Origin of the sequence: Mesorhizobium sp. M1307 (assembly GCF_040318155.1) — a bacterium.
Taxonomy (GTDB): Bacteria; Pseudomonadota; Alphaproteobacteria; order Rhizobiales; family Rhizobiaceae; genus Mesorhizobium.
On record NZ_JAMYLR010000008.1, the window covers coordinates 113,941 to 170,942 of the forward strand.

The 57,002-nt window shown below is 62.3% G+C and carries 50 protein-coding genes (2 of these 50 only partly in view); 32 read left to right on the top strand and 18 right to left on the bottom strand.

Translation table 11 applies throughout. From position 1 onward, the window contains the following. The 5 genes from mutM to NKH16_RS12660 all read right to left on the bottom strand — a co-directional run. A protein-coding gene (mutM, locus tag NKH16_RS12640; RefSeq protein WP_352899673.1) for a bifunctional DNA-formamidopyrimidine glycosylase/DNA-(apurinic or apyrimidinic site) lyase crosses the window boundary here: on the bottom strand, positions 1–174 show its beginning. 717 nt of this gene lie to the left of the window's left edge; 174 of the gene's 891 nt are visible here — the first part of the coding sequence; it begins with the start codon at positions 172–174; its stop codon lies off the left edge, out of view. After that, entirely contained in the window at positions 167–1,408 is a 1,242-nt protein-coding gene (locus NKH16_RS12645) for a phosphopentomutase (protein ID WP_352899676.1), read from the bottom strand. Before NKH16_RS12645 ends, mutM begins: the two co-directional genes overlap by 8 nt. 387 nt (positions 1,409–1,795) lie before the next feature. Continuing rightward, positions 1,796–2,416 carry a TadE/TadG family type IV pilus assembly protein gene (locus tag NKH16_RS12650; RefSeq protein ID WP_023676926.1) on the bottom strand — a complete coding sequence of 207 codons (621 nt, stop codon included), beginning with the start codon at positions 2,414–2,416 and terminating at the stop codon, positions 1,796–1,798. A 30-nt stretch (positions 2,417–2,446) separates the two neighbouring features. Next, the gene (locus NKH16_RS12655; protein WP_352541276.1) at positions 2,447–3,007 is read right to left on the bottom strand and encodes a TadE/TadG family type IV pilus assembly protein; all 561 of its coding nucleotides are present in this window, start codon (positions 3,005–3,007) and stop codon (positions 2,447–2,449) included. Between the two features lie 151 nt (positions 3,008–3,158). Further along, positions 3,159–3,581 carry a pilus assembly protein N-terminal domain-containing protein gene (locus NKH16_RS12660; protein WP_352613897.1) on the bottom strand — a complete coding sequence of 141 codons (423 nt, stop codon included), beginning with the start codon at positions 3,579–3,581 and terminating at the stop codon, positions 3,159–3,161. Between the two features lie 342 nt (positions 3,582–3,923). Here NKH16_RS12660 and NKH16_RS12665 point away from each other — a divergent pair, with 342 nt between their 5' ends. From NKH16_RS12665 to NKH16_RS12705, 9 genes are all read left to right on the top strand, one after another. Continuing rightward, complete coding sequence (locus NKH16_RS12665; RefSeq protein WP_023676929.1) at positions 3,924–4,094, top strand: Flp family type IVb pilin; 171 nt, start codon at positions 3,924–3,926, stop codon at positions 4,092–4,094. Positions 4,095–4,243: 149 nt separating this feature from the next. Beyond that, a complete protein-coding gene (locus tag NKH16_RS12670; RefSeq protein ID WP_352541278.1) occupies positions 4,244–4,762 on the top strand; it encodes an A24 family peptidase in 519 nt (172 codons plus the stop codon). A 189-nt stretch (positions 4,763–4,951) separates the two neighbouring features. Beyond that, positions 4,952–5,767 (top strand): Flp pilus assembly protein CpaB, encoded by an 816-nt coding sequence (cpaB, locus tag NKH16_RS12675; RefSeq protein ID WP_023676931.1) that lies wholly within the window; start codon positions 4,952–4,954, stop codon positions 5,765–5,767. After that, complete coding sequence (locus NKH16_RS12680) at positions 5,764–7,290, top strand: type II and III secretion system protein family protein (RefSeq protein WP_352899680.1); 1,527 nt, start codon at positions 5,764–5,766, stop codon at positions 7,288–7,290. Before cpaB ends, NKH16_RS12680 begins: the two co-directional genes overlap by 4 nt. Before the next feature lie 14 nt (positions 7,291–7,304). Continuing rightward, complete coding sequence (locus NKH16_RS12685; RefSeq protein ID WP_352899683.1) at positions 7,305–8,039, top strand: CpaD family pilus assembly protein; 735 nt, start codon at positions 7,305–7,307, stop codon at positions 8,037–8,039. Between the two features lie 55 nt (positions 8,040–8,094). Beyond that, complete coding sequence (locus NKH16_RS12690) at positions 8,095–9,378, top strand: CpaE/TadZ family protein (protein ID WP_352621909.1); 1,284 nt, start codon at positions 8,095–8,097, stop codon at positions 9,376–9,378. Between the two features lie 29 nt (positions 9,379–9,407). Further along, positions 9,408–10,916: a TadA family conjugal transfer-associated ATPase gene (locus NKH16_RS12695; protein WP_352455132.1), complete on the top strand. Its 1,509-nt coding sequence runs from the start codon at positions 9,408–9,410 to the stop codon at positions 10,914–10,916. Positions 10,917–10,945: 29 nt separating this feature from the next. Then, positions 10,946–11,959: a type II secretion system F family protein gene (locus tag NKH16_RS12700; RefSeq protein ID WP_023676935.1), complete on the top strand. Its 1,014-nt coding sequence runs from the start codon at positions 10,946–10,948 to the stop codon at positions 11,957–11,959. Between the two features lie 9 nt (positions 11,960–11,968). Then, on the top strand, positions 11,969–12,985 hold the full coding sequence (locus NKH16_RS12705; RefSeq protein ID WP_023676936.1) for a type II secretion system F family protein: 1,017 nt from the start codon (positions 11,969–11,971) through the stop codon (positions 12,983–12,985). Between the two features lie 116 nt (positions 12,986–13,101). On the opposite strand, the gene NKH16_RS12710 is transcribed toward NKH16_RS12705, so the two are convergent. Continuing rightward, the gene (locus tag NKH16_RS12710) at positions 13,102–13,923 is read right to left on the bottom strand and encodes a tetratricopeptide repeat protein (RefSeq protein WP_352744531.1); all 822 of its coding nucleotides are present in this window, start codon (positions 13,921–13,923) and stop codon (positions 13,102–13,104) included. Positions 13,924–14,045: 122 nt separating this feature from the next. Between NKH16_RS12710 and NKH16_RS12715 the strand changes: the two genes are divergently transcribed. The 5 genes from NKH16_RS12715 to pdeM all read left to right on the top strand — a co-directional run bounded on the left by NKH16_RS12715 (position 14,046) and on the right by pdeM (position 20,007). Further along, positions 14,046–15,410 (top strand): leucyl aminopeptidase family protein, encoded by a 1,365-nt coding sequence (locus NKH16_RS12715; RefSeq protein WP_352621903.1) that lies wholly within the window; start codon positions 14,046–14,048, stop codon positions 15,408–15,410. 69 nt (positions 15,411–15,479) lie between these two features. Continuing rightward, a complete protein-coding gene (locus NKH16_RS12720; protein WP_023676939.1) occupies positions 15,480–15,830 on the top strand; it encodes a MarR family winged helix-turn-helix transcriptional regulator in 351 nt (116 codons plus the stop codon). Between the two features lie 13 nt (positions 15,831–15,843). Continuing rightward, entirely contained in the window at positions 15,844–16,704 is an 861-nt protein-coding gene (locus NKH16_RS12725) for a C40 family peptidase (protein WP_352899686.1), read from the top strand. A 67-nt stretch (positions 16,705–16,771) separates the two neighbouring features. Then, the gene (locus NKH16_RS12730; protein WP_352899753.1) at positions 16,772–19,294 is read left to right on the top strand and encodes a ligase-associated DNA damage response DEXH box helicase; all 2,523 of its coding nucleotides are present in this window, start codon (positions 16,772–16,774) and stop codon (positions 19,292–19,294) included. Beyond that, a complete protein-coding gene (gene pdeM / locus NKH16_RS12735) occupies positions 19,291–20,007 on the top strand; it encodes a ligase-associated DNA damage response endonuclease PdeM (RefSeq protein WP_352641109.1) in 717 nt (238 codons plus the stop codon). The genes NKH16_RS12730 and pdeM overlap by 4 nt, the downstream gene beginning before the upstream one ends. Positions 20,008–20,009: 2 nt before the next feature. On the opposite strand, the gene NKH16_RS12740 is transcribed toward pdeM, so the two are convergent. From NKH16_RS12740 to NKH16_RS12750, 3 genes are read right to left on the bottom strand one after another with little or no spacing between them, the layout of a single operon-like run. Beyond that, complete coding sequence (locus NKH16_RS12740) at positions 20,010–20,945, bottom strand: dimethyl sulfoxide reductase anchor subunit family protein (protein WP_352621897.1); 936 nt, start codon at positions 20,943–20,945, stop codon at positions 20,010–20,012. A gap of 11 nt (positions 20,946–20,956) precedes the next feature. After that, the gene (locus NKH16_RS12745) at positions 20,957–21,691 is read right to left on the bottom strand and encodes a 4Fe-4S dicluster domain-containing protein (RefSeq protein ID WP_352621895.1); all 735 of its coding nucleotides are present in this window, start codon (positions 21,689–21,691) and stop codon (positions 20,957–20,959) included. Next, positions 21,688–24,618: a molybdopterin oxidoreductase family protein gene (locus NKH16_RS12750; protein WP_352899688.1), complete on the bottom strand. Its 2,931-nt coding sequence runs from the start codon at positions 24,616–24,618 to the stop codon at positions 21,688–21,690. Before NKH16_RS12750 ends, NKH16_RS12745 begins: the two co-directional genes overlap by 4 nt. Positions 24,619–24,898: 280 nt before the next feature. On the opposite strand from NKH16_RS12750, the gene NKH16_RS12755 reads away from it, so the two are divergent. Beyond that, on the top strand, positions 24,899–25,801 hold the full coding sequence (locus tag NKH16_RS12755) for a LysR substrate-binding domain-containing protein (RefSeq protein ID WP_352621891.1): 903 nt from the start codon (positions 24,899–24,901) through the stop codon (positions 25,799–25,801). Between the two features lie 5 nt (positions 25,802–25,806). Here NKH16_RS12755 and NKH16_RS12760 read toward each other — a convergent pair whose 3' ends face one another. The 4 genes from NKH16_RS12760 to NKH16_RS12775 form a co-directional block, all read right to left on the bottom strand. Continuing rightward, the gene (locus NKH16_RS12760) at positions 25,807–27,063 is read right to left on the bottom strand and encodes an Hsp70 family protein (protein ID WP_352621889.1); all 1,257 of its coding nucleotides are present in this window, start codon (positions 27,061–27,063) and stop codon (positions 25,807–25,809) included. Positions 27,064–27,171: 108 nt separating this feature from the next. Continuing rightward, a complete protein-coding gene (locus tag NKH16_RS12765; protein WP_352455141.1) occupies positions 27,172–27,963 on the bottom strand; it encodes a TIGR02186 family protein in 792 nt (263 codons plus the stop codon). After that, the gene (locus NKH16_RS12770; protein WP_023676949.1) at positions 27,963–28,886 is read right to left on the bottom strand and encodes a sulfite exporter TauE/SafE family protein; all 924 of its coding nucleotides are present in this window, start codon (positions 28,884–28,886) and stop codon (positions 27,963–27,965) included. The genes NKH16_RS12765 and NKH16_RS12770 overlap by 1 nt, the downstream gene beginning before the upstream one ends. Before the next feature lie 191 nt (positions 28,887–29,077). After that, positions 29,078–32,938 (bottom strand): peptidoglycan-binding protein, encoded by a 3,861-nt coding sequence (locus NKH16_RS12775; RefSeq protein WP_352899693.1) that lies wholly within the window; start codon positions 32,936–32,938, stop codon positions 29,078–29,080. Positions 32,939–33,490: 552 nt separating this feature from the next. Here NKH16_RS12775 and NKH16_RS12780 point away from each other — a divergent pair. From NKH16_RS12780 to NKH16_RS12810, 7 genes are all read left to right on the top strand, one after another. Continuing rightward, complete coding sequence (locus NKH16_RS12780; protein ID WP_023677331.1) at positions 33,491–33,952, top strand: MerR family transcriptional regulator; 462 nt, start codon at positions 33,491–33,493, stop codon at positions 33,950–33,952. 237 nt (positions 33,953–34,189) lie between these two features. Beyond that, positions 34,190–35,986, top strand: coding sequence for an acyl-CoA dehydrogenase (locus tag NKH16_RS12785; protein WP_352744456.1), 1,797 nt, complete (start codon positions 34,190–34,192; stop codon positions 35,984–35,986). Positions 35,987–36,225: 239 nt separating this feature from the next. After that, the gene (locus tag NKH16_RS12790) at positions 36,226–37,395 is read left to right on the top strand and encodes an acyl-CoA dehydrogenase family protein (RefSeq protein ID WP_352744459.1); all 1,170 of its coding nucleotides are present in this window, start codon (positions 36,226–36,228) and stop codon (positions 37,393–37,395) included. 31 nt (positions 37,396–37,426) lie between these two features. Next, the gene (locus tag NKH16_RS12795; RefSeq protein ID WP_352448635.1) at positions 37,427–38,635 is read left to right on the top strand and encodes an acetyl-CoA C-acetyltransferase; all 1,209 of its coding nucleotides are present in this window, start codon (positions 37,427–37,429) and stop codon (positions 38,633–38,635) included. A 12-nt stretch (positions 38,636–38,647) separates the two neighbouring features. Then, entirely contained in the window at positions 38,648–40,867 is a 2,220-nt protein-coding gene (locus NKH16_RS12800) for a 3-hydroxyacyl-CoA dehydrogenase NAD-binding domain-containing protein (protein ID WP_352455145.1), read from the top strand. Positions 40,868–40,949: 82 nt separating this feature from the next. Further along, positions 40,950–41,594, top strand: a complete 645-nt coding sequence (locus NKH16_RS12805) for a S24 family peptidase (protein WP_352899697.1) — start codon at positions 40,950–40,952, stop codon at positions 41,592–41,594. A gap of 11 nt (positions 41,595–41,605) precedes the next feature. Beyond that, positions 41,606–42,445 (top strand): thermonuclease family protein, encoded by an 840-nt coding sequence (locus NKH16_RS12810; RefSeq protein WP_352455146.1) that lies wholly within the window; start codon positions 41,606–41,608, stop codon positions 42,443–42,445. Here NKH16_RS12810 and NKH16_RS12815 read toward each other — a convergent pair. Continuing rightward, positions 42,408–44,063 (bottom strand): lysine--tRNA ligase, encoded by a 1,656-nt coding sequence (locus NKH16_RS12815; RefSeq protein ID WP_352746981.1) that lies wholly within the window; start codon positions 44,061–44,063, stop codon positions 42,408–42,410. The two genes, NKH16_RS12810 and NKH16_RS12815, sit on opposite strands and share 38 nt — an antisense overlap. A 246-nt stretch (positions 44,064–44,309) precedes the next feature. On the opposite strand from NKH16_RS12815, the gene NKH16_RS12820 reads away from it, so the two are divergent. Continuing rightward, positions 44,310–44,720, top strand: coding sequence for a tellurite resistance TerB family protein (locus NKH16_RS12820; protein WP_023677339.1), 411 nt, complete (start codon positions 44,310–44,312; stop codon positions 44,718–44,720). 14 nt (positions 44,721–44,734) lie between these two features. Here NKH16_RS12820 and NKH16_RS12825 read toward each other — a convergent pair whose 3' ends face one another. Continuing rightward, complete coding sequence (locus tag NKH16_RS12825; RefSeq protein WP_352746984.1) at positions 44,735–45,586, bottom strand: ABC transporter substrate-binding protein; 852 nt, start codon at positions 45,584–45,586, stop codon at positions 44,735–44,737. A gap of 270 nt (positions 45,587–45,856) precedes the next feature. On the opposite strand from NKH16_RS12825, the gene NKH16_RS12830 reads away from it, so the two are divergent. From NKH16_RS12830 to NKH16_RS12840, 3 genes are all read left to right on the top strand, one after another. Then, the gene (locus NKH16_RS12830) at positions 45,857–46,588 is read left to right on the top strand and encodes a helix-turn-helix transcriptional regulator (protein ID WP_023677341.1); all 732 of its coding nucleotides are present in this window, start codon (positions 45,857–45,859) and stop codon (positions 46,586–46,588) included. A gap of 97 nt (positions 46,589–46,685) precedes the next feature. After that, positions 46,686–47,324, top strand: coding sequence for an acyl-homoserine-lactone synthase (locus NKH16_RS12835; protein WP_023677342.1), 639 nt, complete (start codon positions 46,686–46,688; stop codon positions 47,322–47,324). A gap of 15 nt (positions 47,325–47,339) precedes the next feature. After that, positions 47,340–48,089, top strand: coding sequence for an enoyl-CoA hydratase-related protein (locus NKH16_RS12840; RefSeq protein ID WP_023677343.1), 750 nt, complete (start codon positions 47,340–47,342; stop codon positions 48,087–48,089). A gap of 24 nt (positions 48,090–48,113) precedes the next feature. On the opposite strand, the gene ppk2 is transcribed toward NKH16_RS12840, so the two are convergent. After that, entirely contained in the window at positions 48,114–49,016 is a 903-nt protein-coding gene (ppk2, locus tag NKH16_RS12845) for a polyphosphate kinase 2 (RefSeq protein WP_352746987.1), read from the bottom strand. Positions 49,017–49,213: 197 nt separating this feature from the next. On the opposite strand from ppk2, the gene NKH16_RS12850 reads away from it, so the two are divergent. The 3 genes from NKH16_RS12850 (at position 49,214) to NKH16_RS12860 (ending at position 52,442) form a co-directional block, all read left to right on the top strand. Then, positions 49,214–50,476, top strand: coding sequence for a sensor histidine kinase (locus tag NKH16_RS12850; RefSeq protein ID WP_352455149.1), 1,263 nt, complete (start codon positions 49,214–49,216; stop codon positions 50,474–50,476). Positions 50,477–50,592: 116 nt separating this feature from the next. Next, positions 50,593–51,318 (top strand): phosphate signaling complex protein PhoU, encoded by a 726-nt coding sequence (gene phoU, locus NKH16_RS12855; RefSeq protein WP_352455150.1) that lies wholly within the window; start codon positions 50,593–50,595, stop codon positions 51,316–51,318. A gap of 116 nt (positions 51,319–51,434) precedes the next feature. Beyond that, the gene (locus NKH16_RS12860) at positions 51,435–52,442 is read left to right on the top strand and encodes a magnesium and cobalt transport protein CorA (protein WP_023677347.1); all 1,008 of its coding nucleotides are present in this window, start codon (positions 51,435–51,437) and stop codon (positions 52,440–52,442) included. A gap of 148 nt (positions 52,443–52,590) precedes the next feature. Here the strand turns inward: NKH16_RS12860 and NKH16_RS12865 are convergent, their stop codons facing one another. Further along, positions 52,591–53,115: a GcrA family cell cycle regulator gene (locus NKH16_RS12865; protein WP_023677348.1), complete on the bottom strand. Its 525-nt coding sequence runs from the start codon at positions 53,113–53,115 to the stop codon at positions 52,591–52,593. 355 nt (positions 53,116–53,470) lie between these two features. Between NKH16_RS12865 and NKH16_RS12870 the strand changes: the two genes are divergently transcribed. The 3 genes from NKH16_RS12870 to NKH16_RS12880 all read left to right on the top strand — a co-directional run bounded on the left by NKH16_RS12870 (position 53,471) and on the right by NKH16_RS12880 (position 56,769). Next, positions 53,471–54,670 (top strand): aspartate aminotransferase family protein, encoded by a 1,200-nt coding sequence (locus tag NKH16_RS12870; protein ID WP_352457728.1) that lies wholly within the window; start codon positions 53,471–53,473, stop codon positions 54,668–54,670. Positions 54,671–54,684: 14 nt separating this feature from the next. Next, entirely contained in the window at positions 54,685–55,596 is a 912-nt protein-coding gene (argF, locus tag NKH16_RS12875) for an ornithine carbamoyltransferase (protein WP_352747004.1), read from the top strand. A gap of 162 nt (positions 55,597–55,758) precedes the next feature. After that, on the top strand, positions 55,759–56,769 hold the full coding sequence (locus tag NKH16_RS12880) for an Hsp33 family molecular chaperone (RefSeq protein WP_023677351.1): 1,011 nt from the start codon (positions 55,759–55,761) through the stop codon (positions 56,767–56,769). Between the two features lie 6 nt (positions 56,770–56,775). Here NKH16_RS12880 and apaG read toward each other — a convergent pair whose 3' ends face one another. Continuing rightward, positions 56,776–57,002: the 3' portion of a Co2+/Mg2+ efflux facilitator ApaG/CorD gene (gene apaG, locus NKH16_RS12885; protein ID WP_352457752.1), read on the bottom strand. The gene runs 166 nt beyond the window's last position; the window shows 227 of its 393 coding nt (coding positions 167–393); the start codon falls outside the window, past its right edge; it ends in the stop codon at positions 56,776–56,778.

The window sequence follows — 57,002 nt, forward strand, 5'->3', positions numbered from 1 at the left end:
TTTGGCACGGCGGCCGAGCGCCGCAATCGTCTTGCCGGTCAGCCGCTCCGAAAATCTCTCGGGGAACGGAAACCGCAAATCCGGCCGGCGTGCCTCGACACCGACAATGCGGGCACCTTCAAGGGCTGGCTGCAGACCGCGCCTGACTGTCTCTACCTCCGGCAGCTCAGGCATAGCCACCTATCGTGGCATGGAAGGAGGTGCCGTAACGGCCGCGCGCCAGCCCGAGATGTTCGGCCACGGTTTCGCCGATGTCGGCAAATGTTGTCCTCAGTCCGATGTCTGCGCCTTTGAAACCCGGCCGTGTCCCGATAATCGGAATACGCTCGCGCGTGTGGTCGGTGCCGCGCCACGTCGGATCGTTGCCGTGATCGGCGGTCAAAATGAGCAGATCGCCTGGCCTCAGCCGTGCGAATGCCTCGGGCAGGCGCCGGTCGAAAGCTTCGAGTGCGGCGGCGTACCCCGCAACGTCGCGCCGATGCCCGAACTCGGTGTCGAAGTCGACAAAGTTCGCGAAGACGAGGTCGCCGTCGCGGGCGTCTTCCATGGCACCAAGCGTTTTGTCGAACATCGCCATGTTGCCGGCAGCCTTGCGGACTTCCGAGATTCCCCGATGGGCGAAAATGTCGCCGATCTTGCCGATCGCGATAACCCGGCTGCCGCGCGCCGTCAGCCGATCGAGCAGCGTCGGTTCCGGCGGCGGTACGGCATAGTCGCGACGATTATGCGTTCGCTCGAACGTGGCGGCGGTTTCACCGATAAACGGCCTCGCGATGACGCGGCCGATATTCAGCGGATCGACGAGCCTGCGCACCACTTTGCAGAACTCGTAAAGCCGTTCCAGGCCGAAATGAACCTCATGCGCGGCGATCTGCAGGACGGAGTCGATCGAGGTGTAGCAGATCGGCTTACCGGTGCGGATATGGTCTTCGCCGAATCGTTCGATAATCTCGGTGCCCGGAGCATGGCAATTGCCGAGGATGCCAGGCACCTTCCCTTCACGCACCATTGCTTCGGTCAACTCGGCCGGAAAGGCGGGAATCTTGTCTGGGAAGTAACCCCAGTCGAAACGGACCGGCAGGCCGGCTATTTCCCAATGGCCCGATGGCGTGTCCTTGCCGCTCGAAACCTCTTGGGCCGCGCCGTGAAAGGCGGCGGCAAGCGGCGCACTGCCGGCATTCTCGAACCTGAAACCCGTCGCCGTTGCCGCGGCCTGGCCGAGGCCGAGTGCGAGCATGTTTGGTACAAGAAGGGGTCCGGCACGCAGGCCTTCGCGATCGGCGCGGCCTTCTGCGCAGGCCCGCGCGATGTGTGCGAACGTATTGGAGCCGGTGTCGCCATAACGTTCGGCATCGGCCGCGCCGCCGATGCCGAAGGAGTCGAGGACAAAAAGGAAGGCGCGTGCCATCGAAAGGTTCATCATTGCCTGTGTGTTGGCTCAGACATAGGGTTCCGCGCCGCCATTGGCAATTCGGAAACCCAAACAGCACGGCTTGGCGTGCTGGTCCCGGAGAGACGAATCGCGGCATGGTCGATCTGCGGATGGAAATGCGCGGCGCGGAGCTCGCATGAGGCTTGCCCTGACAGCATTCGCCGACGTACTGGCTTTGCTGCTGGATGCGTCTTGCACAAACCTGGCGCGAGCCGGTGGCGCGATATTATCGGAACGTTCCGTATCGGTATCGTCGTCGAACCGTTGCCGGTCCGAGGGATGTGCTGGCTGCAGCCATAGTGCGTCTAGTCTCGGCCCGCGGTCGCAAGCAATAGCAACAGACCGGTTAGCGGGCTTCAGGCGTCAGCAATCGCTGCACGGAATGGTCGGGCTCCTGCGCGGCCGCAGATAATATGTTTCCGCCATCGATATCGAATTGAAGACCGAGCTCAACCCGAACCGGCTTTGGCCGTCCGCCGACCAGGTGATGATTGGCTTGTAGGCGAGATCGCTTTCGACCCGGATGAGGAACGTGCCTTTGATCTTGAGCGCGCTCGGGACCGTTGTGGTGGAATCCTTGACAGCGTCGACGCTAGAGACGCCATCGACCAGTTTGCGCGACCACACGACCAGGACTTTCGGCGTCGTCTCGTTGGTCACCTGTATCGCCGTGATAATGATCTTCGGTTTCGAGCGGTTGTAGGGCTGGAGCGTGGAACTGCCGATCGCCATGATGGCATCGACATCGGCCGCCTTGACGGTCTGCTGCTGCGTGACGAGGTCCGCTACCATGCTGCCGATGCGGCTGACCTTCTTGCTGGTCTCGATGGCTTGCGAGGCCTCCATTGTCATAAAGTACATGATCAACAGGACAGGCACGATGAGGGCAAACTCGACAGCCGCAATACCGCGGCGGTCCGAGCAAAGCCGGACTGCTCTTGTACAAATCCCTGCGATGCCCAGCTGTGCCCCCGCACGAATCATGGCTTTGCCCTTTTCAAGCGACTACGTGGTTCAGTTGTCGAACGGCTCGTTCTGCCAAGTGATCGAAGCAAAATGCAGCGTTTTGCCGTCCTTCAGGTTGGCCATCGATTTGGCCATGAAGTCGGTCATCACCGGCCATTTGTAAAAAACACGCAGCATGTTTCTCGACTCCGCCAGGCCAGGTGCGACGGTGAAGGTCTGTGTGCTCGTGCCTTTGGTCAGCACGACGTCGCCATCCTGGATCTTGAAACCGGCCAGCGCCGCATCGGCGAAGGTCGGATATTCGCGCAAGTCCACCAGCAATCCGGGACAGGTCTTCGCGACCATGATCTCCAATTTGGTGCAGATCATATCCCGCAGCTTGGTGCCGGACACATCGGTCGGTCTTAATTGGCCGGTACGCAGCTGGCGCGCGATGTCGTCGGTTGCGTTTGCCATCACTTCCTGTGCGGCAAAAGAAATGCAGCTCTCCAGGATGGCGAAGACAAGAAGCGCGAAAGGAATTGCAAGCATGGCGAATTCGATCGCCGTGCTTCCGCGGCGGTCGCCCAAAAACCGTCTTGGAGAGCCTGCTCGTCCTGCCTTGCTCATGTCCGCTGCCCGCCGATGCCGCTTCTGTATCGGTCCACCCTTAGTCGGAACCGATTGAAGTCCGGTTGGAATGACCGTTAAATTCAACGGGAAGGCCTTAACCCGGCGATAACCGAAGCACGTTCCCGCCAAAGACGGAGACGTCGGCTAGCTAATGCACGGCGCTCATTTCGGCTTCAGAGGCCTTCTCGGCATCGCTCTTATACGAGCTTTCGCAATATGGCGCGCAGGACATGGTCTGTACTTCGGAACGCCGATAGATGCGCACCGACGACGCTGCCTGGCGCACGACGGTTATTTGCTCATCGACGATCGGATTGCCCTGCTGGTCGAGGACGACGAGATTGGTGACGCCAAATCCCTTGCCGGTCAGTACGATCGTCGATGCGTCCTGCACGGAGGCGTCGGCGATCGCCGGATTGCCGACGACAATCGTATCGGCGGCGCGCGACAATTTGATGATCTTTGCCTGGTTCATCGTCACCTCGATGCCGGCGCCGGCCTTGGCTGGAAAGGCGAAAGCCGCTGCGGCAAAAAGCACGGCAACTGGAAATGATGATCTCGGCCCGGCCATTGAGGCGCCCCCTGGCAAACTGTTCAACGGAACATGAACGAGATTGGTGAACCAACCGTTAAGCGGCTGGAATTCAGGATCAAGCCGGAACCGGCATTGGGCCTAGCCGGCACGGCTGAAACGTCTTTGCCGAATTGCGCCTGTTGCGCCTTTTGTCGGCCGAGGCCCTGGCGGCGGGTATTTTAGTTCTGGGTTAACCACGCAATGTCGTCGAAGCGGGAAAGGAATCGGTAAGCCTGTTTATTAAGCCGATTGAAACAGCTTCTCCTTAGATTCGCAGTATCCGATCAGCCACCAAGAGAAGTTGACGGAAGTGCTGTAACAATTGGAGTAGGAGCTCGAATGTCTAACCTCATCGCACGTTTTGTGAAGGACGAATCCGGCGCGACCGCTATCGAATACGGTCTGATCGCCGCTCTTATCGCACTCGCCATCATGGTCGGCGCCGGCCAGCTCGGCAACTCGCTGAACGCCAAGTTCACCGCCATCTCCACTAAGGTGAACGGTAGCTGACCGTAACGGGTTCGGTTGTTCTGAAATAAGGGCCGCCGCACTGGCGGCCCTTATTTAGTCCTGGTATGAATTGAAATTTGCGCCTCATCAGTCGTTAGTCGAATAGGATTGGGTTGGGGGCCAGATGCAATTGGGTCATAGGCGCGCCGATGCTTGAAGCCGTGATCTTCGTCGTATTTCCGTTCTGCATGCTTTTTGCCGCGATCTCCGACATGCTTTCGATGACGATCGCCAATCGCGTGCCGGTGTTGCTTGTGGTCGTCTTCGCCTTGGTTGCGCCTTTGACCGGTATGGACTGGGCCACCTATGGCTGGCATTTCGCCGCCGCCGGCCTGGTTCTCGCGGTGACGTTCGGCCTGTTCGCGCTGGGCGGCATGGGCGGCGGCGACGCCAAGCTTCTGGCTGCCACTGCCATGTGGATGGGACTGAACATCCATCTCATCGAATACCTCGTCGCCTCGACATTCATCGGCGGCCTGCTGACGCTAGCCATCCTCGCCTATCGAAAATCGCCGCTTGCCGCCGTCACAAGCCATAATCCGTTCCTGCGCCATTTCGCCGATGAGGCGACCGGCGTTCCGTACGGCATCGCGCTTGGCATTGGCGGTCTGCTCACCTATTCCGACTCGCCATTGATGGCCTGGGGACTTACCAGGCTGGCGGGCTGAAGTTCACTTTACGCGGTTGGCGCCGAGCAGGCGAGTTGGCCACGTTTTCCTTCGGGCCGGGCTTGTCGATCCAATTTATATAAACGTTAAATTAATCACGATCGTAAGTATAACATTAACCTTGTTTTGACGATTGCCGCTGCAAAGTCCCGCTTGGCTACGTGGTTTGCCAAGGCGAGGTTCGGACAGATGCCAGCATCCCGATTGATTATTCTGAGCGTGGCGATAGCCGCGGCCGGTGGTGCAGGCTATGTCGCGAAGAACATGGTCGTGGCTCCGCCGCCTCCGGTTGTCGATTCCGGTCCTCAGGCGCCGGCGATCGCGCTGCAGGATGTGCTTGTTCTTTCCGGCGACGTTCCGATGGGCAGTCCGCTTGAAAACAACATTTCCTGGGAGTCATGGCCGTCCGCAGGCATCAACGCAAATTTCATCACCCGCGCCGCCGAGCCTGAAGCGCTGGACAAGCTGAAGGGCGCCGTCGCTCGCGTGGCGCTCTACGCCGGCGAGCCGCTGCGGCGCTCGAAGCTGATCGGTGAAGGGCAAAGCTTCATGTCGTCGATCCTGCCCTCCGGCATGCGGGCCGTTGCCACAAGCATCTCGGCCGACACCTCGGCCGGTGGCTTTATTCTTCCCAACGATTTCGTCGACGTCATCATGACCCGCAGAGCCGATCCCGCCAACGGCGGTGGTCCGGGCTTCACGACCGAAACTATCCTGAAGAACATTCGCGTCCTGGCGATCGACCAGACCATTCAGGAGGACGAGGAAGGTAAGAAGACCAGGGTTGGCCAGACCGCCACCCTGGAACTGACGCCGCAGCAGTCCGAGATCATCACCGTCGCACAGCAGATGGCGGATCGCCTGACATTGGCGCTGCGCTCGATCAAGGACAGTCAGGACAAGAATGTGGGCGAAGCCGATTACCTGGTTTCCGGCAATGGCCGGCGCGGAACCGTGCGGTTGATCAAGTCGGGCGAAGTTTCCGAAGTGGGGGCAAGGAAATGAGGCTAAAGACCAAACTGCCGCTCATCCTGGCTGCGGCGATCGGCCTGTTTCTCCTTGGAACGAGTGCATATGGCATTGTCGATGCCAATGCGGCAGGCAATGCCAGGGTGACGGCTTCGACCGCCACCCAGCGGGTTAAGCTCGGACTGAACAAGTCGGTGGTCATCGACCTCCCGAGCGATGCCTACGACATTCTCGTCGCCAACCCCGCTGTAGCCGACGCGGTGACCCGCACCGCCAGGCGCATCTATCTGTTTGGAAAGGCGGTCGGCGAGACAAATATCTTCGTCTTTGGCCCGAATGGCGAGCAGATCGTCAGCCTTGACCTAGCGGTCGAACGTGACGTCGCCGGGCTGGAGGATTATATCAAGCGCTTCATCCCGTCATCGGAGGTCAAGGTCGAGTTGCTGAACGACAACGTCGTCCTGACCGGAACCGTGGACACTCCTCTGGACGCCAAGCGCGCGGCCGATCTGGCAACTATTTTCGTGTCCGGCGGCGAGGCAACCACGGGTCAATATTCGCAGACCGCTGCCGGCGGTTCGGCTGAAGCCGGCGTCGCGATCGATAACCCGGATGCCGAGCGCCGCGTCAGCAAGATCGTCAACCTGCTGCAGATCATCGGCGACGACCAGGTGACGCTGAAGGTGACGGTCGCGGAAGTCAGCCGCTCGGTGATGAAGCAGCTCGGCGTCAACATGGTGGGCAACGGCAGCAGCAACGGCATCAGCTGGGGCGCGGTAAGCGACAATTTCACTGGTTTGGGCAAGTCGCTGTCGAACTCGGGCCTCTCTATCGGGAGCTCGACGCTGCAGGCCTACATCAATGCCATGGAACAGTCCGGTGTCATGAAAACCCTCGCCGAACCAACATTGACGGCCGTATCCGGCGAGAAGGCGACCTTCAAGGTTGGCGGCGAATACAACATGGTGACCAGCGTTTCCCAAGCCGTATCAAACGATAACCAGACCGGTCTGAAGACGTATTCGGTCGAGAAGATCGAATACGGCATTGGCCTGGAATTCCAGCCTGTGGTGCTGTCTCCCGGCCGTATCAGCCTGAAAGTCAGAACCTCGGTTTCCGAGCCGACAACGGAGGGATCTGTGTCTTTGTCCGAAGGCGTAACGAGCCCGGGCATGAATGCCCTGTCGCTCCGCAAGCGCTTGGCCGACACAACAGTGGAACTGCCTTCGGGCGGCTCGATGATGATTGCCGGCCTTGTCCGCGATGATCTCAGGCAAGCTGTCAACGGCTTGCCCGGTCTGACAAAGATTCCAGTGCTTGGCGCGCTGTTCCGCAGTAGGGATTTCGTTCGCAACGAGACCGAGCTCGTCATCATCATTACGCCCTATCTGGTGAAGCCGGTGGCGCGCAACGATCTTGCCAAGCCGGATGACAATTTCAACGCCGCCAGCGATGGTGCCGGCATTTTCCTTGGCCGCGTCAACCGTGTCTACGGCACCATGCAGACCGACAAGCCCAACGGCCGTTACCACGGCGTTGTCGGCTTCATCTACAAGTAAGCGGGGAAGCGGTCATGTCTAAGGCAGCATCGAAGGCACGGGCGATCACCGCGACGCGGTCGGTCCATTCGCGAATCTGGCGGCCGGCCGTTCCCATTATGGCGATCGCGGTGGCGGCATTGCTGGCCGGCTGCGCCAATCGCGACAGCGTCACGGTGGGTGCCATACCGGACGATTATCGCACCACCCATCCGATCGTCATAGCCGAAAAGATACAGAAGATCGACCTTCCGGTCGGCGCCGGCGACCGTGGCATGACCAGATCCCAGCGCGACACGCTCCTGGGCTTCCTGGACGGATACGACAGGAGCGCGGCTCCGGTGCTGACGATCGAGATTCCGAGCGGTTCGGCCAACGAAATCGCGGCGGCCGCCGCCGGCCGCGATTTCGCCAGGCTGGCCATAGCCAGCGGCATCAGCCGGAAGCGGATCGACATGCGGTCCTATCAGTCTGTTTCGGCCGAAGCGTCTGCACCGGTTCGTGTTGCCTACGTCTCGGTGAAGGCTCAGACGGATAAATGCGGGCGCTGGCCCGAAGACCTGCTGCAGACTTCGGAAAACAAGCACTATGCCGATTTCGGCTGTTCGTATCAGAACAACCTGGCTGCCCAGATGGCCAATCCGTCCGATCTGATCGGGCCACGCAAGCCGACGCCGATCGACGCGGAAAATCGCGGCGCGGTGATCGACGTCTATCGTGACAGAGGTATTTCGGACGAATTCCTCGGCAATTCGGAAGTCGAATATTAACGAGTGTTGAGGCTCAACAAACCCTAAGCCGCGCAAGTCACGGAAAGTGATGACAATGAGCAATCTTGCCTATGACACAGAGGTACCGGGCGGCGAAACCTCGGAGCAGGATATTGCCGCGATGCAGGCGTTGCGGCCGATCCCGCGCATTTCGATCCAGGCATTTTGCGAGACCGAAGGCGTAGCCAATCCGGTCGAGCGCGCCGGCGAGGATCGCCGCATGGCCAAGGCCCATTTGAAGGTGCATATGGGGGGCATCCCCACCGCTATCGAATTCTATCAGTCGGCGCCGACGCCGAACCTGATCCTGCTTGAATCGCGCAGCGAGCCGAAGCTGTTGCTGGAACAACTCGCCCAGCTCTCCGAGCATTGCGACCCGACCTCCAAGGTGGTGGTTGTCGGCCACTACAACGATGTCGGCCTGTATCGCGAACTCATCCGTTCGGGCATTTCCGAGTATGTCATCGCGCCCGTATCGATGGCCGACATAGTCAGCGTGGTGTCTTCGATCTTCGTTGATCCGGAAGCTGAGCCGATCGGCCGCTCGATTGCCTTCATCGGCGCCAAAGGCGGCGTCGGCTCCTCGACCATAGCCCATAATGTGGCCTGGGCCATGTCGTCCCTTTTCAAATCCGAAGTGGTTGTCGCCGATCTCGACCTCGCCTTCGGAACGGCCAATATCAATTTCGACCAGGATCCGGCGCAAGGCATTGCCGAGGCAGTCTTCTCGCCGGAACGCGTCGACGAGGTCTATCTCGACCGGCTGCTCGCCCAATGCGCCGAGCACCTGTCGCTGCTTGCGGCCCCCTCGACCCTGGAGCGGGTCTACGATTTCGATCCCGACGCCTTCACCCAGCTTATCGACATAGCCCAGCGTAGCGCGCCGCTCCTCGTGCTCGATGTTCCCCACGTGTGGGCCGGCTGGACCAAGAACACGCTGGTCAAGGCCGACGAGATCGTCATCACTGCGACGCCCGAACTTGCCAATCTGCGCAACACGAAGAACCTGGTCGACATGCTGAAGCGGCTTCGTCCGAACGACCCCGCGCCAAAGCTTGTGATCAACCAGGCCGGTGTGCCGAAACGTCCTGAGATTACGCCGTCCGACTTCTCCGAATCGCTCGGCCTTTCGCCGATGTCGGTCATCCCGTTCGAGCCGCTTTTGTTCGGAAATGCTGCCAACAACGGACGTATGCTCGGTGAGATGGATGCCAAGAGTCCGGTTGTCGCCACGATCAACGAGATCGCCCATGTGCTGACAGGGCGCAGCGAAATCAAGGTGAAGAAAAAGGCTGGCCTCGGCAATCTGATCGGCAAGCTTTCGCGCAACAAGAAGTGATGCCTCAGCGGTGGAATTGGTAAGCGATCATGTTTGGTAAAAGAGGCAGCGACGACGGCAACCGGACCATTCCGGAATTCCGTCAGCCAGCACCCGCACCTGCTGCGCCGGCGGCCGCGAACCCTGTGGAAGCGGCTGTAACTGCCAGGTCGGCGGCGCTGCCACCATCCGGCGCGCCTGCCGCGCCGGCGGTTCGCCGTGCGGTCGAGCCGCCGCCATTGGCGCCGGAGCCGAAAAGTATCCAGCGCCAAAAGAGCGAAACCTACTACGACACCAAAAGCCAGGTCTTCGCCGCACTCATCGATACGATAGATCTGTCGCAGCTCGCCAAACTCGATCCCGAAAGCGCGCGCGAGGAAATCCGCGACATTGTCAACGACATCATCGCGATCAAGAATTTCGCGATGTCCATCGCCGAGCAGGAAGAGCTTCTCGAGGATATCTGCAACGACGTTTTGGGCTACGGGCCGCTGGAGCCACTGCTTGCCCGCGACGATATTGCCGACATCATGGTCAATGGCTCCAAGAACGTCTACATCGAAGTCAACGGCAAGGTCGAGCAGACCGGCATCCGTTTCCGCGACAACCAGCAGCTCCTCAACATCTGCCAGCGTATCGTCAGCCAGGTTGGCCGCCGCGTCGATGAATCAAGCCCGATCTGCGATGCGCGTCTTCCTGATGGCTCCCGTGTCAACGTCATCGCACCGCCCCTGGCTATCGACGGCACCGCACTTACCATCCGCAAGTTCAAGAAGGACAAGCTGACGCTCGACCAGCTGGTCAAGTTCGGCTCGATTTCTCCGCAAGGGGCCGAGATTCTCAAGATCATCGGGCGTGTCCGCTGCAACATTGTCATCTCGGGCGGTACCGGCTCAGGCAAGACGACGCTGCTCAATTGCCTGACCAACTATATCGACCGGGAGGAACGCGTCATCACCTGCGAAGACTCGGCTGAGCTGCAATTGCAGCAGCCGCATGTGGTGCGTCTCGAAACCCGTCCGCCCAACCTCGAAGGCGAGGGCGAAGTGACCATGCGCGACCTGGTCAAGAACTGTCTGCGCATGCGCCCCGAACGTATTATCGTCGGCGAAGTGCGCGGACCCGAAGTGTTCGACCTGCTGCAGGCGATGAACACCGGCCATGACGGCTCGATGGGAACGATCCACTCGAACAGCCCGCGCGAATGCCTCAACCGTATAGAGTCGATGATCGCTATGGGCGGCTACACGCTGCCGCAAAAAACGGTGCGCGAAATCGTCGTCGGCTCCGTCGACGTGATCATACAGGCTGCACGCCTGCGCGACGGATCGCGGCGTATCACCCACATCACCGAGGTGATCGGCATGGAAGGCGACGTCATCATCACCCAGGACATCGTTCTCTATAACATCAAGGGCGAGGACGCGAACGGCAGACTGCTGGGCGAGCACGTGTCGACTGGCATCGGCCGTCCGCATTTCTGGGAGCGCGCCCGCTACTACGGTGAGGAGCAGCGCCTCGCGGTCGCGCTCGAGGCGATGGAGAAACGCGCTGATTGATCCGTCTGGAAGCGTGGGGGCCAGGGTCGATGTTCGGAATTGACGGCACCGTATTGGCATTCGTCGTGCTCGCCGGCTTCAGCGCCGGCGCTGTGGCCTATGCTTTCCTGTTCAACCGGATCAGCACCGAGAAGCAGGTCGGCAAGCGGCTTGAATCGATCAAGACCGCCGAGACGGATCGTTCCGTCGTCAAGGCGTCGCGCGATCGCGTGGCGGAAGCGGCCAAGCGTCGCAAGTCCGTCCAGGATTCGCTGAAGGATCTCGATCAAAAGCAAAAGTCCAATCAGAGCCTGGTCAAGAAACCACCGCTGAAGATCCAAATCCGTCAGGCCGGCATGAAGATCTCGCTTGAGCGCTTCTATGTCTACTCGGCGGTCTGCGGAGTCGTCTTGACGGCTCTTGTCTATTTCATCGGCGCACCCTTGCTGGTCTTGCCGGCTGCGCTGCTGGTCGGCGTCTTGGGTCTGCCCCGCTGGTTCGTCTCGTTTCGCCGCGCGCACCGCGTCAAGGCGTTCCTCAACGAATTTCCGAACGCGCTCGATATCATCGTGCGTGCGGTAAAATCCGGCCTGCCGCTGAACGACGCCGTGCGCCTGATCGCCAACGAATCCCCCGAGCCGGTCAAGACCGAGTTCCGCCGCATAGTCGATTCGCAGCAAATGGGTTTGTCGATCCCCGACGCGGCCATGCGCATGCCAGAAACGATGCCCTGCACCGAGGCGAGCTTCTTCGGCATCGTCATCCAGATCCAGTCTCAGGCCGGCGGCAATCTTTCCGAAGCGCTGGGCAATCTTTCGCGCGTGCTTCGCGACCGCAAGAAAATGAAAGCCAAGGTCCAGGCATTGTCCATGGAAGCCAAGGCATCCGCCGTGATCATCGGCGCGTTGCCTTTCGTCGTCGCCTTTCTCGTCTATTTGACGAGCCCGAACTACATCATGCCCCTCTTCATCACCAGCACCGGCCATCTGATCCTCGGTTGTTCCGGCATCTGGATGTCGATGGGCGTCCTGGTAATGCGCAAGATGATGAATTTCGAAGTCTAGGACTCGCGTATGACCGATCACGTCATCAGAACTCTCACCGACCCGTCCCTGCTGATCGCACTGCTGGTCGGCATCGCGGTGTTTGCGACCGTCTTCACGCTGCTGCCCGCTTTTGGCGGGAACCAGCTCAAGGCGCGCATGAAATCCGTAGCGCTGGAGCGCGATGAGCTGCGCGCCAAGCAGCGCGCGCGGCTGGCAGTCGAAGCCGACCGCCGCCGCAAGGGCCTGCGCGAAGAACAGTCGGTCGGCATGCGCAATATTGTCGATCGCCTGGATCTCAGGCGTGCGCTGGCGGATGAAGGTACCTTGCAGAAATTGAAAGTGGCGGGTTTTCGCGGGCAAAATCCGCTGACGCGCTTCCTTTTCTTCCGTCTCGTCCTGCCCTTCATCGGCTTTGCATTGGCGGCGATGTATCTGTTCGTGCTCGGCGGATTGCCCGAGCAGCCGCTTTTCGTGAAGCTGTTCGTGTGCATCGTGGTAGCCTATGCGGGATTCTACGCGCCGGTGCTCTACGTCAACAACCGCGCTACCAAGCGCAAGCAATCGATTCAGATGGCGTGGCCGGACGCGCTCGACCTGTTGCTGATATGCGTCGAGTCCGGCATGTCGGTGGAAGCGGCGCTTCGCAAGGTCGCCGATGAGATCGGCGCGCAATCGGTGGCATTGGCGGAAGAATTCATCCTGACAAACGCCGAGCTTTCCTATCTGCAGGAGCGCAAGCAGGCCTACGAGAACCTTGCAAGCCGAACTGGCCTGGAATCCGTCAGGTCGGTGTCCCAGGCGTTGGTTCAGGCCGAGCGCTACGGCACGCCCGTGGCGCATGCGTTGCGGGTGCTTGCCAGTGAGAGCCGCGACATGCGCATGAATGCCGCCGAGAAGAAAGCGGCCGCGCTGCCGCCGAAGCTCACCGTGCCGATGATCCTGTTCTTCCTGCCGGTGCTGTTCGCCATCATTCTGGGTCCCGCCGGCATCCAGGTGAGCCAGCGCGGCATCTTTGGCGACCAGCCGAAATCCAGCAGCGAGTAGCGCCAGCGGCGTTGCCAGAAACGCTGATACGATTCAGGGCCACGCTGCCGGTGCAGCGCGGCTCTTTGCGTTAGACATGTTGCGGAATTTGCGCGCCGGTTCGGCGCTCGAAGCGGTCAGTTGGTGGCGGGCTTTGCCTTGTCCTGGTCCTTGAGCTGGCTCCAGGCGTTCTGCTGCGCCAGCATCTGGCGAAGGTAAGCGACGTTAGCCTGCGCCTGATCCGGCGACAGCTCTTGCGAGGCGATCTTCTCGGCCTCGTCGAAACGGCCTTGCAGACCGACGACCAGCGCAAGGTTCTGGCGGACGCGGCTGTCTGCATTCGGCTGCTGGGCGGCTGAGCGCATATAGGTTTCGGCTGTGCGCAAATCACCTTCCAGCACGTACGACATGCCGAGATTGGAAAGGATCGACGGTTCGTTCGGCCTGAGGTCAAGCGCCTTGCGATAGCCTTGGCGCGCCTCGTCCTTCTGGCCGAGCTGGTCGAGAATAGCAGCTTCCGCCGATACCAGTTTCCAGTCAGGATATTCGGGCGTCTGGGCGCGGCGCACGGCATCGAGAGCCGGCTCGAACTGTCCGTTGGCGGCAAGCGCCTTGCCATAGGCGGCGAGCACGTCGCGGTCCTTCGGCAGGGCGATCGCCAGCTTGCGCATCACCGCAAGCGATTGGTCTGCGTCGCCGTCCATCTGCAGCGCCGCGGCAAAATTTGTCGCGATCCGCTTGTCGCTGGGGTTTTTCGAATAGGACTGGCCGAGCGCCATCGTAGCGTTGTGCAGTTCGCCCGCCGACATTGTTTCCAGCGGCTTGCCGCTTGGACGAGAAATCGAGCCAGTCGTCAATTTGCTGGTTCCGCAGCCAGCGACGCCTGCGGCAAGCGCCATCATCAACGCCGTGCTGATCAGCCTATTTGCGCTGGCGTTCATCCTGCGGTTGGTCGGCATCGGCACCAGGGCTCCGTTCATGCGCGTGACCATTTGCGAGGTCATCTTTCCTCCCGCAGAAATATTCTGTTAACCCTAACGGAGAGTTAAGAAACGCCGACTCGGAAGCCGGAGGCCAGCGAATGCCTGTCGAACTCGTCGAGAAAGAATTGAGCAATGCGCTGCCGGTCCATCTGGTGGCGAAGGATGCTCTGGCGGCGGCGGGCCTTGCGCCATCGTCGGTCGCCTGGGCCAAGGCCAACGGCTTTTCCGGCGAGGCCGGCAGGACGCTGATCGTGCCTGGCGACAACGGCGCGATTGCCGGAGCCCTGTTCGGCACCGGTGATGGCGAGGGCGCACTGGCCATCGGCGCACTGGCGAGAGCCTTGCCCGAAGGCGAGTGGCATTTTGCGTCCGCACCGGCCAAGCCGGAGCTTACGGCACTCGCCGTGGCGCTCGGCGGCTATGTCTTCACCCGCTACGGCAAGAAGCCAGGCAAGACGCTTCGCCTCGCGCTGCCGGCAGGCACCGACGCCGCCCGCATCCGCCGCCTCGCCGATGGCATTTTCCTGGCGCGCGATCTGGTTAACACGCCGACCAGCGATATGGGCCCTGGGCAGTTGGAGAAGGCCGCCCGGACCTTGGCCGCGACGCACAAGGCCGAAATATCGGTGACCAAAGGCGACGATCTTCTTACCGCCAACTTTCCGATGATCCACGCCGTCGGTCGGGCTTCTGCCGACGCGCCACGCCTGATCGACATGATTTGGGGGCCGAACAATGCCCCCAAGATAACGCTGGTCGGCAAGGGCGTCTGCTTCGATACAGGCGGTCTCGACATCAAGCCGTCCTCGGGCATGCTTTTGATGAAGAAGGACATGGGCGGCGCTGCCAACGTGCTGGGTCTCGCTTCCATGATCATGGCCACCGGGTTGAAGGTTCGGCTGCGCGTGCTCATCCCGGCTGTCGAGAATTCGATAGCCGGCAACGCCTTCCGGCCAGGCGACGTGCTGGTGAGCCGCAAGGGCATCACCGTCGAAATCGGCAACACCGACGCCGAAGGACGGCTGGTGCTCGCCGATGCCTTGGCCTTGGCCGATGACGAAGAGCCGCAGATGCTGGTCGATATGGCGACGCTGACAGGCGCTGCCCGTGTTGCGCTCGGTCCCGACCTGCCGCCGTTCTACACCGGTGACGAGGCGCTTGCATCCGAGCTGGCGGACGCCTCCGTTGCGGTCGAGGATCCGCTATGGCGCATGCCGTTGTGGAAGCCCTATGACGCCAAGCTGGCGTCGAAGGTGGCCAACATCAACAACGTCACGTCGGATGGTTTCGCCGGCTCGATCACCGCGGCGCTTTTCCTGAAGCGCTTCGTGGAAAAGACCGCCGGCTGGGCGCATGTCGATATCTTCGCCTGGAACCCGTTCGACCGCCCGCACGGCCTTGCCGGTGGCGAAGCGCAAGGCATCCGGGCGCTGGAGCAGGTCATTTCGAACCGCTACGGCTGATTCTCGGGCATAGCCGACGAAGGTATTGACTGAAACGGAACCGAAACAATTTTCCGTCATGCTGGACGGATGTCGATTATCATGCGTCCAAGCCAGGCCTTGCGACTATGGCAACAGGTGGTGTTATCCGAGGTGCGTGACGACGCGCCCGATCTCACTATGCGCCAGACGGCGATCCTGTTCACCATCTATCTCGATCCGCCGCCACACACGGTGCGGGGGTTAGCCGCCCGCCTCAACGTCACCAAGCCGGTGATCACCCGTGCGCTCGATACGATGGGGGCGCTGAAACTGGTGTCGCGCCACCGCGACGAGCTCGACAAGCGCAACGTGCTGGTCAGGCGTACAGTCGAAGGCGCGCTCTTTGTCGAGCGCTTTGGCGATGTTATCATTGCCAGAGCCCAAGAGTTGCCCATTTGAACGAGTTGCCGATTTGACCGCCAGGGATGCCCGCCTCCATGCCTTCCGCTCCGATCTCGCCGACGCCAGGCTGAAAGGCGAGGTTTCCGCCGACCGTTTCGTCGCCGGCCGGCCGGCTCGCATATCAGCCTCCGTGGCCGATGTCCGCAAGGCTCCGCGCCCGGATGCCGGGGTCGATACCCAGCTTCTGTTCGGCGAAGACGTCCTCGTCTTCGAGGACGTTGAGGGCTGGGCCTGGATACAGGCCGAGCGCGACGGCTATGTCGGCTATGTCGCCGACACCGTGCTGGGCGGTCGGGAGCATGCGCCCACCCATGTTGTCTCGGTGCCGCGCACTTTCCTCTATCCGGGACCGGATTTGCGGTTCCCGGTGGGCGGGGAGCTCTCGATGGGGTCATTGGTGGCGGTGACGGGCTCAGCGGAAACGCGCGGCACGCATTATGCTCTGCTGCCGTCCGGCCAGGCGGTCATCTCGGGTCATCTCAGGCCGATCGCCGAGGTTCACCCCGACTACGTCGCGGTCGCCGAGGCGTTTCTCGGCACGCCTTATCTGTGGGGCGGCGTCTCCGGATTCGGCATCGATTGTTCCGGTCTCGTGCAACTTGCAATGCACATGGCTGGCAGGCAAGTGCTGCGCGACACCGACATGCAGGCGGCGACCGTTGGTGAACCGCTCGACCCCGGGCCGGATTTTGCCGGGCTGCGGCGCGGCGACCTGGTCTTCTGGAAAGGCCACGTCGCGATCATGACGGACCCGGAGACCATGATCCACGCCAACGGCCACACCATGCTGGTGTCGCGTGAAGGACTGAGGGAGGCGGTCGCCCGTATCGGCTATCTCTATGGCGGACCGACCGGGTTTCGCCGGCCGTAACGCGAATCGATCACCTTTTGTTCTGATTCTGCTTGGCGATTGCGCGCCGCCGCGCTACCTCTGGCGCGTGACAGAGCAGCCGCGCCTTGCCCAACAGAATGCCGCCGTCGTCCTGCCCGAGCCATTTGTCAAATGGTTTGAGGAAAAGGGCTGGTCGCCGCGCGCCCACCAGATCGATTTGCTGGCCAAAGCCCAGGGCGGCCGGTCGGTATTGCTGATCGCCCCGACCGGCGCCGGCAAGACGCTGGCCGGGTTCTTGCCATCGCTGACCGAACTGGCCGGCCGACCGAGGAGAAGGCCGGGGCAGGCGCATCGAGGCATCCACACACTCTACATCTCGCCGCTGAAGGCGCTGGCCGTCGACATCGAGCGCAATCTCGGCAAACCCGTCGAAGAAATCGGGCTGCCGGTCACCGTCGAGACGCGCACCGGCGACACGCCCGCACACAAGCGCCAGCGGCAGAAGCTGGCGCCGCCCGACATTCTCCTGACCACGCCCGAGCAATTGGCGCTGCTGATTGCTGCGCCCGATGCCATGCGCTTCTTCGAGGACCTGCGCTATGTCGTGCTCGACGAATTGCATTCGCTGGTGACCTCGAAGCGCGGGCATCTCCTGTCGCTCGGGCTGGCCCGGCTGCGCTCGTTTGTGCCCGCACTGCAGACGATAGGCCTGTCGGCGACGGTCGCCGAGCCTGACGAATTGCGGCGCTGGCTGGTCAGTCAGGATCCACCGGGGCCGATGGCCGAACTGATCGTCGTCACTGGCGGCGCCAAGCCCGATATCTCCATTCTCGATTCGGAGGAGCGCGTGCCGTGGGCGGGACATTCGGCCCGCTACGCAACGCCGGAAATCTACAACGAGATCAAGCGCCACAAGACAACCCTGCTGTTCGTCAACACGCGCAGCCAGGCGGAGTTGCTGTTCCAGGAGTTGTGGCGGGTCAACGAGGAGACCTTGCCGATCGCACTGCATCACGGTTCGCTCGACGTCGCGCAGCGCCGGCGTGTCGAAAAGGCAATGGGCGAGAACGCCCTGCGCGCCATCGTCGCCACGTCGACGCTCGACCTCGGCATCGACTGGGGCGATGTCGACCTGGTCGTCCATGTCGGCGCGCCGAAAGGTGCCAGCCGGCTGGCGCAGCGCATCGGCCGCGCCAACCACCGTATGGACGAGCCGTCTAAGGCGATCCTGATACCGGCCAACCGCTTCGAGGTGCTGGAATGCAGGGCGGCGCTCGACGCCAATTATCTCGGCGCCCAGGATACCCCGCCGCTGGTCAACGGCGGGCTCGATGTGCTGGCGCAGCACGTGCTGGGCTGCGCCTGCGGTGCGCCGTTCCATGCCGATGCGCTGTTCGAAGAAGTGCGGACGGCCGCGCCTTATGCCGATCTCGACCGGCCGACATTCGATCGCGTCATCGATTTCGTCGCCACCGGCGGCTACGCCTTGAAGAACTACGAACGTTACGCCCGTATTCGTCTCAACAAGGACGGGCTGTGGCGGGTCTCAAATCCTCGCGTCGCCCAGCAATACCGGCTCAACGTCGGGACCATCATCGAAGTGCCGGCGCTCAACGTCCGCTACGTCCAGGCCGGCAGCAGAGGCGCGGCCTCGCGTGGCGGCCGGGTTCTGGGCAAGATCGAGGAGGCGTTCCTCGAAACGCTGACGCATGGCGACACCTTCATGTTCGCCGGCAAGGTGCTGCGCTTCGAAGGTATCCGCGAGAATGAGTGCTTTGTCTCGAATGCACCCGGCAGCGACGCCAAGGTGCCGTATTACGGTGGTGGCAAATTCCCGCTTTCGACGTACCTGGCCGAACAGGTCCGCGCCATGCTGGACGATCCGCAGCGCTGGAAGAAGCTGCCGGAGCAGGTCGCCGACTGGCTACGCTTCCAGGCCGACAAGTCGGTGCTGCCGAAACGCGACGATCTGCTGGTCGAGACCTTTCCGCGCGGCAACCGCTACTATCTGGTGGCCTATCCGTTCGAGGGCAGGCTGGCGCACCAGACGCTCGGAATGCTGCTCACCCGCCGCCTCGACAGGGCGGGAGCCAAGCCGCTCGGCTTCGTCGCCACCGACTATGCGCTTGCCATATGGTCGCTGGCCGATATGGGCCATATGTTCAGGGCGAAGAAACCGTCGCTGGCTGCGCTATTCGATCAGGACATGCTGGGCGACGACCTCGAAGCCTGGCTCGCCGGCAGTTGGTTGTTGAAGCGCACCTTTCGCAATTGCGCGCTGATCTCGGGATTGATCGAGAAACGCCACCCGGGGCAGGAGAAGAGCGGCCGCCAGGTAACCGTGTCGACGGATCTCATCTACGACGTGCTGCGCAGCCACGAGCCCGACCATATCCTTTTGCAGGCGACGCGTGCCGATGCCGCGACCGGTCTCTTGGATGTCAGCAGACTTGCCGAGATGCTCTCGCGCGTCCAAGGTCGAATCATGCATAAGAACCTCGAGCAGATATCGCCGCTCGCCGTGCCGATCATGCTCGAGATCGGCAAAATGCCGGTGCACGGCGAGGCCGATGACACGCTGCTGATGGATGCAGCCACGCTGGTCGAGGAGGCCATGGGGACGAAATGACTGTCGCGCTCGCCATGGCTGCGCCTCTGGCGGATGCGGGCGCTGTCCGTATCGCCGGCGAACGCGCGATCTGCGACCGTCGCGGCGTGCTCTATTTTCCCGAATTCCGGCTTCTGACCGTATCCGACCTGCATCTGGAAAAAGGCTCATCACTGGCCAGGCGCGGCACGCTGGCCCCACCTTACGACACCGGTGCGACGTTGCTCCGGCTGCAGGCGGTGATCGCCGATTATCAGCCTGCGATCGTTATCAGCCTGGGCGACAGTTTTCACGATGGCGGCGGCGCCGCACGTATGCACGCGAGCTTTCGCCAAAGACTGGAAGGGCTGATGGTCGGGCGCGACTGGTTCTGGGTCGCCGGCAATCATGATCCTGAAGCGCCGGCCGACTTGCCAGGCGAGACCGTGCGCGAGCTGGCCATAGGCTCGCTACTCTTCCGGCACGAGCCTTCGGCGGTGAGAGTGGAAGGCGAGATATCAGGCCACCTGCATCCTTGCGCCCGCATCGTGCAGCAAGGCCGTTCGGTGCGGCGTCGTTGCTTTGCCGGCGATGGCGGCCGCATGATCATGCCGGCTTTCGGCGCCTATACCGGCTCGCTCAACGTGCTCGATCGCGCCTATGCCGGGCTGTTCCGCCGCGAAACGCTGATGGCCTATATGCTTGGCACAGAGCGCATTTTCGCGATTTCCCACGCGATGCTCAGGCCGGGCTGAACCTACCTGCCGTAGTACAAAGTGACCGTGTGCTTGGCCTCGGCGAAGAACAGCCAGCGCTCGACCAGCATTCCGGCGAGTTGGGCGATTGCGGCGAGTATCGACAGTGCTGCCGCATAGGGCCACGGCAAGGCGAACGCCGCGACCAGCAGCAACGCGGGCAAAGCAAAGGCCAGCACCTGCGTGATCTGGCGGAGTTTAGCGCTGTGCTTACGCGCAATGCGAAAACCCATCTCCTTGAGCAGATAGTTTTCCTCGGTATGCGGCCATTCCAGCGACCGCACCGTGCCGCCGGAAAGCCCGGTTGCGGTGTTGGCATTGGTCGGGATCTCCAGCCTGTCATTGTATCGCCAGGTCGCCAGCTTCAAACCCCAGCCGAGCGCGGTCAGCAACAGGGCACCCGCCAGAAGCATATTCGAGCCTGCGGCAAATCCCTGCAGCAGGGCGTTGAGCAGTACGCTGCCGGTCATCGCCGAAAAGACCAGGTAGGCGGGCAGGGTGAAGCGGCTGTGCCACTGGGCAATCGGCTTCAACGACGCGTAGATCATGCCGGTGGTGCAGACGGTTGCGACCGCGCCGATGGCAGCGAGCAGCCCGGCGACAGCCGCCCAGCCGCTCGTACGGCCGAGGACCACCCAGCCAATAGCGAACAACCCCGCCGGCACGAAGGTGGCGACCGAGGCAACACCTTCGCGCGACAGCCATGAGCTACGCCATTGCGAGAAGGCACGCCAGGCGCGTTCGGGCCGGCCGAGATGGCCGGCCGACGACAGCAGGCCTGTCGAGATCAGGCCAAGCGCCAGCCCCATGCCGGTGAGGCCAAGCCAGAAATCGGGCGGGATAAAGCCCTGTCCGGCGAGCACGCCAAGCAGCGCGAGCAGGCCGTAACCGGCGCCCGTGGCCGTGGTGAAAAAGACGACGGAGAAGGCTGGATGCATGAAGGCACGGGTCAGTTCGAAAGCATGCGGTCGACCCAGCCGAGGAAGCCGCCTTCAGCCTGCACCGCTTCAAGCGCTGGCGCCGGCACCGATGCGGCGCGGGTGGTGTGGGCACGTGGCGGCAGATATTTGTTGGTCGGCTTATAGCCCATTTCCGGCATCAGATCGACACCGCCGCGCTCGGCCACCAGTTGCGAGATAGCGGATGCCGGATCGCCCAGATCGCCAAAATGCCGCGCGCTGGTCGGGCAAGCAGCGACGCAGGCGGGCACGCGATCTTCCTCCGCCAGATTGTCGTTGTAGATGCGGTCGACGCACAACGTGCATTTCTTCATCACGCCGACATCGGTGTCGAATTCGCGTGCGCCATAGGGACAGGCCCAACTGCATAATTTACAGCCGATGCATTTGTCCTCGTCGACCAGCACGATGCCGTCCGACGCCCGCTTGTAGGAGGCGCCGGTCGGGCAGACGGTGACGCAGGCCGGTGTCTCGCAATGCAGGCAGGAGCGTGGGAAATTGACCGTGCGCCCACCCATCTCCGTGATGTGCTCATAACTGTGCACCCGATTGAACCAGACGCCGTCGACATTGCCGCCATAGGGGTCGATGTCGGTCAGCGGCGCCATGTGGCCGCCGGTGTTCCATTCCTTGCAGGCGGTAACGCAGGCCTGGCAGCCGACGCAGGTGTCGAGGTCAATGACCAGGCCGAGCTTTTTGTCGGTGTGGGTGGGAAGGCAAGTCATTTGGCAGCTTCTCTTTCCCGACGGAATTCGGCGCCGAAACTAAGCTTATCGGGCGGGGGCTCAAAATGCGGTGGCTGTCGGAACCGCTCGAACTGCGGTTCGGTGAAGCCTGCTTCCTCGTCTGCGCATTTGACGATGCGCACGCGCAGGTCGAACCATGCCGCCTGGCCGGTGACAGGATCGGAATTCGAATAGTGTTTGCCATTCGCATCGGCAGAGGTCTGGTCGCCGATGATGTGGTTGAGCAGGAAGCCGCGATTGGATTCGGCCGCATCATCCTTCAGCCCCCAGCTGCCGCGACGCTTGCCGATCGCATTCCAGGTCCACACCGTATTGGCGTTGACGCCGTCGACCAGCTTGATCTGTCCTTTGACCTTGCCGTTGATGCTCTCGATCCACACCCAGTCGTCATCGGCAAGCCCGAGGCTGGCGGCGGTCCGATTGTGCACGAACAGCCGGTTCTGGCTGGTGATCTGCCTTAGCCACGCATTCTGCCCGCCCCAGGAATGGTACATGTGCATCGGCCGCTGCGTCAGCGCGTGCAGCGGATAGGCTTGGCTGTCGACCGCAGCCTCTTCGAAGGGCGCGTACCAGAACGGCAGCGGATCCATATAGGTCTCGATACGGCTGCGCTCCGCCTCCGGCGGCAGCACCCCGCCATGGCCGCGCGCCGCAAGGCGAAAGCGCTGCATCGGCTCCGAATAGAGTTGGAAGACGATCGGCTCGGCCTTCGGCATGAAGCCCATGCTCTCAGCGAATTCGAGATACGAGCGGTTGGCCATCTTGTAGTAGCGCTGATCGGCGGCGAAGTCCTGGTGCCAGAAGCCGCCATTATCTATGTAGCGTTGCAACTGGTCGGGATTGACCTCGCCCTTGCCGACCGAGGCCCCGTCCTTGCCGCGCCAGCCGGCGAGCGGACCGACACCTGGCGTGCGCTCGTGATTGACGATGTAGTCGGCATAGTCGCGGTATTTGGCGGAGCCGTCGTCGTCAACGAAGCCGGGCAGGCTGAGCCGCGCGCCGAGTTCGATCAGCACCGTCTGGAACGGCCTGACGTCGCGGTCCGGCTCGACGACGGGATGGCGGATCGCGTCGCCCGGCCCGTTGGCATGGCTGATCGGCCGGTCGAGCAGACTGATACAGTCATGACGCTCGAGATAGGTCGTGTCCGGCAGCACCAGATCGGCAAAAGGTACGGTCTCGGAATAATAAGCGTCGGAATAGATGATGAACGGAATCTTGTACTCGCCCGACGCATCGATATCGGTCAGCATCGCCATCGTCTCGACCGTATTCATCGACGAGTTCCAGGCCATGTTGGACATGTACATGAACAGAGTGTCGATCTTGTAGGGATCGCCCGCCCAGGCGTTACGAATGACCGTGTGCATGAGCCCATGGGCGGCCAGCGGCGCGTCCCAGGAGTATGCCTTGTCGATACGAACAGGCTTGCCGCCTTCATCGATCAGCAGGTCCTCCGGTCCGCAGACGAAGCCGAGCGGCATGCCTTCGAGCGGTGTCATCGGCTTCACATTCTTGCCGGCGGGCTTTGGAGCCGGCGGCGCGGGCCGCGGATAAGGCGGTTTGAAGCGGAAGCCGCCCGGCGCGTCCACCGTGCCGAGAAGCACCTGAAGCAGATGAATGGCGCGGCAAGTGTGAAATCCGTTCGAATGGGCCGAGATGCCGCGCATCGCATGCATCGACACCGGCCGACCCTTGATGGTCTCGTGCCGGCGGCCGGCCCAGTCCGTCCAGGCCACCGGCAATTCGATTTGCTGTTCGAAGGCGACATGGGCGAGTTCTGCGGCAATGCGTCGGATGGTGTCGGCGGAGATGCCGCACCGGTCAGCGACGGCGTCCGGTGAATAGCTCTCGTCCAGATAACGGTCGGCGACGAGTTGGAAGACTGGCACGCAGCGGCGGCCGTCGACGAGAACGCTGCCGGTCAATGCGGGCTTCGCGTCGGCATCGCTGGCATTGACAGGCATCTTCGCCACCCTGTCCCAAGCCAGCGGATTGCCGTCGCCATTGCGCATGAACAGCCCGTCATCGACAGCTCCAGGCTCCTGAACGACCAGGATGTGGGCATTGGTGTAGCGCAAGAGGTACTCGAGATCGATGCGGCCAGCCTTCAGCAATTCGTGGATGAGGGCGAACACGAACAGGCCGTCGGTGCCGGGCCGGATGCCGATCCAGTCGTCGGCAATCGCGTTGTAGCCGGTGCGGCAGGGATTGATTGAAACCACCTTGGCGCCGCGCGCTTTGAGCTTGCCGAGGCCGATCTTGATCGGATTGGAATCATGGTCTTCGGCAACCCCGAACAGCATGAAATACTTGGTGTTGTCCCAGTCGGGCTCGCCGAACTCCCAGAACGAGCCGCCAATCGTGTAGAGGCCGCCGGCTGCCATGTTCACCGAGCAGAAACCGCCATGGGCCGCGAAGTTCGGCGTGCCGAACTGGCTCGCCCACCAACCGGTCAGCGATTGCGACTGGTCGCGGCCGGTGAAGAAGGCGAGTTTCTTCGGATCGGTCTGGCGGATGTTGGAAAGCCGTTCTGTCGCGATCGACAAAGCTTCCTCCCACTCGATCTCGCGGAACTCGCCCGAGCCGCGCAGTCCGGTGCGCAGCAATGGTTTCGTCAGCCGCGCCGGGCTGTAATGCTGCATGATGCCGGCGCTGCCTTTGCCGCACAGCACGCCGCGATTGACCGGATGATCCTTGTTGCCGTTGATATACCGAACCTTGCCGTCTTTGATATGGACGTCGATGCCGCAGCGGCAGGCGCACATATAGCAGGTGGTCTTGGCGATGCTGTCGGAGACATCAGGCGAAGTATCGACGCCGTCGCCTTCAGCGGGGGCGCGCGTATCGGCAAGCGGCCGTTGTGATGGTGCCGAATTGGCTCCGCGCAGCAGGTTGTTGGTCATGATCCGGTGATGCTCTTGCGCTCCGCGAACTTGGCTCTCGTCTTCGGGCCAGGGCCGCGCATGTAATGCTCTTCCGGCCGATAGCGTTCACCCAAGAGCCGCCGCCGCAGGCTGCGGGTCCAGTGCGCAAACACCGATTTGAACCGCCCCACCAATTCTACCCTCGACTGCTCTGGCGCGACTTTTTTCCAATTTCGGGCCAAAATTTAGAACAAAGCAACCGATCCGTCTAACAACTTGCTCTTGTAATTCTAATCGGAGTTGCTTCTTAATTGCTGGCATGACTCTGGACCAATTGCGGATCTTCGTCGCCGTCGCCGAACGGGCGCACATGACCAAAGCGGCCGAGTTGCTGGGCATCTCACAGTCGGCCGCATCCGCCGCGATCCGCTCGCTCGAACAGCAGCATGGCGTCCAGTTGTTCAACCGAGTGGGCCGCAATATCGAGCTCGCCGAGACCGGACGCCGATTCTTGCCCGAGGCCAAGGCGGTCCTCGAGCGGACTGCGGCCGCCCACAATGTGCTGGAGCATGTCTCGCAGACGATATCAGGCAGTCTCTCGATCGCTGCCAGCCAGACCATCGCCAGTTACTGGCTGCCGCGCCGGCTCGCCTCTTTCCACGAAGCCTATCCTGCCGTCAGGCTGAGCGTGAGCATTGGCAACACCAGGCAGGTAGAGACCAATGTACTTGATGGCGCAGCCGATTTTGGCCTGGTCGAGGGGCGCACCGAATCCGACATTTTGCGGCGTGCCAAGGTCGATACCGATCGCATGATGCTGGTCGTGGCGCGCTCGCACCCTGAGATCGCGGAAGTTTCGCCTGGACATCCCGACCTTGGCGGGCTTCGCTGGATCATTCGCGAAGGCGGGTCGGGCACGCGCGAGGCGCTGGAGGACCTTGCCCGACGCGACGGGGTTTCGTTCGCGGACCTGCAGATATTCCTGGTATTGCCGAGCAATGAGGCTATTCGCCAGGCGGTCGAGGCTGGCGCCGGCGCCAGCATCATCTCGGAACTCGTCGTCGCCCGCGCGGTCGCCGAAGGCAGCCTGCGTTCTGTGCCGGTCGATCTGCCGAAGCGCGAATTTGCCATGATCACGCATCGCGACCGGCAGCCAAGCCTGGCCCAGATGGCGCTCAAGGCGCATCTCGGCGGCAAAGCTGAGAGATCCGCGCCGCTTTAAGCCGATCAGCCGAACTTCCGCTGCGCGTCGAGCGCCAGCCCAAGCCCGACCGAGCCGAACACATCGCCTTCGATTACCGACGCCTGCGGCACCAGCGCCAGGATCTGCTGCCTGGCCAGCGGGATCGCGGTCGATCCGCCGGTCAAGAACACCGCGGTGATATCCGAGGCCTTCACCTGTGCGTCGCGGATGGTCTGCTCGACCGTAGCCGCAACACGCTCAATGTCCCTGGCTATGGTGGCTTCGAGACTCTTGTGCGTGATTTCTGCCGTGAACCTCACCTCCGGCAGCGCGACCTCGACATCGGCCGACGATCGGTCCGTCAGCTCGATCTTGGCCTTTTCGACCAGCGCCGCCAGCGCGTGGCCGTAACGATGCTCGACGATGTGGATGATGCGGTCGACCAGGTCTGCGCGCTCCGCCTCATAGCGGATCTGGCGCAGATGCGTCATCGCCCTTGCGGTATAGACCAGGTTGATGCGCTGCCACGTCGCCAGGTCGATGAAGTAGCTCGCCGGCAGATTGCGTTTGCCATCCTTGGTCGGTGAGAGATGGCCGAGCTGCGGCATCACATGGGCGATGCTCAACAGCCGGTCGAAGTCGGTGCCGCCGATGTGGATTCCGCGGCTGGCCAGGATGTCGTCTTTGCGGTCAAGCGAGCGGGCGCGCTCGGGCGAGACCCGCACGATTGAGAAGTCGGACGTGCCGCCGCCCATGTCGACGATCAGCGCCAGTTCCTCGCGCGTCACCTTTTGTTCGTAGTCGAGTGCCGCGGCAATCGGTTCGAACTGGAAGGCGATGTGCTTGAAGCCGTGGGCACGAGCGGCATTTTCGAGTTCGTGCTCCGCCTTGGCGTCGGCCTCGGCATCGTCGTCGACGAACTGCACGGGCCGTCCCAGCACGACGCTGTCGACCGCGTCATGGGCTTCTTCTTCCAGCTTCTTTTTCAGATGGCCGACGAACAGGCCGACAATCTCCATGAAGCCGATCGAGCGCGCCTTGATGCGCGTCTTTTCGTGGGCGAGCGAGCTGCCGAGCACACTCTTCAACGAGCGCATCAGGCGGCCTTCGATACTGTCCGTATAGTTGGCAAGGGCGCGTCGCCCGAAATAGGTGCGGTTGTCCTCGAAATTGAAGAATACCGCACTTGGCAGCGTGACCTGGCCGTCTTCCAACGCCACCAGCCGCGGCTGCCCGTTCCTGACCACGCTCACGGTGGAATTCGAAGTGCCGAAGTCGATACCGGCAAATGCTGGTCGCATCGTGCGTTCCTGTAGTTCTGATTTGGGGAGCAGCAGCTCGTATCCGGTCGAGCCGGGGGTCGCGGTCTAACCCATACCCTCGGAAAGGGAAACCACTTTTACGAGAGTTCAGTCTTTCCTGAACACCAGTCTTCCGAGCCAGCCGGTCAGCATGGCCAGCGATACGGCAAAGACGCCGTAGAGGAAGGAATAGTCGTGCGCGACGCGGAAGATCGACTGTTCGAAACCGGACTTGCGGATTTCGAGCTGGGCGGAGCTTTCCTTGATGAACAGGCCGCTCTTGAACAGGAAGGCGCGGGCCTTATGGGTGCCGACCGGAACGTTTGGGGCGAGCCTGACGGTGGCGCGGAACAGGTTCTGCGACAGGAACTGCACACCGCCGACATTCTCGCTGTAGAGGCCGGTCGCCGCCTTGCGTTCGCGCAGCGCGGCGGTGAACTCCTCGATTGTCGCCGGGCTGTCCTCCGCGTCGGCCGGCTGCAAATAGAGGTTGGAGGCGCCAAGCGACAGCTGCTTGTAGCTGTTCGGATCGGTGACGTCCTGCAGCGGCCGCGTCGTCGCCACCGAATAGGAGACAGGTACGTTTTTGAAGGTCTCCGACTCCAGATTGACCCAGACGCCGAGCACCCGGTCCTTGCGGCGCACGACGACCGGCCGAGCCGGGCCTTCCAGCACGACGATCACGTCGTAGCGCCCTTGCCGCGCGACAAGCGGATCGGCATTTTCCAGTGAGCCGAAAATGGTCAGGTCGGCGCCGGAAAAGCCGGCGGTAATCGAGACATTGTCGGTGGAAAGGCCGATCTGGATGTTTTCGGTCAGTGGCGCCTGCGCCTTCGCCGGTGGCGCAGCAGCCAGCAGCGACAGCAAGGCGGCGGCCGCGAGCGTCCTTAGGCCGGCCATCAGCTCAGGCCCACGCCGGACAGAGAATAGAGATTGGGCGGCGTGACGAAAAGATCGATGGCAAGCCGGATGGCTACCGCCAGCACGAGCAGCGCCAGCAGCGCCCTGAGTTGCTCGCCCCGCAGCCTCTGACCAGCCTTGGCGCCATATTGCGCGCCGGCGACGCCGCCTGCCATCAACAGGAAGGCGAGCATGACGTCGACCGTCTGGTTGGTGGTGGCGTGGACCAGCGTGGTGTAAGCCGAGGTGAAGATGATCTGGAACAGCGAGGTGCCGATGACGACGTTGGTCGGCACTTTCAAAAGGTAGATCAGGGCCGGCACCATGATGAAGCCGCCGCCGACGCCCATGATCGAGGACAGGAAGCCAATCGCCGCGCCCAGCCCAAGCACCGGAATGACGCTGACGAAGAGCTTCGAGGCCCTGAACCGCATCTTCAGCGGCAGGCGGTGGATCCAATTATGCTGGCCGGATTTCTTCAACACCGGTGCGGCGCCGCTGCGAGTGGCGCGCAGCGCATTGACACTCTCGACCAGCATCAGTCCGCCGACGGTGCCGAGCAGCACGACGTAGAGCAGCGAGATGAACAGGTCGAGCTGGCCGAGCCGGCGCAGCAGCGCAAAGACATAGATACCACCGGTCGAGCCGACGATGCCGCCGGCTAAAAGCACGCCGCCGAGCTTGAAGTCGAGCGTGCCGCGCTTCATGTGCGACAGGGCGCCGGAGAAGGAGGAAGCGATGACCTGGTTGGCGCCGGTGGCGACCGCGATTGCCGGCGGTATGTTGTAGAAGATCAGCAGCGGCGTAATGAGAAAGCCGCCGCCCACGCCGAACATGCCCGACAGGAAACCCACCGCCGCACCCATGGCCAGCAGCACGAAGATGTTGACGGAAATTTCCGCGATCGGGAGATAGATGCCCACCCGTCAGTCTCGATCAGTTTGCCTCCTGGCGAATGCAACCGTTGCGGGCATTTTGCGTCAGAAGGCTATCTCGTTCTTGCGCCGGCCGGGCCGTGAAGTCAAACTTCGCCGCACCGCCGAAACAAAAAACAACTCAATCAGTTAACAGGCAAATCTGTGGCAAGGGCGTCGCGGAAACGACGCATCCGCCGTTATTTACGCGCAAGCAGCGCCTTGACCAGCTTTTCGTCGATCGCGCCGGTTGCCTTCATATCGTTGTCGGCCTGGAAGGCCATGATCGCGTTCTTGGTTTTCTGGCCCATCATGCCGTCGGGATTGCCGGCCTCGTAGCCGTTCTTGTTGAGAATGCGCTGGATGTTCTGGACCGCTTTCTTCATGTCGATGCCGGCGGTCGTCTGCGGTGTTCCGTCCTGCCACGATTCAGGAACGTCGGCCGAATTGGCGGCTGGATCGAGCGGCTTGGCCTTCCACAGTTCAGCCGCGGCCCGCGCACGCTCCAGCTGCTCGGGCCTCAGCGCCTTGGCGATCTCGTCGCGCTTGGCCGCCGCATCCTTGTCGCCGGTCTTGGCGACGAGTGCGAACCATTTGTAGCTCTCCTCAAGGTTCCGCTTCATGCCGACGCCCTTCGCCGCGAGGATGCCGAGATTGAACTGGCTATCCTTGACACCGAGATCCGCCGCCGCCTGGAACCAGCGCGCTGCCGATTCATTGTCGGTCACGCCATCCGCCGCCATCGCAAACAGCACGGCAAGATTGTGCATCGCGCTGGCATTGCCCTGCGCTGCGGCAAGCTGGTACCAGGTTTTCGCTTTCTTGATGTCGCGTGCGACGCCGATGCCCTTCTCGTAGAAATTGCCGATGCGGTATTCTGCCGGTGCGAAACCGAGTTCGGCAGCTTTCTCATACCATTTGGCCGCCGCCGCCATGTCTTCTTTGACGCCGCGAGACTCGGCGTAGCGCGAGCCGATCTCGAACAGCGCCTTGGCGTCTCCGCCGGCCGCTGCATCGCGCAGGGCGGCCGGACCGGCATCGGCCGGAACGTCGATCTTGGCAACGCCTGCCGCGGCAGCATCCGCCGGCGGCACCGTGCCGGTCGTGTCCTGCGTCGCAGCGGTGGCTATAGCAGGCGCGGCAGCCATTGGCTCGGCGTCGCTGGCCGTCGCCGCTGCCGGCGCGGGCACTGCGGCCGCGGTGTCTTGCGCCGCCAGGTCAGCGGGCGCCGCGGAAGCCGAGGGCGCCGTCGATGTCTCGGCTGCCGGTGTAGCGGGGCCGGTTTGTGCCGCCGCGTCGTCCTTGGTCATCGATGCGGATGGCTCTGCCTGCCTGACCGTGGGCGACGGCGCGCTCTCCTGTGTTGTCGTCTGCGCGTCCGCCTTCGGCTCGCTGGCAACGCTGGCCAAAGCGGTTTCCGCCGGCTGTACGGCCACGGCCGGTGCCGCCTCATTGTCGGTGACTTCGACCGGGTCGGAGAAGAAGGCTTTGCCCAGTTGCAGGCCGGCAAGCGCCAGCATGATGGCGATTGCCCCCATCAGGATCGGCTTGCGCCGCGCCTTGAGCAGGTCGCCGATCCTGAGTGCCTTGACCGGGCCTTTCATCGTCGACTGGCGCTTGAGGGCGTCCGCCTCGGCGGCCGCCGCTTGCGCAGCCCGTCTGGCTGCCGCGATGAAGTCCGATTTCGCCGCCTCAGCGCCGCCTTCCCGGGTCGGCTGCCCGCGCTCGTCGCGCACGCGCTTCATGATGGCGCTGAGGTCGGGTGCGCCGGAGCCGGGTTCCAGTGGCCGGTTGGCGAGCTTGGGGTCGAGGGGCTCGTCGAGATCGACGCTCGGTACCTCGGCGCTCTGCGCCGAGCCTGCAAGCGGCGGCATCTCGGCGTCCTTCTTGCCCTTCAAGGCGCGCGCCAGCCCGCCTAACATCGATTTCCTGCCGCCGCCTTGCTCGGTTTTTTCACGCGTCGTGTCTGAACCGAGAGCCGCCAGGGCTGCTGCGGCGGCGGCCTCGGCTGGCGTACGCGGACCTGGCTCGTCGCGCACGAGCGCCGCGGCGCGGCCGTCGAGATCGGCCATGCTGCCCGTCAACGGCAGCGGCTGGTCGAGGTCCATCGACGGTGCGTCCTGCACCGAGATCTTGGATGGCCGGCCGAAACGCTTGCTCAACTCCGCGCTTGCCGGTTCGCCCGTCTCCAATGAACCAAGCCTGTCAACGATCTTGAGCAGCGTATCGTGGATAGCCTCGAACGTTCTCGAATTGCGCTCGTCCGAACGGCGCGTCAGTGCCTCGAGCGTCTTCAGGTCCTGGGCGAGGCCGGTAACGGCCGCCGTGTTGGCGCTTGATCCGGCCAGTGAGCGGACGGCGCTCTCAGCCGCCTCGCGCGCCGCGCCGAGGATGGAATCGCGGGTTCCGGCCAGCGACTTCTCGATTTCGTTGAGACGCGGGCTGATGTCGTCGAATTCCGGCAGCGGCGTGCCGGGCTTGGAAAGATGCGCCGTCAGGCCGGCGACCTGCGCTTCAAGGCTGCGGATCAACGCCGGGTCGATGCTGGCGACCTGTGCCGCGGACGAATCCAGCCGGCTTGAGATGTCTTCGAGCCGGCTCTCCAGGCCACGGATCGCCGCCTCGTTGGCGGGATCTGGAACGCGCGTCTCAATCCGCTTGGCCAGCGCGGTGAAGCGGGCGTCGATGGCATCCATAATGCCGGCGCTATCGACCTGCGGCATGCGCTGGTCCAGCCTGTCGGCGACCTCGTCCAACCGGCGCTCAAGGTCGCGAAACAGCATGTTGCCTTGTTCGATTGCGTCGCCCTGGCGACGTTCCATCATGCTGGACAGCACGTCGAAGCGCTGCTCGAGCCCCTGGAAGATGTAGTCGGCGTCGGGCATGGCAGGTGCGTGGTCGATCTTGTCGGCAATAAGCGCGACTTGCCTGGCAAGGCGCTCCATCGCCTGTTCCGGCAGATTGGCTCGGCCGGCCAGTTCATCCACGCGGCTCGACAATGTGTTGAGACGGTCAATGACCTCCCGACCCGGACGATCCTGCGACACTTCTTCGATTTGCTGGGCCAGTGAATCGATCCGCTTCTCGATGCGTTCGAAGGGCTCGGGGTCGAACGAATTGGCTTGCGCGGCAACCGTCGAGGCGACGATCGCGCGGGAAATCTCGTCGAGCCGCTCGTCGATCTGACTGAATGTGTCGCCGCCGCGATTGTCCTGCTGGCGGGCGAAATGGTCGACCGCTCCGGCAAGCGTGCGGACCTTTTCCTCGAGCGAGCGCAGCGACAGCGATTCCGGCAGATTGCTGACGGCATTGCTGATCTGTTCGAGCCGCTCCGTCAGCGCCGACAGGCCGGGTGCATCGGAACGCTTGCGCTGATCGGCCTCGACGCGATCCTCGAAAGCGTTCCAGCGGCGGTCGAAATCGTCCCAGCGGCGTCCGACCGCCTGCACGCTCTCCTCGCGCGCCAGCGTATCGAGCGCGGCTTTGACCTGCTCAAGCTCGAGCCGCAGCATATTGACGCTTCTGTCGTCGCTTTTTTCGGCCAGTGTCTGGATGGCGCCGGAAAGCCGCTCGAATTCGACGCTGAGTTCGGCGCTGCCTTTGCCGCCGCCATTTGACTGGAAGGCTCGCCCAATATTCTTGCGCAGTACCTCGAACTCGCGTTGCAGGCCGGAGGTCATCTGCTGGCGCAAGTCTTCGCGCAGGCCGCGCAATTCCCCGGCGATCTTGCCGGCTAGGGCGACGCTGTCCTCCTGGCCGCGCACCCGGTCGATATCGCGGGCGATCGCCTGGTAATTCTGGTCGAAAGCCGCTGCTGGACCTTTCGGCCGCTGCGCGCGTGGATCCTCATACCGGCGCTGCTGGCCATAGGGTTGGGCGCTGGGATAGCGTGGTTCTGCCGCTGGTCGGCGCGGATCGGGGTGGCTTGCCGTCTCCTCGCGCGTCCGCTCCAGCCGCTGCTCCAGAGTTTCCAGGGAGCGGTTGAGCTCTTCAAGCGTCGTGTGCGGCCGGCGTTGCCTGCCGGCGTTGAGTGTATCGAGGTAGGACCGCTTGCTGTTCATCAATGCGCCCGTTTCAGAATTGCTGGCTTTCACCAGGTTCCCAAAGTCCTGCCGGGACGAACGCGACTGCCTGGCTTGTTGCAGTGGAAGACGAGCTTCCCGGGTCTCATCCGCGCTCCGAAAAACCGTGAAAAATTCAGTACAGGATAGACACGGGTAACCGACATGCGCACATTTCGCCCCAACGTGGTAAACAACGCGTTAACCAAGCTTAAGAAGTTGCAACTTTGTCGGCTGGCTGCCGACGGCGCCGGGTGTCTTTTTTGGACGCGCAAAAGACGTTGTAGAATTTTGATCAGCCGCATGATCGCTCCCGAAATCGGCAACGACCTTTTAGGTTGTCCGCTGGTGCTGCGGCATAAAGTTGCAAGACCAGAACGCTCTTGCGTGGTGAGGCGGCTATCGATATAGAATTGACGTAAACGTAAATGAGCGGATTACGCCGTTTGCGATTTGTTTGTTGAAACCACGAGTGGAAGCACGCCCCCGCTTTCACTCAGGCGACGCAAGGTCCGCGACCGCGACGCCACCAGACGGGGAAAGCCAGTGACCATGAAACTTATTTCGCCCGGCCAAGCCGCGGCCAACACCAACGATATGTCGAGCGAAGCCGGTGAAGAGCTTGTCCGCATCGGCGAAATGGCCAAGAAATATGGAGTGACGCTGCGTACGCTGCGTTTCTATGAGGACAAGGGTCTGCTCAACCCGCAGCGCGACGGCTCGACCCGTCTCTATACACGCCGCGACAGGGCCCGGCTGAAGCTGATCCTGCTTGGCCGCAAGGTCGGGTTCTCGCTGCGTGACGTCAAGCAGATGATGGACCTCTACGATCCGAACGGCTCCAACACCAAGCAATTGCGGCTGGCGCTCGACAAGTCGGAGAAGCAGCTTGCCCGTCTGCAGAAGCAGCGGGCGCTGATCGACGACGCCATCAGCGAACTGAGTGCTTCGATGTCGACCGTCCGGCAAATGCTGATCGAGCGCTCGACGCCGCAGGCCAGCGTAGCGAGCTAAACTAAGCTTTCGATTTGTGACGAATAAGAGCCGCGTGGCTTTCGCTGCGCGGTTCTTCGTCGTTTGCCGTGCTTTGTCGTTTGTCGTCCTGGCGCGCGGGAGAAAATTTGCCGCACCGCCGAATTGACGTTTACGCAAACGTCAATATTTGTTATCTCGACCACAACGTTGGTCCGTCTGCCATCCTCATATGCTGGGGCTGATTTCGGGGCCAAGACCGCATGGTGGAGGAAACGCATGCCGATCTACAGAGCGCCGGTCCGGGACACGCTGTTCGTGCTGAACGAAGTGCTGGGATATCAGCGTTATTCCAATCTTCCCGGATTTTCCGACGCGACGCCGGATGTGCTCGAGGCCATCCTTGCCGAGGGCGCGAAGCTCGCCGAAAACGTGATGCAGCCGCTGAACCGCGTTGGCGACGTGGAAGGCTGCATGCGCCATGACGACGGTTCGGTAACGACGCCGAAAGGCTTCAAGGAAGCTTTCGACCAGTATCGCGAAGGCGGCTGGATGGGGCTCGCGGCACCTGTCGAGTTTGGCGGGCAAGGGTTGCCCTACGCGGTGCACACTGCGGTTGCCGAATACATGGTGTCGGCCAATATGTCGCTGATGATGTATGCCGGCCTGACGCAAGGCGCGATCGCTGCGATCATCACCCATGGCACCAAAGAGCAGAAGGCAACATGGTTGCCGAAGCTAGTCGAGGGCGCCTGGACCGGCACCATGAACCTGACCGAGCCACACTGCGGAACCGATCTTGGCTTGCTGCGCACCAAGGCCGTCCCCAATGGCGACGGCACCTACAGGATCTCCGGTCAGAAGATCTTCATCTCGGCCGGCGAGCATGACATGTCGGACAATATCGTCCACCTGGTGCTGGCCCGTATCGAGGGCGCGCCGGATGGCGTGAAGGGCATCTCGCTGTTCATCGTGCCGAAGCTCAAGCTCGATGCCTCAGGCAATCCGGGCGAGAAGAACACCGTCTCCTGTGGCTCGATCGAGGAGAAGATGGGTATCCATGGCAACTCGACCTGCGTCATGAATTACGACGACGCTGAAGGCACGCTGCTCGGCGAGGCCAATGGCGGGCTGAAAGCAATGTTCACCATGATGAATGAGGCGCGGCTTGGCGTCGCCCTGCAGGGACTTTCGCTATCTGAGGTTGCCTACCAGAATGCGGTTTCCTACGCCAAGGATCGTCTGCAGGGCCGCTCGCTGTCAGGGCCGAAGGCGCCGGACAGGAAGGCCGATCCGATCATCGTCCATCCGGACATCCGCCGCAGCCTGATGACCATGAAGGCTTTCAACGAGGCCGGCCGCGCGCTGGCGCTGTGGACGGCGATCAAGTCCGACATCGCTCACCGCTCCGGTGACGACAAAGATCGCCAGGTCGCAGACGACTACACCGGCCTGATGACGCCGGTGGTCAAAGGCGTGCTCACCGACAAGGGGTTCGATCATGCGGTAATGGCGCAGCAGGTCTTCGGCGGCCACGGCTATATAGAAGAGCACGGCATGAGCCAGTTCGTCCGCGATGCGCGCATCGCCATGATCTATGAGGGTGCCAACGGCATCCAGGCGCTCGACCTCGTCGGCCGCAAGCTGGCCTTGAATGGCGGCCGCGCGGTCCAGGCTTTCTTTAAGGAAGTCGGAGAGTTCTGCGAGGAAAACCGCACCGACGAGACGATGGCGCCCTTCACCAAGGCGCTGAAGAAGGGCCTCAACGATCTGCAGACGGCGACGATGTGGCTGGTGCAGAACGGCATGGCCAAGCCCGATAACGCCGGTGCCGCCTCGACCGATTACATGCATCTCTTCGGCCTGGTGGCGCTGGGCTATATGTGGGCCCGGATGGCCAGGGTGGCCGCAGCGAAATTGGCGAATGGCGCCGACGGCGCTTCGTCTTTCTACGACCACAAGCTGGTGACGGCGCGCTTCTTCATAGAGCGGATCATGCCGGAGACGTCGGCGCATCTTGCCCGCATCTCCAGCGGTGCCGACACATTGATGACACTGCCGGCGGAAGCGTTCTAGCTTCGGCGTTCCCCTCCCCCTCGAGGGGAGGGTGGCCCGAAGGGCCGGGAGGGGGTCCTGCGTGCAGTGCGCCGACCTCCATTCTGGTGCATGCCTTGGAGGAAAATGATCGCAATGCCGTGGCACATGGCGCAGGTTGTAATAGATAAGGTCAAGCAAGTCATCGGCGACCCCACCCGGCCGCTTCGCGGCCACCCTCCCCTCGAGGGGGAGGGGAACGTCGGCGCGAGGGAGAAACCATGACCCACCCCGCCGAAATCCTTGGCCTTCCCAAGCCCGCCTGGGCGGCGGACGAGGTCGGCATGCTTTACGACATGGCGCACCGCTTCATGTCGGAAGAGATCGCGCCGCGTTACGACGAGTTCGAGAAGAACGAAATGGTCGACCGCGAGAGCTGGCTGAAGGCGGGTGCTGCCGGCCTGCTCTGCGCCTCTATGCCGGAGGAATATGGCGGATCGGGCGGCACCTTCGCGCATGAGAGCGCCATCATCGAGGCGATCGGCCATGTCGGCGTCGACGGGTTCGGCATTGGCCTGCACAATTCGATCGTTGCCCCCTACATCCTCCATTACGGCTCGGACGAGCAGAAGAAGAAATGGCTGCCGAGGCTGGCGACCGGCGAGCTGATCGGCGCCATCGCCATGACCGAGCCCGGTGCGGGCTCCGACCTTCAGAGCGTCAAGACGCGCGCCGAAAAGGACGGCAACCAGTACAAGCTCAACGGCTCGAAGACCTTTATCACCAACGGCCAGCTCGCCAATTTCATCATCGTCGTTGCCAAGACCGATCCTGAGAAGGGCGCCAAGGGCATCTCGCTGATCGTCGTCGAGACTGACGAGGTGGAAGGTTTCGAGCGCGGCCGCAACCTCGACAAGATCGGCCTCAAGGCCAACGACACGTCGGAACTGTTCTTCAACGACGTGCGTGTGCCGACCTCGAACCTGCTCGGCAACGAGGAAGGCCAGGGCTTTGTCCAGTTGATGCAGCAATTACCGCAGGAGCGGCTGCAGATCGGCACCACTGCTATTGCCATGGTCGAGCGGGCGCTGGCGCTTACCATCGACTACGTCAAGGAGCGCAAGGCCTTCGGCAAGGCCATCATCGAATTCCAGAACACCCAGTTCAAACTTGCCGAATTGAAGACCGAGGCGACCATCGGCCGCGTCTTCTATAATGACTGCGTTGCCCGCCACATCAACGGCGGCCTCGACCCGGTGACCGCGTCTATGGCCAAATACTGGCTGTCGGACCTGCAAGGAAAAGTCGTCGACGAATGCCTTCAATTGCATGGCGGCTATGGCTACATGAATGAATATCCGATTGCGCGCATGTTCCGCGACGCCCGCGTCCAGCGCATCTACGGCGGCACCAACGAGATCATGAAATTGCTGATCGGGCGCTCGCTCTGAGCGAGTTTCAGCAAACCCAAGGAGCAGGAAAATGGCCGAAGCTTATGTCTATGATGCCGTGCGCACGCCGCGCGGCAGGGGCAAGAAGGATGGCTCGCTGCACGAAGTGCCGGCGGTGCGGCTCGGCGCCAAGGTGCTCGAGGCCATCCGCGACCGCAACGGGCTGGACACCGGCACCGTCGACGACATCATCTTCGGTTGTGTCGATCCGGTTGGCGAGGCGGGTGCGGTCATTCCACGTGCCGCCGCTTTCGAGGCCGGCTACGACACCAAGGCGCCTGGCATGCAGATATCGCGCTTCTGCGCCTCGGGCCTCGACGCCATCAATTTCGGCGCCGCCAAGATCGCACAGGGCGCCGACGAGATCGTCATTGCCGGTGGCATCGAATCGATGTCGCGCGTCGGCATGGGCGCCTCCGGCGGCGCCTGGTTCATGGACCCATCGGTCGGCCTGCCCGGCTGGTTCGTGCCGCAAGGAATCTCGGCCGACCTGATCGCCACCAAATACGGCTTTTCGCGCGACGACGTCGATGCCTACGCGGTCGAAAGCCAGAAGCGTGCCGCCAAGGCGTGGGGCGAGGGCCGCTTCAAGAATTCGGTGATCTCGGTCAAGGACCAGAACGGCCTGACCATCCTCGACCATGACGAACATATGCGGCCCTCGACCGACATGCAGTCGCTGGCCGCGCTCAACCCGTCCTTCGTCATGCCCGGCGAAATGGGCGGCTTCGACGCCGTCGCCGTGCAGAAGCATCCCGAGGTGGAACAGGTCAACCACGTCCACCATGCCGGCAATTCCTCCGGCATCGTCGATGGCGCGGCGGCCGTGCTGCTCGGCTCGAAAAAGGCGGGAAAGACGCTCGGCCTCAAGCCGCGCGCACGCATCCGTGCGTTCGCCAACATCGGCTCCGAACCGGTGCTGATGCTGACCGGCCCCGTCGACGTCACCGAGAAGCTGTTGAAGCGGGCGAAGATGAAGCTGTCGGACATCGACCTGTTCGAGCTCAACGAGGCCTTCGCTTCGGTGGTGCTGCGCTACATGCAGGCTTTCGACATTCCGCATGACCGGATCAACGTCAATGGTGGGGCCATCGCCATGGGCCATCCGCTCGGCGCCACCGGTGCGATGATCTTCGGTACGGTGCTGGACGAATTGGAACGCCGCGACCTCAACACCGCGCTGGTGACGCTTTGCATCGGCGCCGGCATGGGCACTGCAACGATCATCGAACGCGTCTGACGGAGAGAGATGATGAGCTACACCAATTTCACCCTCGACATCGACGCCGACGGCATTGCGCTGGTCACCTGGGACATGCCGGACCGTTCGATGAACGTCTTCACCGAGGAGGTGATGCTCGAACTGAATACCATCGTCGACAAAGTGGCGAGCGATGCAGCGATAAAGGGCGCGGTGATCACCTCCGGCAAGGATACGTTCTCGGGCGGCGCCGACATCACCATGCTGCAGAAGATGCTGGCGACCTTCGCCGCCGACAAGGCGAAGGACCCGGAGAAGGCGACCAAGGCGCTGTTCGACAATGCGGGCACCATGAACGGCCTGTTCCGTAAGCTGGAAACTTCGGGAAAGCCATGGGTTTCGGCGATCAACGGCACATGCATGGGTGGCGCGTTCGAATTGTCGCTCGCCTGCCATGGCCGTGTCGCGGCCGATTCAGACAAAGTGAGGATGGCGCTTCCCGAAGTGAAGATCGGCATTTTTCCGGGCGCCGGCGGCACCCAGCGCGTGCCACGGCTGACCGACCAGCAGCAGGCGCTGCAAATGCTGACGTCCGGCCAGACGCTGTCGCCTCAGAAGGCCAAGTCGATGGGCCTGATCCATGAGATTGCCGAGCCGGACAAGCTGGTCGAAACCGCCAAGGCGATGATCAGGAACGGCTTGAAGCCGGTGGCGCCATGGGATGAAAAGGGCTTCAAGCTGCCCGGCGCCCCGATCTATTCGGTGGCCGGTGCCAATCTGTGGCCCCCGGCCATCGCCATTCTGCGCCGAGAGACCTATGGCAATTATCCCGCCGCTGCCGCCATCCTGAAATGCGTCTATGAGGGCCTGTTGGTGCCGTTCGACACCGCCTTGCGGATCGAGCAACGCTATTTCACCGAGATCATGCAGACAAGGGAAGCGGCAGCGATGATCCGTTCGTTGTTCGTGTCGCTGCAGGAACTGAACAAGGGCGCGCGCCGCCCGGCCGGTGTGCCGGAAACGAAGTTCAAGAAGATCGGCGTACTCGGCGCCGGCTTCATGGGCGCCGGCATCGCCTATGTGACGGCCAGGGCCGGCATCCCGGTGGTGCTGCTCGACCGCGACATGGAGTCCGCCGCCAAGGGCAAAGCGCATTCCGAGACCCTTATCTCGGATCAGGTGAAGAAGGGCCGTGCCAAGCCGCAGGACAAGGATCGGTTGCTGTCGCTGATCACGCCGACGGCCGATTACGCCGATCTTGCCGGCTGTGATCTTGTGGTCGAGGCGGTGTTCGAGGATTCGGCCGTCAAGAAGGATGCCACCGAACAGGCCGAGGCTGTGCTCAAGCCGTCGGCGATCTTCGCGTCGAACACGTCGACCATCCCAATCACATCGCTGGCTAGGAATTCGGCGCGCCCGAAGAATTTCATCGGCATTCATTTCTTCTCGCCGGTCGACAAGATGATGCTGGTCGAGATCATCCTCGGCAAGAAGACCGGCGACAAGGCGCTGGCCACCGCGATCGACTTCGTCCGCGCCATCAAGAAGACGCCGATCGTCGTCAACGATACGCGCGGCTTCTATGTCAATCGCTGCGTGCTGCGCTACATGTCGGAAGCCTACAAGATGCTGATCGAAGGTGTTCCGGCGCCGATGATCGAAAACGCGGCCAAGGCCGCCGGCATGCCGGTCGGTCCTCTGGCGTTGACCGACGAGACTGCGATCGACCTTGCCCAGAAGATCATGAAGCAGACCATGCGCGACCTCGGCGACAAGGCGGTCGACCCGAAGCAGATGGCGCTGATCAACACGATGGTCGACACGCATGGTCGCTTGGGCCGCAAGAACGGCAAGGGCTTCTATGACTATCCGGCAAAACCGGCCAAGAAGAAGCTGTGGCCAGGCCTCAGGGACCTCTACCCGCAGCTGTCGCCGGAGCAGGTCGATTATGAGGAACTGAAGCAGCGGCTGCTGGTCACCATCGCGCTTGAGGCGGTACGGGTGATGGAAGAGGGCATCGTTACCGACCCACGCGAGGCCGATGTCGGCTCGATCCTGGCCTTCGGCTTCGCGCCCTATACCGGTGGTGCACTGTCCTACATAGACGGCATCGGCGCGAAAAAATTCGCTAAGATCGCCAAAGGCCTGCAGAAGAAATACGGTGCCGAGTTCAAGGCGCCGAAGCTGCTGCTCGACATGGCCGAGAAGGGCGAGACCTTCTACGAGCGCTTCGATCCTTATACCAGAAACGAGGCCAAGGAGGCGGCGTGACGCCGTCTTCGACGGTGGACAAGATGGCGGCCAAGGGATAGAACAGGGAAGGTATTTTTTCCTGTTTCGAAGGAAGAGCAAGGTGCTCTCGCACGACCGCGTTTGGGCCGCCATCGACGCTCTTGCCGAGCGTTATTCGCTTTCGGCCTCTGGACTGGCCAGGCGCGCTGGCCTCGACTCGACCGCCTTCAACAAATCGAAGCGGCTGTCCTCAGATGGACGGCCGCGCTGGCCGTCGACCGAATCGCTGGCCAAGATCATCGAGGCGACCGGCGCCTCGCTGGATGAATTTGCGGGGCTGGTCGAGGGTCGGGGTAATTCCGACGCACTACCCGTGCAGAGATCGTCGGTGCCGCTGCTCGGCTTCGCCCAGGCGGGCGCCGGTGGCTTCTTCGACGACGCCGGGTTTCCAGCGGGGCAGGGATGGGACCTGATCGAGCTTCCGGCACGGGCAACCGAAACCTCCTATGCCTTGAAGGTCCAGGGCGATTCCATGCTGCCGCTCTATCGCAATGGCGATGTCCTGATCGTCGAGCCAGGGGCTACCATACGAAAGGGTGATCGCGTCGTCGTCAAGACCAATGCCGGCGAGGTGATGGCCAAGGTGCTCGACCGCCAGACACCGAGGTCGATCGCGCTGGTCTCCCTCAATCCCGATCACCCGGACCGCGACGTCCCCATGCGCGATGTCGAATGGGTGGCGCGGATTGTCTGGGCAAGCCAGTAGGCGCGGGGCCGGTGCGTCTGCCTCACCTTGCCTTGGCTGTTCTGGCGATCCCGGCGATGGCCACGGCAATTGTCGCCGGCGGCCGCGCCGTCCAGAGCGAAAGCGGCGGCCCCTGGGAGCAAATCCAGGTCGGCGCTGAACCGCAGCCCGCCGCGCCGGCTACGTCGGCCATCCCGAAATCAGTGCCGGCCAAGCAGGCGGCGCATTCGAGGGCAATCGATCCAGAAATCGTGGTGCCGCCGCAGCTCGGTTCCAACGAGCTTGAACGGATAGAGCCGCGCGCCCCGTTGAGCGATCTGGCATTGGCCGGACCGCCCAAGCCGCCAAAAACGAAAATGCCCGACGACTGGAAAGGCACGAAACTATTCCAGCCCGTCGCGTCGGCCGCCGGGGTCATCGAAGCAAAGGGCTATTCGATTGCGGTTTCCGGTATCGACATCGTCAAGCAGGAGGAGACTTGCACCGACGGCGGCGAGTCCTGGAATTGCGGCATTCGGGCGCGAACGGCCTTCCGCGCCTTTCTCCGCAGTCGTGCGGTGGTCTGTGCCGTGCCGCCCGAAGGCGGTCGTGATCTGATCGCCGCCGAGTGCCGGATCGGCAATCAGGATATCGGCCAATGGCTGGTCGAAAATGGCTGGGCGCGCGCCGCCAAGGGCGGCCCTTACGCAGAAGCCGGCGAGAAGGCGCGTGCAGCAAAAAAAGGCGTCTTCGGGCCGGCGCCGAGCGTTTCAGGCCTGCCGCCGCTCCCGGCTGCTGCGTCGCGATCCGCGCCTGTAGCGCCTAGCTCGATCCTGGAGGAGCAAGACGGCGTCCTCATGCCGCCAGCTGACCAGCCAGCGCCCGCTGAATGAGCTCGCGCGTTTCGGCGATGCCGTAGAGCGCGGCGAAGGAGCCGAAGCGCGGCCCGCGTTCCTGACCTATCAGCACCTGATAGATCATCTGGAAGAAGGCGACGGAGACACCGGGTCCGCCCTCCGGGCTCTGCTTGGAATGATCCTGGTAGCGCTCGATCTTGCGCGCAACATTGAGGGCAGCGTTCTGGATTGCCTCGCTGTCGGCATCAGCCGGCAGCGCGGCGAGCGCTTCCGAAAGCTTGGTCAGCGCCTCGCGCTCGACCGCGTCGGCAGCACGGTACACTTTCGCCGGCTTCACGAAATCGTCGAAATAGCGGATGGCATATTCGGCCAGCCGGTCGAGCTCGGGATGGGTTGTCGGCGTCACACCCGGCGCGTGGCGCGAAATGAAACCCCACAGCACGTCCCTGTTCTGCGCATTCGAGGCGCTGACCAGGTTGAGCAGCAGCGAGAACGGAACCGGCAGGTCGACTGCCGGGGGATTGCCGTCATGCATGTGCCAGACCGGATTGCCCAGCCGCTCCTTCCAGTCCTGCCTCTGATAGGCAGAGAGGAACGTGTAATATTCGTCTACCGCCTTCGGGATGACGTCGAAATAAAGCTTCTTCGCGGTTCGCGGGCGCTGGAACATATAAAGGCTAAGGCTCTCGGTCGGCGCGTAAGTCAGCCACTCGTCGATGGTCAGCCCATTGCCCTTCGACTTCGAGATCTTCTGGCCGTTCTCATCGAGGAACAGCTCATAATTGAAGCCCTCGGGTGCCGGAGCATCGAGCGCGCGGCAAATCTGCCCGGCGAGCTTGACGGAATCGATCAGATCCTTGCCGGACATCTCGTAATCGACGCCGAGTGCTGCCCAGCGCATCGCCCAATCTGGCTTCCATTGCAGCTTGGCATGACCGCCGGTCACCGGCGTCTCGAAGCGCTCGCCGGTGTCCGGGTCGCGCCACACGATGGTGCCGGCGTCGAGCTTGCGCTCGTCGATCGCGACTTGCATGACGATGCCGGTCTTGGGATGGATCGGCAGGAAGGGCGAATAGCTCAGCGCCCGCTCCTCGCGCAGTGACGGCAGCATAATTGCCATCACCTTATCGAAGCGCTCGAGCATCTTGAGCAGCGTCCCGTCGAAGCGGCCGGAAGTATAATAGTCGGTCGAGGAAGCGAATTCGTAATCGAAGCCGAAACGGTCGAGGAAAGCGCGCAGCCGTGCGTTATTGGCGGCGCCGAAGGACGGATACTCATTGGAGAACGGGTCCGGTATCCTGGTCAGCGGCTTGCCGAGATAGGCGCGCAGCATGTCCTTGTTAGGCACATTGTCCGGCACCTTGCGCAATCCGTCCATGTCGTCGGAGAAGCACAGCAGCCGCGTCTTGACCTTGTCTTCAGTCAGCACGCGGAAAGCGTGGCGCACCATAGATGTGCGCGCCACCTCGCCGAACGTGCCGATGTGCGGCAGGCCGGACGGGCCGTAGCCGGTCTCGAACAGCACCGTTTCCGGGTAGCCGCTGCTCGCGTAGCGGGCGACGATCTTTTTCGCTTCCTCGAATGGCCACGCCTTGCTTTCGGCGGCGGCGGCGAGGACTTCCGGGCTGAGATCGATCGGCTGTCGTTCGGCCATGATGCTATTCCTGCAACTTTGCCGGCATCCATGCCGGCAGCCGCATGCTCTAGACCATGATCCCGAAAAGTGGAACCCGGTTTTCGGGCAGGACCGTGATCAGGCAAGAAGATTAAGCGCCCCCGTCCCGATAGTCAGGATGGATCAAGTTCCAAGGCGTGATCGGAGCGCCGACGATCGCGGCTGTTTTTCCTTGCGGCGCCGGCCCCTCGTTCCTAACTTCGGGACCATCTCAAGGAGTTGTAAATGCCATTGTCGCCACACGAAGCCATGATCTACCTGATGGTCATCACCTCGGCGTCAGACCGCGACATGACCGACGTCGAACTGGCGCGGATCGGCGACGTCGTTCGATCCTGGCCGGTGTTTGAGGATTTCAACCAGGAGCGGCTGGTCGAGGTCGCCCAGGCCTGCCAGAAAATGCTGCATGAAAAGGATGGGCTGGAGGGCGTCCTGGCGCGCGTCGCCGAGGCGCTGCCCGAACGCCTGCGTGACACCGCCTATGCCGCCGCCTTCGAGGTCGCAGCTGTCGATCTCGAAATGCGCCTGGAGGAGGTGCGCGTCCTGCAGCTCGTCCGCCGGGAACTCGACCTCGATGCGCTGACGGTCGCCGCCATTGCGCGAGCCGCCAAGGCCCGCCTTCGCACGCTGACCTGAGCCGGCGGCCAAGCTCAGAAAAAATTGACGGGAAAATAGCGCAGATAGAACTCGGCGAACGTGCCTTTCACCGAGATTTCCTGCAGCGCGTAGTCGAAAGCGGCGGCCAGTGCCGGATCGTCGGCCCTGGTGGCGATTGCCATGCCTGAGCCGAGATATTCGGGCGCCAGATAGGGGCCGCCGGCAAAGCGGCAGCAGCCCGCTGCATCCGAACCGCCGAGCCAGAAGGCGAAACGCATGCCGTCGCCGAAGGCGGCGTCGATCTTGCCGGCTTTCAGCTCGCCATAAAGCTCCTCCGGCTTTGCGAACGGGACGATTTGGACGTCGCCGAAATAATCGCGCAGCATCCGCTCGTGCGCGGAGCCGGCGATCACGCCGACACGCTTGCTGCGCAGCTTGTCGAACATTGGTTCGGTCAGCGCCTGTGTCTTCAGCATGATGAAGCGTGCCGGAAATTGCAGGTAGGAGCGTGAAAATGCGTATTTCGACCGCGACTCCGGCGTCGCGGCGATGCCGGCAATGATCGCTTCGCCCTCGCCTTTCCCGAGCGCACCTTCGAGCTCGGCCCAGGGCAGCGCCTGGATCTGGCATTTTTCGGCAATGCCGAGCTCGGCGCAGATGGCGCGCGCCAGGTCGACATGGAAGCCCGACAGCCGGCCTGCCCCATCGAGGAAATTGAACGGCGGGAAATCCGTGGTGGTCAGGAATCGCAGCCGCGGCAGCATCGAAAGGTCCGGCTTTGGCAGCCGCTCCTTGGCGTCCCAGAACACCGGCACCTGCGGCTCCGCGGCGAGCGCAGCAACCGCAAGCGATTGCGCTCCGATCAATATCGAGATCAATGAAATGGATATGCGCCGAAACGCCACGCGACGACTCCGTCCGGGTCTTGCCCCGGCTTTCGTACGAAATAACAGGTTTTTGTACGAAAAAAACACAGGTACGACGGTTTTTGGTTTCATCATTGCAATTTAGGGATATTGTTTAGTGAGTTTGCAAGTGACTGCGTGATGCCGGCTGAAGAGGAGCAGTAGGACGCACAGGGGAGGCAGCTTTGCAGTCCGGGGTTGATGGCGTGGTGCGGGTTGATCACTGCCATTGGCGTCAAGAGCGGAAGGCAACATGGGGTAGATGTTGCGATGGGTCATTTCGATCGTACGCTGGAGTTGATAGATCAGTTGCAGCACGCCGGCACAGCCGCCGCCGTCTGCGAAAAGCTGCTGGGGGTAACAAGCGGGTTCGGGCTGACGGCGCTGATGGCCGGGACGGTTCCGCAACCTGGCACACCGAGAAACCAGCAAAAGGACCATGTGCTGCTCTGCGACTGGCCGGCTGAATGGCTTGAGCGCTACGTCGCGCGCAACTACGTCGATCACGACCCCGTCGTCAGCCACATGAAGCAGCTTCAAGCGCCATTCCAGTGGCGGGAAGCATCTCAGGGCATCCGCATCGGCAAGAGCGGCGGCGAGGTGATGGGCGATGCCGGCGAATTCAAGCTGCGCGACGGGTTGGCCTTCCCGCTAATCACGCTCGATGGCCAGATCGTCATGGTGTCGCTAGGCGGCGAGGCTGTCGAATTGTCGAGCGCCGAGTTCGGGTTGGTGTCGCTGGTCTCGACTTATGCGATTGGCCGCGCAATGCAGCTCCACACCATGGCGGGCAAAACCATCGATCATGTCGAATTAACGCCGCGTGAGCGCGAATGCCTGCAATGGGCTGCTGTTGGCAAGTCCGAATGGGAGATTTCACAAATTCTCGGCATTTCGGAACACACGTCAGAGAAACACCTTCTTAACGCCAAAAGCAAACTCGGTGCCGTCAACCGGGTCCAGGCCGTCGCGGAAGCGATAAGGCGCGGCTATATTAACTAGGTCGGCCGCGCCGGCCTAGAAATTCTTGCTTGCGTGATCGCGTAATTTTTTTGGGAAAGCACGGCCGTATCTTCCTATTGAAACTAGGAGACGGCAAATGCTTTTTTCCCTCACGACCCAGGAATTGATGGAACGGCCCGACCTCTGGGAGGCCGTTCATCGTTTGCGTTACAGAGTTTTCGTCGAAGAGATGGGATGGACCGATCTGCAGCGCCCTGATGGCCTCGAGATCGATCAATTCGACCACGACGAGGCAGTGCACCAGATCGTCATCCGCAATGGCGAGCTCGCCGGTTATCAGCGGATGTTGCCGACGACCCGGGCACATCTTCTAACCGATGTGCTGGCGGACCTTTATGAGGGAACCCCACCGTCGGGCCCGAATGTCTATGAACTGACCCGCTATGCGGTTGCGCCGGGATTCCGCGACGGTCGGCGCGGCGTGTCGACGGTCGGCACCGAGCTGATCGCCGGCTTCGTCGAGTGGGGTCTGAAGCGCAACGTCAACCAGGTGATCATCGAATTCGAGCCGATGTGGGTGCTTCGCGCGCTGCAGCTGCATTTCCTGGCAACCCCGCTCGGTTACCAGCGTACCTATGGCAACCAGCAGGTGGTTGCCACACTGCTCACCTTCAACGAGCACACGCTCGACGTGGTGCGTTCGCGCCGCAACCACTTTGCGCCGGTGCTGGCCAGAGGGTACCCGGACATGCTCGGACAGAGACGCGCCTCGTGAGATTGGAGAGAGGCCATGAACGTTCACTCAAAAGCAGAATTCCGCAATCACACGCTGATCGTCACGGTATCGTCGGGTGACGGCCGCCCGGTGCTGGACAGGCGGGCCTATGAAAGCCTGGCCAGAACATTCCACGAAGCCGCTGTCGACGACGACGTCCGCGTCGTGGTCCTGCGCGGCTTGGCCGGGTGCTTCTGCCTCGGTGCCGATTTCTCCGAATTTCTCGACGCCACCAAACATCGGCGACTGATCGCCGCCGTCACCGATATGTTCCGCACGCTGGCGACGTTCCCGAAACCGGTCCTTGCCTGTGTCGACGGCGACGCCGTCGGCGTCGGTTGCACCATCCTGTTCCACTGCGACATGGTGATCGCCTCGAGCAAGAGCACGTTTCGCGTGCCGTTCGTCGATTTCGGCCTGGTGCCGGACGCGGCGACCAGCATTCTGGCGCCGCAGAAGCTCGGCTATGCCGGGGCGTTCCGCTTCTTCTGCCTGGGCGACACGCTCGCCGCCGAAGATGCCAGGGCACTGGGCCTTGTCGGCGAGATCGTGACGGACGGCAGCGTCGAGGAAGCCACGTTGGCAAGAGCCAGGCAACTCGCCAAGAAGCCTGTCGCGGCGCTGCTACAGACGCGCGACCTGCTGAGGGGCGACACCGGCGCGCTCTGCGACCGCATCGACCAGGAGATCTCGCTTTTCCAGCAGGCGCTGCAGGACGACACCACGCTGAAGCGACTGCAGCGGATTGCCCGGCTGGCGGCATGAGAGCCGCGTATCGATGAGGTGAGCTTATTTTTCGAGGAAAGTCGGCCCTTCGCCGATGATCTTCTTGTCCTCCTTGCCGATGACGTCGAGGTCGCGGCCGTCATAGGGAAGCGAAAGGAGAATGCGCTGCATGACGGCCAGCCGCGCGCGCCGTTTGTCGTTCGCCCGCACAATGATCCAGGGCGCGAACTCCTTGTGCGTGCGCTCGACCATCAGGTCGCGCGCTTTGGTGTATTCGTCCCATTTGGTGATGCCGGCGATGTCGATTGGCGAAAACTTCCAGCTCTTCAGCGGGCTCCAGCGGCGGTCGTGGAATCGCTCGAGCTGCGTTTCCCGGCCGATGTTCAGCCAGAATTTGAAGAAATGTATGCCCTCGTTGCGGATCATCCGCTCGAAATGCGGAACCTCGTCCAGAAATTGCTTGTGCTGCTCGGGCGTGCAGAATCCCATCACCGGTTCAACGCCGGCGCGGTTATACCAGGAGCGGTCGAAGGTGACGAATTCGCCCGACGTCGGGAAGTGGTCGACATAGCGCTGGAAGTACCATTGTCCAAGCTCGGTGGGCGTTGGCTTGGTCAGCGCCACGTTGCGCGCCGTGCGAGGGTTCAGATACTGGCGCAAAACGAAGATAGTGCCGCCCTTGCCGGCAGCGTCGCGTCCCTCGAACAGCGACATTACCCGCTTGCCCGTCGACTGCAGCCACGCCTGCGCCTTGACCAGCTCGATCTGCAGCTTCTCTAGCCTCTCGTCATACTCCTCGCTCTTCATCTTCTTGTCGTAAGGGTAACCGCCGGCGGTGAGCTTGCGGTCCTCGACCCAGTCGGGAAGCGCGGGGGCCTCGATGTCGAACGCTCTCTCCTTGCCGTCGATCATGATCTTCAGCGGCTCCGATGAGGGTGCGGCGGGGCTTTCCTTAGCGTTTTTCATCGAGGCGAACCTTTCCAGCTTCCGGACTCGTGCTATTGGGAGCCTTACTGCATCGGCCCAAAAATCGGAATCGATTTTCGGAAAGAACGATGCAGCAGATAAAGTGGTAGAGCGTCCTTTGTGCGTCCAATTGGACGCACTGCGCTCTAGCGCCGGTCCAGCAAGAAGTTCTTGAAGTGGCCGCAGACGGAGCGCAAATGGCCGACATCGGCACGGAGCGGAGAGGCAGAGCGCAAGCCGTCGCCATGCGGCTGTGGAACAGCCGCTGGCTGCTGGCGGCCGGCCTCGTTGCGGTTCTGATGGTCTATGGTTTTGCCGGCATGTCTGGCTATGTGGTGCTGCTGGCTGGCGCCGTGCTGGTTGCCGCTGCGATGCTGCCGGCCGGCATCGCCCGCCAATCGACCGAAAATGCCGCGGCCATCGAGTCGAGCGTGCAACAACTTTCCGGCGAATATCTCGCGGCGGCGGTTGCCGATCCGCTGATCATTTTCGATCGCTCCGCCGCCATCGTCCACGCCAACGCTGCTGCCTTTGCCGCCTTCGGCGGGATTGCGCCCGGCATGTCGCTGTCGCTGAAATTCCGCGCGCCGGAAATGCAGGCCTTGCTGGATAGTATCTTGGCGGGCAACGTCGCTTCGGACAGCGTCGACTACATAGAAAAGCTGCCGGTCGAACGAGCCTATCGGGTGAGCGCGTCTTCAGTCGGCCATGCCACGGATCTCTACGTGCTGGTGTTCAAGGACCAGAGTGAGGCGCGCCGGATCGACAGAATGCGTGCCGACTTCATTGCCAATGCCAGCCACGAGCTGCGCACGCCTCTCGCCTCGATCGCCGGCTTCATCGAGACGCTGCGCGGGCCGGCCCGCAACGACCCCGCGGCGCGCGAGCAGTTCCTGCAGATCATGCAGAACCAGACCAGCCGCATGGCGCGCCTCATCGACGATCTTCTGTCGCTGTCGCGCCTGGAGATGAAGCCCTATCTCAAGCCGGGAACCGAGGTCGACCTGCGCCAGGCCATCGACAGCGTCATCGATTCGCTTGGGCCGCTCGCAAAGGAAAACGGCGTCGTCATCGAGCGTGATTTCGCGGAAGGGCCGCTCGACGTGCCCGGCGATCGGGACGAGCTTTTCCAGGTCTTCGAAAACCTGCTGGAAAACGCCTGCAAATATGGTCAGTCGGGCGGACGCGTCGTGGTGTCGATCATACGCAGCGACAGCGATCCCGAACCGGGCATCGACGTCACCATCAGGGATTTCGGCCCCGGCATCCCCGAAGAGCACATCCCGCGCATCACCGAGCGCTTCTACCGCGTCGACGTCGAGAACAGCCGAACCCAGAAGGGCACCGGCCTTGGCCTGTCCATCGTCAAGCATATCCTGACCCGCCACAACGCCAGACTCTCCATCAGGTCGGAGGTCGGCAAGGGTGCGGCGTTCACGGTCCATTTGCCGGCTCGCTAACGTAGTACTATCTCTAGCACATAATGGGCCGTTTCTTTTTTCTGTCATCCGGCTAGCGTATCAGCGGGGATTCGAGGGAACGACTCAACCACGAGATCCCGGGAAGGCATTTCGTCATGCAGTCCGTGCATATCGTCAGCGCCTATGACGAGGAGCTGAAATATCTGTCGAAGCGCATCGCGGCGATGGGCGGGCATGCCGAGCGCATGGTCGAGCAGGCGGTCGCGGCGCTGGTCAATGCGGATCCGGGGCTTGCCCAGAAAGTCATTCGGGACGACCTGGTTCTGGATGAGGGACAGCGCGAGATCGACGACAAGGCGATCATCATCATCGCCAAACGCCAGCCGATGGCGACGGATCTGCGCGAGATCGTCGGCGCGATCCGCATCTCGGCTGACCTCGAACGGGTAGGCGACCTCGGCAAGAACGTCGCCAAGCGGGTGGTTGCCGTCGCAGACGGGCGCCAGCCGAACAGCCTGTTCCGCGGCCTCGAGGCTTTGGCCAATCTGGCACTGACCCAGCTCAAGGAAGTACTCGACGTCTATGCGTCGCGGTCGGTGGAGAAAATCGGTTTCGTGCGCGACCGCGACGACCAGATCGACGCCATGTACACCTCTCTGTTTCGCGAATTGCTGACCTACATGATGGAAGACCCACGCAACATCACGCCCTGCACACATCTCCTGTTTTGCGCCAAGAACATCGAGCGCATCGGCGACCACGCTACCAACATCGCCGAGACGATCTACTATATCGTCACCGGCGATCAGATGCCGGCCGATCGTCCGAAGGGCGACAAGACGGACAAGATTGTTCTTCCCGCAACCCAACCAGCGAAGTGAGTTCTCTCAGCACTGATGCGAATTTCGGATTCGCCACCTGACAGAAAATTGCGCTAAGCTTTCGACGCGCCGACTTCTCAGTTCCGCGATGAAGGCCCCGCCTTCAGGAGGCTGCGATGGAATACGTCCGCGAGTTTGCTCCTGCGCCGCCGATGTCGGGTATAATCGCTTGCGGCGTCTATACGGCTGGGCGGCGCATCGCCGACATTCCGATCGAGGAAGCCGGCGAATGGGCCGGGAAGCCGGGCCACGTGGTCTGGATCGGACTGCTGGAGCCCGACCGCAATTTGTTGCTGCGCGTCCAGGCGCAATTCCATCTGCATGAGCTGGCGATCGAGGACGCCGAGCATCCGCACCAGCGACCGAAGATCGAGCAATATGGTGATGCCCTGTTCATCGTTGCCCGCACGGCGCAGCTGATCGACAGCCGCGTCACCTTCGGCGAGACGCATCTGTTCGTCGGCGCGGGCTACATTGTCAGCGTCAGGCATGGCCCGTCGACCTCCTACGCCGCCGTTCGCCAGCATTGGGAAAGCTGCCCACATTCCCTTGCCAAGGGCGAGGATTTCGTCCTCTACGCCATTCTCGACTTCATCGTCGACAACTATATGCCGGTGCTTGAGCAGATCGAAAACGAGGTCGAGGCGATCGAGGACAAGGTTCTGCTGAAACCGATGACCGGCTCCGATATCGAACGGCTTTACATGCTGCGCCGCGATCTCTTGCGCCTGCGTAATGCGGCCCTGCCGCTGGTGGAGGTCTGCCGGCGGCTCACCAGCGCCGATCTGCCGCAAATCCACACAGCCATGCACCCGCTGTTTCGCGACGTCACCGACCACATCCGCACTGTCCAGGAAAAGATCGACAGCCTGCGTGAGGTTCTCGCCTTCGCCTTCGAGGCGAGCCTTCTGGTCGGTCAAAGCCAGGAGACGGCGATCTCCAAGAAGCTTGCCTCATGGGCCGCAATCTTGGCCGTGCCGACGGCATTCGCCGGCATTTACGGCATGAATTTCAGCGACATGCCGGAACTGAGGATGGAATATGGCTACCCGGCCGTCCTGGCGGCAATTGCCCTGATCTGCACGTTTCTTTACTGGCGGTTTCGCAAGAACGGGTGGCTTTGAAGCGAGGGCAGTAGGGCAGTAGGGCAGTAGGGCAGTAGGGCAGTAGGGCAGTAGGGCAGTAGGGCAGTAGGGCAGTAGGCTATCGCTTCGGGAGCGTGCTTCTCTACAATTCACCTACTGCCGTAGCCTTGCTCCCCTATTCCCCTAACTATCTGCTCCGCCGCCGCTCCGATGCCGGCTGGAACGCCACGCGGGCGTGGTACTTGCAGTAGGGGCCGGTTTCGGCGGCGTCGTTGCCGCAGAAATGGAAGTCTTCCGAAAGCGGATCGCCGTTCGGCCATTTGCAAGTGCGCTCGTTTAGTTCGACAAGTTGCAGATGCCGCGAGATCGGCACGACGACGTTCTCGACCGGGCGGATATAGTGGCGCGCCACCGGTTCGGCATCGAACTGCGCCTTGAGCGCGGTCGCACCGATCGACATCGAGGTGGTGGCATGGCGCGTGGCGCTTGCTGCCCGGGACACCGATTTCTGGATCGTCGATCCCTGCACCGTCTTCTTCTGGCGTGCCGGTGAGGCGGTCGTGCGTCCGCGACCGGACAGTTTCAGCCGGTGCACTTTGCCGATGACCGCATTGCGGCTGACCCCGCCAAGCTGTGCGGCGATCTGGCTGGCGCTGAGGCCCTCCGACCACAATTTTCTGAGAAGTTCGACTCGCTCGTCAGTCCAGTTCATGAGACCGCGCTCCTGCTGAAACGTGCGGCAATCGGAATCCATTCCCGACCCGGCTTCTGCCGGGCAGACACCACATATATCGGGTGATTAGGTCCGCCGCACGAAATCTAGTTATTTCTCTACTACAATTACCTTATGCGCTGACTCGGTGACAAGAGTCCCAAGGCCAACACGAATCGGTTTTTTCGGTTTTCCCCAACTTGCCCGGTCGCTTATGAGCCGGCGTTATGCTGGGGGACTTGCCGCGCGACCTTGCGCGACCTTTTCGTTGACTTCACGGCCGAAAAACACGATAAGCCACAAGGGCCGCCGCTTTGGCGGCTTTTTGATTTTTCCGGTTCCGGAGACGCATATAATGAGCGGTTCGGCGCTTTTCGAGACCTTTGTTCGCGCACCCCTGGCTTTCGACCACGGTGAAGGCACTTGGCTGGTCACCGACAAGGGCGAGCGATATCTCGATTTCGCCGGCGGCATCGCCGTGAATTCGTTGGGCTACAGCCATCCGCATCTGGTCGCGGCCCTCACCGAGCAGGCCGCCAAGCTCTGGCACGTCTCCAATCTGTACGAGATTCCGGGACAGAGCCGGCTCGGCGAGCGGCTGGCCGACGCAAGCTTCGCCGACAAGGTGTTCTTCACCAATTCCGGCGCAGAGGCGCTCGAATGCGCCATCAAGACGGCGCGGCGCTACCACTTCGTCAAGGGCCATCCCGAGCGTTACCGCACAATCACCTTCGAAGGCGCCTTCCACGGCCGCACCCTGGCGACCATCGCCGCCGGCGGCCAGTACAAGTATCTGGAAGGTTTCGGCCCCAAGGTCGACGGCTTCGACCAGGTCGGTTTCGACGATATGGATGCCGCCGAGAAGGCGATCACGCCTGAAACCGCGGCGATCCTGATCGAGCCGGTGCAAGGCGAGGGCGGCATCAGGCAAGTGCCGACGCAATCGCTGAAGCGGCTCAGGCAGCTCTGCGATCAGCACGGACTGCTCCTGATTTTCGACGAGGTCCAATGCGGCGTCGGCCGCACCGGAAAGCTGTTCGCGCATGAGTGGGCGGGTGTCACACCCGACCTCATGGCGGTGGCCAAAGGCATCGGCGGCGGCTTCCCGATGGGTGCCTGCCTCGCCACCGACGAGGCAGCGGTCGGCATGACCGCCGGCGTGCACGGCACCACCTTCGGCGGCAATCCGCTGGCAATGGCGGTCGGCAACGCCGTGCTCGACGTGGTGCTGGAAGACGGCTTTCTCGAAGACGTCCGGCGCAAGGCACTGCTGTTGAAGCAGGGGCTCGCTGGCGTCGCCGACGAATTTCCGGATGTTATCGAAAGCATCAGGGGTAACGGCCTGATGCTCGGGCTTAAATGCGCGATGCCCAACACCAAGGTCACGGTGGCACTGCGTGACCAGCATCTCTTGACGGTTCCGGCAGGCGACAACGTTATCCGCCTGCTACCGCCTCTCACCGTCACCGACGCCGAGATCCACGAAGCGCTCGAGCGCATTCGTGCCGGCGCCAAGAGCCTGGCGGATGCCATCGTCGCTGCCGCTGCGAAGTAATCCTGGAATTTCTGATGTCCCTTCGCCATTTCACCGATCTTTCCGCCGTTTCCGAAGGCGATCTGCGCTTCATGCTCGACGACGCAGCGGTGCGAAAGGCAAGGCTCAAGGCCGGCGAACACAGCAAGCCGCTCGAAGGCAAGGTGCTGGCGATGATCTTCGACAAGCCGTCGACGCGCACGCGCGTGTCGTTCGACGTCGGTATGCGGCAGTTGGGTGGCGAGACGATCATGCTGACCGGCACCGAGATGCAGCTTGGCCGTTCGGAGACCATTGCCGACACGGCCAAGGTGCTGTCGCGCTATGTCGATGCCATCATGATCCGCACCACCTCGCATGACCGGCTGCTGGAACTGACGGAAAACGCTACGGTCCCCGTCATCAACGGGCTGACCGACGAGACCCATCCCTGCCAGCTGATGGCCGACATCATGACCTTCGAAGAGCACCGCGGTCCGGTGGCCGGTAAAACGATCGCCTGGACCGGCGACGGCAACAACGTGCTGCATTCGCTGCTGGAGGCATCCGCGCGGTTCCATTTCAAGCTGAACGTCGCCGTGCCCGAGGGCAGCGAACCGGCCCAGAAGCATGTCGACTGGTCGAAAGCCAATGGCGGCAAGCTGAAATTCACCCGTTCGCCCGAGGAGGCCGTTCAGGAGGCCGACTGCGTCGTCACCGACTGCTGGGTGTCGATGGGCCAGGAGCACCGTGCCCGCGGCCACAATGTCTTCCTGCCCTATCAGGTCAATGCGGCACTGATGGCGAAAGCCAAGCCGGACGCGCTGTTCATGCACTGTCTACCGGCGCATCGCGGTGAGGAGGTTACCGACGAGGTCATCGACGGACCGCATTCGGTGGTGTTCGATGAGGCCGAGAACCGGCTCCATGCCCAGAAGGCGGTCTTGGCCTGGTGCCTGGGCGCTTGATACGAGCCGCGGTGATCCGGGCCGGCCTGATCTGCGCCGCCTTGATCTGGGCCGCCTTGATCCGGGAGTTGGTGGTGCCTATCTCAGGCGCATCACGCAAATCGAGCGCGTCTCGTCGCATGCGCCCCGGAGGGCGGTATCGCCGCGCCCCGGAGCTTTGTCATGTTGGAAACTCATCAATTGGCTGAACATAAACCCAAGCTCGGCGAATTCGGCTACGCCGGCGACGACCATGTCGTGCCGTTCGAGGTCGGCCCGCTCGACGTGCGCGGTCGCACCGTCCAGCTCGGGCCGATGCTCGATGCTATTCTCAGCCGCCACGACTATCCCGAGCCGGTCGCCCGGCTCCTGGCTGAAGCCTGTGTGTTGACGGTATTGCTCGGAACTTCGCTGAAGTTCGAGGGCAAGTTCATTCTGCAGACCCGCACCGACGGGCCGGTCGACATGCTGGTCGCGGATTTCTCCACGCCGCACGCGCTGCGCGCTTATGCCCGCTTCGATGCCGACCGGCTGCAGGCTTTGACTTCTGCCGGCGAGACGTCACCGCAGACGCTGCTCGGCAGCGGCGTCCTGGCGCTGACCATCGACCAGGGCGCTCACACACAACGCTACCAGGGCATCGTCCAGCTCGACGGCGTCACACTGGAAGATGCCGCACGCACTTATTTCCGCCAGTCGGAGCAGATTCCGACCGACCTCCGGCTTTCGGTTGCCAAGCTTCTGACGCCCGGCGTCGGCGGTGCCCGCGAGCAATGGCGGGCCGGTGGCCTGCTGGCACAATTCCTGCCGCAGTCGGCGGAGCGCATGCGTGTACCCGACCTTCCCGGTGGCGACGGCGATCCGCGTGAGGAAATCCACGATCCGACCGACAATTCCTGGCAGGAGCTGCTGGCGCTGGTTGGTACTATTGAACCGACCGAGCTGATCGATCCGACGATCGGCGCCGAACGGCTGCTTTACCGGCTTTTCCACGAGCATGGCGTCCGCGTGTTCGGCGGGGTGCCGGTCGCCGACCAGTGCTCATGCTCGAGGGAGAAGATCCACGGCATCCTCGAAGGCTTTTCCGCCGAGGAGATCAGGGACAGCACCGAGGATGGCAGCATTCACGTCGCCTGCGAATTCTGCTCGAAGCAATATGACTTCGACCCGGCGGAGTTTGCAGCGGCCGGATGACGGCCGTCAATTGACGGTGCGCCGCATTCCCGGCAAGTCGAGCGAGAAGGCGGGGATGGCGACGTCGAACGTCTCGCCCCGCTTGTTGCGCATGGTGTAGTGCCCGACCATGATGCCGGACGGCGTCGAGAGCGGGCATCCAGACGTATACTGATAGCTGTCGCCGGGGTTGAGTCCGGGTTGCTCGCCGACGACCCCGGGGCCGCGCACTTCCTCGACCTTGCCGGTGCCGT

Coding starts and splice junctions, on each gene's coding strand:
- NKH16_RS12645 (WP_352899676.1), bottom strand. CDS start 1,408: ATGGCACGCGCCTTCCTTTTTGTCCTCGACTCCTTCGGCATCGGCGGC.
- NKH16_RS12650 (WP_023676926.1), bottom strand. CDS start 2,416: ATGATTCGTGCGGGGGCACAGCTGGGCATCGCAGGGATTTGTACAAGA.
- NKH16_RS12655 (WP_352541276.1), bottom strand. CDS start 3,007: ATGAGCAAGGCAGGACGAGCAGGCTCTCCAAGACGGTTTTTGGGCGAC.
- NKH16_RS12660 (WP_352613897.1), bottom strand. CDS start 3,581: ATGGCCGGGCCGAGATCATCATTTCCAGTTGCCGTGCTTTTTGCCGCA.
- NKH16_RS12665 (WP_023676929.1), top strand. CDS start 3,924: ATGTCTAACCTCATCGCACGTTTTGTGAAGGACGAATCCGGCGCGACC.
- NKH16_RS12670 (WP_352541278.1), top strand. CDS start 4,244: ATGCTTGAAGCCGTGATCTTCGTCGTATTTCCGTTCTGCATGCTTTTT.
- cpaB (WP_023676931.1), top strand. CDS start 4,952: ATGCCAGCATCCCGATTGATTATTCTGAGCGTGGCGATAGCCGCGGCC.
- NKH16_RS12680 (WP_352899680.1), top strand. CDS start 5,764: ATGAGGCTAAAGACCAAACTGCCGCTCATCCTGGCTGCGGCGATCGGC.
- NKH16_RS12685 (WP_352899683.1), top strand. CDS start 7,305: ATGTCTAAGGCAGCATCGAAGGCACGGGCGATCACCGCGACGCGGTCG.
- NKH16_RS12690 (WP_352621909.1), top strand. CDS start 8,095: ATGAGCAATCTTGCCTATGACACAGAGGTACCGGGCGGCGAAACCTCG.
- NKH16_RS12695 (WP_352455132.1), top strand. CDS start 9,408: ATGTTTGGTAAAAGAGGCAGCGACGACGGCAACCGGACCATTCCGGAA.
- NKH16_RS12700 (WP_023676935.1), top strand. CDS start 10,946: ATGTTCGGAATTGACGGCACCGTATTGGCATTCGTCGTGCTCGCCGGC.
- NKH16_RS12705 (WP_023676936.1), top strand. CDS start 11,969: ATGACCGATCACGTCATCAGAACTCTCACCGACCCGTCCCTGCTGATC.
- NKH16_RS12710 (WP_352744531.1), bottom strand. CDS start 13,923: ATGCCGACCAACCGCAGGATGAACGCCAGCGCAAATAGGCTGATCAGC.
- NKH16_RS12715 (WP_352621903.1), top strand. CDS start 14,046: ATGCCTGTCGAACTCGTCGAGAAAGAATTGAGCAATGCGCTGCCGGTC.
- NKH16_RS12720 (WP_023676939.1), top strand. CDS start 15,480: ATGTCGATTATCATGCGTCCAAGCCAGGCCTTGCGACTATGGCAACAG.
- pdeM (WP_352641109.1), top strand. CDS start 19,291: ATGACTGTCGCGCTCGCCATGGCTGCGCCTCTGGCGGATGCGGGCGCT.
- NKH16_RS12740 (WP_352621897.1), bottom strand. CDS start 20,945: ATGCATCCAGCCTTCTCCGTCGTCTTTTTCACCACGGCCACGGGCGCC.
- NKH16_RS12745 (WP_352621895.1), bottom strand. CDS start 21,691: ATGACTTGCCTTCCCACCCACACCGACAAAAAGCTCGGCCTGGTCATT.
- NKH16_RS12750 (WP_352899688.1), bottom strand. CDS start 24,618: ATGACCAACAACCTGCTGCGCGGAGCCAATTCGGCACCATCACAACGG.
- NKH16_RS12755 (WP_352621891.1), top strand. CDS start 24,899: ATGACTCTGGACCAATTGCGGATCTTCGTCGCCGTCGCCGAACGGGCG.
- NKH16_RS12760 (WP_352621889.1), bottom strand. CDS start 27,063: ATGCGACCAGCATTTGCCGGTATCGACTTCGGCACTTCGAATTCCACC.
- NKH16_RS12765 (WP_352455141.1), bottom strand. CDS start 27,963: ATGGCCGGCCTAAGGACGCTCGCGGCCGCCGCCTTGCTGTCGCTGCTG.
- NKH16_RS12775 (WP_352899693.1), bottom strand. CDS start 32,938: ATGAACAGCAAGCGGTCCTACCTCGATACACTCAACGCCGGCAGGCAA.
- NKH16_RS12780 (WP_023677331.1), top strand. CDS start 33,491: ATGAAACTTATTTCGCCCGGCCAAGCCGCGGCCAACACCAACGATATG.
- NKH16_RS12785 (WP_352744456.1), top strand. CDS start 34,190: ATGCCGATCTACAGAGCGCCGGTCCGGGACACGCTGTTCGTGCTGAAC.
- NKH16_RS12790 (WP_352744459.1), top strand. CDS start 36,226: ATGACCCACCCCGCCGAAATCCTTGGCCTTCCCAAGCCCGCCTGGGCG.
- NKH16_RS12795 (WP_352448635.1), top strand. CDS start 37,427: ATGGCCGAAGCTTATGTCTATGATGCCGTGCGCACGCCGCGCGGCAGG.
- NKH16_RS12800 (WP_352455145.1), top strand. CDS start 38,648: ATGAGCTACACCAATTTCACCCTCGACATCGACGCCGACGGCATTGCG.
- NKH16_RS12815 (WP_352746981.1), bottom strand. CDS start 44,063: ATGGCCGAACGACAGCCGATCGATCTCAGCCCGGAAGTCCTCGCCGCC.
- NKH16_RS12820 (WP_023677339.1), top strand. CDS start 44,310: ATGCCATTGTCGCCACACGAAGCCATGATCTACCTGATGGTCATCACC.
- NKH16_RS12830 (WP_023677341.1), top strand. CDS start 45,857: ATGGGTCATTTCGATCGTACGCTGGAGTTGATAGATCAGTTGCAGCAC.
- NKH16_RS12835 (WP_023677342.1), top strand. CDS start 46,686: ATGCTTTTTTCCCTCACGACCCAGGAATTGATGGAACGGCCCGACCTC.
- NKH16_RS12840 (WP_023677343.1), top strand. CDS start 47,340: ATGAACGTTCACTCAAAAGCAGAATTCCGCAATCACACGCTGATCGTC.
- ppk2 (WP_352746987.1), bottom strand. CDS start 49,016: ATGAAAAACGCTAAGGAAAGCCCCGCCGCACCCTCATCGGAGCCGCTG.
- NKH16_RS12850 (WP_352455149.1), top strand. CDS start 49,214: ATGGCCGACATCGGCACGGAGCGGAGAGGCAGAGCGCAAGCCGTCGCC.
- phoU (WP_352455150.1), top strand. CDS start 50,593: ATGCAGTCCGTGCATATCGTCAGCGCCTATGACGAGGAGCTGAAATAT.
- NKH16_RS12860 (WP_023677347.1), top strand. CDS start 51,435: ATGGAATACGTCCGCGAGTTTGCTCCTGCGCCGCCGATGTCGGGTATA.
- NKH16_RS12865 (WP_023677348.1), bottom strand. CDS start 53,115: ATGAACTGGACTGACGAGCGAGTCGAACTTCTCAGAAAATTGTGGTCG.
- NKH16_RS12870 (WP_352457728.1), top strand. CDS start 53,471: ATGAGCGGTTCGGCGCTTTTCGAGACCTTTGTTCGCGCACCCCTGGCT.
- argF (WP_352747004.1), top strand. CDS start 54,685: ATGTCCCTTCGCCATTTCACCGATCTTTCCGCCGTTTCCGAAGGCGAT.
- NKH16_RS12880 (WP_023677351.1), top strand. CDS start 55,759: ATGTTGGAAACTCATCAATTGGCTGAACATAAACCCAAGCTCGGCGAA.